We start from the raw sequence: 57671 nt of genomic DNA, 5'->3' as shown, positions 1-57671 counted from the left end.
CGATGATTGGTACCAGACTGGCAAATGGGCCTTGCACCTGCGAATAGCCAGACCACAACCATGGGAAGCCGGTGAATAATTTACCGCGCAGCACTTCGGCAACCAGCCACAAACCGGGGAATGCCAGCACCCGTGCCAGCCAACTGCCACCACAATAGCGATTGAGCAGATACAGGGTTAGCGCGGGGTAACAGGCCAGATACAGCGCCAGTAGGGCAATTAAGCCAACCGATGCGGCCAGCGGTAAACCGCCAAACTCGGCGATGGAGACATGCACCCAGCGCAGGCCGAAGATAAATTGGCCAAAGCCAAAACTTAAGCCGGCCAGCGCCGCGACTTTGGCGCTTTGTTGCTGGCTAAGGTGCAGCAGCGCCGCCAATGCCAGCGGCAGCAGTGGCCACAGATCATAGGGGGCAAACGCCAGATGAGACAGGGCGCCACTGATGGCGGCCAGTAGATACAAAACAGCGGGGCGAAGCCCCGCTGTTGAAGTTAACGCTTGTAGATTCACGCCGCGCTGGTTTCCTCGTCGGAGTTGGCGTTGTCTTCGTCGTCCATCACGATGGCCAGATTACGAACTTGCAGCTGCAGCAAACGACGGGTATCGGCGCTTACCACTTTAAATTCGAAACCGTTCATCTCGATACTTTCACCGCGCTCTGGCAGGTGGCCAAAACCGTGGCTGACTAGGCCACCAACGGTGTCATACTCTTCGTCGGAAAACTCGGTATTGAAGTGCTCATTAAAGTCTTCAACCGCGGTTAAGGCCGCGACGGCCCAAGTGTTCCGGCTTAGACGACGAATGTGGTTGTGATCATCCTCGTCGGTGTCGGTTTCATCTTCGATGTCGCCAACAATCGCTTCAAGGATATCTTCAATGGTGATCAGGCCAGATACGCCGCCGTACTCATCCACCACCATCGCCATGTGGTAGCGCTCCTGACGGAACTCTTTGAGCAAGGCATCCACTCGTTTGCTTTCTGGCACTACTACCGCAGGGCGCAAAATGCTTTCCAGGTTACGCTCGGCATCCGGGGCAAAGCCCCACGCCAGCATATCTTTGGCCAGCAGGATCCCTTCGATGTGATCTTTATCGCGATCGATCACCGGGAAACGGCTGTGGGCGGATTCAATCACCAGCGGCAGAAACTCTTCCACCGTTTGGTTCTTTTCAATGGCGATGATCTGCGAGCGCGGCACCATCAAGTCGCGAACTCGCAGTTCGGCAACTTCCAGTACCCCGTTAATCATCTCTTTGGTATCGGCATCAATCAGATCGCGGTCTTCGGCGTCCTGAATCACGTCTACCAGTTCTTGTTTGTTTTGTGGCTCTCCGGCAAAGAGCTGACTCAGCTTATCGAATAAACTCTTCGGCTTGTCACCGGAGGCGTTACTCGACGGGGGGTGGTCGTCGTGCATAAATTCTCGCAGGTTGGAAATCAGAGGTCAGATTAACGCTCTTGATAGGGATCGGCAATGGCAATTTTGGCGAGCAGATCACGCTCTAATTGCTCCATTTCCTCGGCTTCGGCGTCATCGATGTGATCGTAGCCCAGCAGGTGCAGACAGCCGTGGATCACCATATGGGCCCAGTGGTCGTGCAGTGCTTTGTGTTGCTCGGCGGCTTCACGAGCCACCACTTCAGCGCAGATCACCAGATCGCCCAGCAGCGGCAGTTCGATGCCCGGTGGGGCTTCAAATGGGAATGACAGCACGTTGGTTGGCTTGTCTTTGCCACGGTAGTCGCGGTTTAGTTGCTGGCTCTCTTCGCTGTCGGTGATGCGGATGGTCAGCTCGGCTTCGTCGCGGCTTGCCAACGCCAGTTCTACCCAGCTTTGCAGCTGGGCTTCGGTTGGCAGGGTTTGGTCTTCGATAACCAGTTGCAGATCTAGGGTGATCATTGCTTATCCTCGGTCGCCTTAACGGCTTGCACCGCGTTTTGCATTAGCAGCGCTTGGGCGGCTTCTTGTTCGGCGCGGCGCTGGTTGTCTTTTTCCAGCTTTTGCTTGTGCTCAATACGCTCGAACTGTTCGTAGGCTTCAACCACGCGAGCCACCACTGGGTGACGTACCACGTCTTGGGCAGCGAACATGCTAAAGGCGATGGAATCGACGTCGCGCAACACTTCGATGGCGTGGCGCAGGCCAGAGCGAGTACCGCGCGGCAAGTCCACCTGAGTGATGTCGCCGGTGATCACCGCGCGGCTGTTAAAGCCGATACGGGTCAGGAACATCTTCATCTGTTCGGTGGTGGTGTTTTGTGCTTCGTCGAGGATCACAAAGGCGTCGTTCAAGGTCCGACCGCGCATGTAGGCCAGTGGCGCGACTTCGATGACGCTGCGCTCGATCAGGCGTTCCACCTTTTCAAAGCCCATCATCTCGAACAACGCGTCGTACAGTGGGCGCAGGTACGGATCAACCTTTTGGCTCAGATCCCCCGGTAGGAAACCCAGTTTTTCACCGGCTTCCACCGCTGGACGGGTGAGCAGAATACGGCGGATATCACCGCGCTCCAGGGCATCCACTGCCGCCGCTACTGCCAGGTAGGTCTTACCGGTACCGGCAGGGCCGACGCCAAAACAGATGTCGTGGGCGATGATGTTGCGGATGTACTGCGCTTGGTTGGGGTTACGTGGCTTGAGGACACCACGCTTGGTTTTGAAAAACACTTCGTCGCCCATGGCGCTGGTGTCTTCCGCTTCCAAAGCGATCAGCTCCTGAATGGCGATGTGAACCTGATCCGGTTCGAGATCCGGTTGCTGGCCTTTCAATGGCTGAGTGTCGATGTAGAGGGTTTTCAGCAGTTCAATCACGCCGGCGGCTTGCACCGGTTGACCAACCACGGTGAAGTGGTTGTTGTGGTAGCTGATCTCTACGCCCAAGCGGCGTTCGATTTGACGGAGGTTATCGTCAAAAGGCCCGCACAGGGCCGCCAAACGGGCGTTCTGTGCAGGCTCTAGGTAGACCTCTAGGGTCAGAAGTTTGTTGCTCACGATTATCCTTAAGGCTGGAAGGTCGCGACGCCCAATTCATCCGGCTGGTTGTTTGGACGCTTGGCCAGAATGTCGGATGGGCGCAGTTCGCGGCGCAGATCCATCTGATCTTCAGTACGCACCAAAGTAGCACGCAGTGAGTTTGGATACACGTCGGTGATCTCAACATCGACAAAGCTGCCAATCAGTTCGACTGGACCTTCGAAGTTAACCACGCGGTTATTTTCGGTGCGGCCACGCAGTTCCATGGCGTTTTTCTTCGACAGACCTTCCACCAGAATGCGCTGGACGGTGCCCTGCATGCGGCGGCTGTACTGCATCGCCTGCTGGTTGATGCGCTCTTGCAGAATGTACAGACGCTGCTTTTTCTCTTCTTCGGTCACATCATCTGGCATGTCCGCGGCTGGGGTGCCTGGACGTGGTGAGTAGATGAACGAGAAGCTCATGTCGAAGTTGATCTGCTCGATCAGCTCCATGGTCTTCTGGAAGTCGTCGTCGGTTTCGCCTGGGAAGCCAACGATGAAGTCGGAAGAGATGTGAATGTTCGGCCGTACTTTGCGCAGGCGACGGATGATCGACTTGAACTCCAGCGCGGTGTGGTTGCGCTTCATCATGGTCAGGATGCGATCGGAACCGGCCTGTACTGGCAGGTGCAGGAAGTCCACCAGCTCTGGCACATCGGCGTAGGCGTCGATGATGTCTTGGGTGAATTCAACTGGGTGGCTGGTGGTAAAGCGCAGACGGTCGATGCCGTCGATGCTGGCCACGTAACGCAGCAGATCGGCAAAGCTGCAGATGTCGCCATCGATGCCTTCGCCGCGGTAAGCGTTCACGTTCTGACCCAGCAGGTTGATTTCGCGTACGCCTTGTTCCGCCAGTTGGGCGATTTCGTACAGGATATCTTCCAGTGGACGAGAGACTTCGGCACCACGGGTGTATGGCACTACACAGAAGGTGCAGTACTTGTTACAGCCTTCCATGATGGATACAAAGGCGGTTGCGCCTTCGGCACGTGGCTCTGGCAGGCGGTCAAACTTCTCAATCTCTGGGAAGGACACGTCTACTACCGCTTTTTCGCCGGCGGCCAGTTTGTCCAGCATCTCTGGAATGCGGTGCAGCGTTTGCGGACCAAACACCAGATCCACGAACGGTGCGCGTTCACGGATAGCATCACCTTCTTGGGAGGCCACGCAACCGCCAACGCCGATCACCACGTGTGGGTTGGCTTCTTTGATTGGACGCCAGCGACCCAGTTGGTGGAACACCTTCTCCTGCGCTTTTTCACGGATAGAACAGGTGTTCAGCAGCAGTACGTCGGCTTCTTCGGCGTTTTCGGTTAGGGTGTAACCGCCATTTTCATCCAGCAGATCCGCCATTTTGGCTGAATCGTACTCGTTCATCTGGCAGCCCCAGGTCTTAATGTGCAGCTTTTTGCTCATCAATCAGCGTCGCTCAAGTTGGTGTTCGGAAAAAATTTAGCCGCGTATTTTACCCGCCTGCGGCAACCTACGCCATAGGGCTGACCAACTGTTGGCCAATTGTCTCTGTAAGCCACTTTTAATGTTGGTTAAATGTTCGCCGTTGGCGTCATTATTTCGATTATTGAGGCAGCGCCAGCGACCATGAATGGGTAAAATGTCGGCTTTGATGTTGCAAGGGATCAACAACAATGACGGTTCAGACGGATGTAATGGTGGTCGGGGGCGGCATGGTCGGCGCCGCCGCGGCTTTGGGGCTGGCGCAGCAGGGCTGGCAGGTGATCCTGTTTGAGGCCCAGCAACCACAATCCTTTACCCCACAGCAGCCACTGGATCTGCGGGTTAGTGCCGTAAGCGCGGCATCGGAACGACTGTTGACCCAGTTAGGCGCATGGGGTGGGGTGATGGCGATGCGCGCCGCCCCCTACCGCACCCTAGCCACTTGGGAGTTGCCAGAGCGGATGGTTAGCTTTGATGCCGCCGATTTGGGCCATGCTCATCTTGGTCACATCATTGAAAATCGGGTGGTGCAGTTGGCGTTGTGGCAGCAACTTGAATCGCTGCCTAATGTCACCGTGGTGCTGGGACTTCCTCAATCAATTACGCAAGTTGCCGACTATGCCGAGGTGGTGGTCGATGGCGTGGGATATCGCGCGCCGCTGTTATTAGGCTGTGATGGTGCCCAGTCAAAGGTGCGCCAAGCCGCCAACATTGGCGTTAGCGGTTGGCACTATCGCCAGCATTGCCTGATCATCAATATCGACACTGAGGCGGAACAGCAGCAGATCACCTGGCAGCAATTTAGCCCCAGTGGTCCGCGCGCTTTGTTGCCGCTGCCGGGCAAGCACGCTTCGCTGGTGTGGTATGACAGTCCGGCGCGCATCAGCGAATTGAAGCGGCTGGATAACGCCGCCCTGAAACAGCAGATCATTCAGGCATTCCCGGCCGAACGCTTGGGCGAATTCGAGGTGGTACGCGCCGCCTCATTCCCGCTGACACGACAACACGCTAACCACTATTTTCAAGGGCGGATGGTGCTGCTGGGCGATGCCGCTCACACCATCAATCCGTTGGCGGGGCAGGGGGTTAACCTTGGCTTTAAAGACGTGGCGGCATTGCTGGCGTTATTGGCGACTGCCGATGTCAGCGAATTGCACGCGGATCCACAGCCACTGTTAACTCACTATCAGCGCCAGCGACGGCCAGATAACTTGCGAATGCAAGCGGCGATGGATCTGTTTTATCAAGTTTTCTCGAACGATTTTGGGCCGCTTAAGTTGGCTCGGAATTTAACTTTTTCGCTGGCGAATAACGCCGGTCCAATCAAGCATCAGGTGATGCGTTACGCCATGGGGCTTTAGATCTTGTTCCGAACGTTGTGGATTAACCCGTATTCTCATATGGCGCTGCGACTCTCCAGTGGGTTGGGGTTGTTGCTGCTGTTTGCTTACGGCATTGGCATGCTTGAACAAGCGCTGGTCGCCAGTTTGGTGATGCCGGCGTTCTTTGTCGGTGGCGTAGATGTTCCCTCACCGCGCTGGGGCCTGCGTTCGGCCTGGGTGATTGTTTGTTTTACTGCCATCACCGCCATTACCGCAGAATTAAGTGTGTCGGCCCCGCAGTGGTTGACCCTGTGGTTTGCGCTGATCGGCTTTGTGTTTACCAGTTTGGGTGCCTTGGGAGTGTTGTCGGCGCGCTTGGGGATGGGGACCTTGGCGGTGGCTGCGCTGGGGATGGCGGTCGCGGGCCTATACCCAAGTCTGCAACTGGGCTTAAGTTTTGGTTTAGTTAGCGGTTGGCTGATTGGCTACAGCGCCATTTGGTATCAATTAACCGATCAGATGCCGCTACGCCAGGCGTTGGCAGCCACCTATCGGCGTTTGGCGTACATTTTGGCAGAACGGCCGAAACACCTGTTGGATCGGCGGGTGCCGGTGCACTTTGATGAGCAGCTAGGACAGGATCTGAGTAACGCGCGGATGTTGCTCAACTCAATTAGTAACGATCGCAACAAGGGGCCGCTACAAAATGCCTTTATGGCGGCGTTGGATCTGCAAGAGCGATTGCAAGCGCTGCCCGAGCCTGATGTGGTTAGCAATATGTTGGCGACCGAGCAGAGTTTCCCGGTTTACAACGCCTGGGCGCGGGCGATGGCGGCACGATTGCATCGGATTGCGCGGGAGCTTGAGCGTGGCCATAGCCCCAGTCGCAGCGATGCCACCGAAAGTTACACCAGCGCGCTGGAGGCCGAACTGTTCAGCCAACAGATGCAAGGTGGCAAGGTGGCGATGGTGGCCAACTATCTGATTAGCAACGCCCGTCAAATCGATCGCTTGTTGCAACGGGTGGCGCCGCTGTATCAGCGGCCGATAACCGGCGCGCAGCGTTATCCGGCATGGCAGCAGTGGCGTGAAGCGATGCATTGGGATAATCCGGTGATGCGTGGCAGTGTGCGGATGGCGCTACTGTTGGCGGTGGCCTCAGAGATCGCCAGTCTGATGCCGTTTGATAACGGCTTTTGGATCATGCTGACAATCTCGGTGGTGTGGCAGTCCAGTTACATCGCTATTCGCAGCCGAGTTTGGCACCGAGCGATGGGAACGCTGGCAGGGGTCGTAATCGCCATGTTGCTGTTTGCGCTGGGGGTTGAAGGCAATGGTGCGTTGGCGATGGCATTTTTGTTTGCGCCGTTGACGCTGGCGGCGGTGACTAAGCATCACGGTTGGACCACCACCGGGGTCACGGTGATCTTGATGATGGCGCTGGCTTATCTCGAACTGGCTGGGCCGGAGGTGATGTTTGCGCGCTTGGTCGATACTTTGATTGGCTGTGGGCTGATCTTTATCGCCTATCGATTTTTGTGGCCACAGTGGCAGGGCGGCCGTCAGCGGCTGCTGCGACAGCAAGCGGTACGAGTATTAGCGGATTACTGGAAACCACTGCTGGCCAGTTTTGCCGGAGAAGCGGTCGAACCATTGCAGTTGGCGCAAGCGCGGCGCTTGGCGTATGAACAAGGGATTGCCATGAACAGCAGTCTGACCCAGATGCGGCAGGAGCCTGGCTATGGCGCCAATATGCTCAATTCATCGACCTTGCTGGCACATTTTAAAGGATCGATGCACCACTTAAATGCCATCGTGCCGCAGGCGCGCAAAGGGATGTTGTTGGCGCCAGAGGATAATCGCCAATTACAGCAGTTGTTTTCGCAACTGGAAACCGTGCTGTTGGCGGCCAGTCATGGCGACATTCAGCCATGGCCGCCAAAGTTGCTGGCTGCGGAGCAGTGGTTATTAGAGCGGCTAGCCAACAGCAGCGCCGATCGCAGCAGCTTTGTGTTGTATCAGTTTTCCTTACTGTTACAGCGCTGTCATGGCATCCATCAGATCTTGTGTCTGCCGGCGCCGAAAGGTAAAGCCCGATTGCGACCGTGACCTGAATCGACAAACAACGCCAGCGGATTCGCGCTGGCGTTTTTTACGGTTATCGCTGGCGGTACATCTGCTGGAAACCGGGGATATTGTGCTCCCAGCAGGGCGAGTCGGTGCCGATCCGCTGCTGCATGGCTTGCAAAAATAGCGCCGATTTCATCGGCAGTTCACGGTGTGGGTAGACAGCGTAGATGGTACCGAAATCCTCCAGTGGCAAATCGGTTAGCAATGGCAGCAATTGCCCTTGGGTAACCTCATCGGTGATGCTTTGGGCAGTAATTGCTGCCAACACGCCACCGCCTTTGGCGGCTACCAACAGCATATCTAGGTCGTTGACGCGGTAGCTGACATTCAGCTGCAAAGAGGCGGGTTGTCCCTGCGGGTCCAGATAGCCGATGCGGTCAACCTGCATCCCGGCTGAGGCATATACCGCTGCCGGCAGTCGTTCCAGCTCGGCCACCGAGGTCGGCTCACCGTGCCGTTGGATAAATTCCGGCGAGGCCACCAGCAGCAGTCGATTGCGCGCCAATTTGCGGGCGATCAGATTGGAGTCTTTCGGTTTGCCGGTGCGAAAGCCCAGATCGAAGTTCTCACTCACCATATCCACCAACCGATCATCCAAACGCAGCTCGATCTCGATGTCGGGATAGTGGCGCTGGAACTCGATGATCGCCGGCTGCACAAACCGACGACCAAAATCGATGGCGCTGGCGATCTTCAGTTTGCCCAGCGGTTGGCTGTGGTAGTTCTGCGCCAGCCGTTTGGTGTCGCTTAGGAGGGTACGCAATTGCTGGGCTTGGCTTAGCACCTCTTGGCCGGCGGCGGTCAGCGCTAAGGCACGGGTGGTGCGATTGAGCAGCCGCACCCCAAGTTCGGCTTCCAGTTTGCTGATCTGTTTCGACACCACTGAGCGGTCGATTTGCTGCAGTTGCGCTGCCGCCACAAAGGATCCCGACTCAACCACGTCCAGCAGCAGCAACATCCGTTCGGATAAACTCATTAGAATCAGCTCTTTGTTTATTGGTGCTTAAATGGCACCAGTTTAGTGCTTTTATGGCTGATTATCTTCATCAGTTTGCTGGCTATAGTTGTCGTCACTGCATCAGGCAATGCACTTGAATTCGCCGTTTTAGAGGATTAAGTAAGATGAGCAAACTGATCGTAACCCGCAACGCAGGCGTGGCCCATGTGACTATCGATAACGCGCCAATTAACTTGCTGACCATCGATTTAATCAACGAGTTGAACGCCTTTATTTTGGCGTTGGCGGATGACCGCGATACCAAGGTGGTGGTGTTTCACTCCAACAACAGCCAGTTCTTTTTGGCGCACCTGGACATCACCCTGATCAATGGCACTGTGGCGGGGCAGGCTGGCAGCATCGAATTTAGCCACCTGATCAGCAACCTGAAAGCGATGAAGCAACTGTCTATTGCGGTGGTTGATGGCGTTGCCCGCGGTGGTGGCAACGAATTTGTGATGGCGTGCGATCTGGCTTATGGCACCGAAAACGCCGCTTTCGCTCAGCCAGAGCTGTTTATCAATATCCCTACCGGTGGCCAAGGGGCGGTGCAATTTGCCCGGCGGATGGGCAAGAACAAAGCGTTGCAAGCGCTGTTGACCGGTGCCGATTATTCCGCCGAGCAAGCTGAGACGCTGAATATCATCACCCAGTATGTGGCGAAAGCCGAGATGCCGGCGTTTTTACAGTCATTGCTGGCGGTGGTTGGCAACTGGCAGGTGCGCGATATCGTGATGTATAAGGAGATTGTTGCAGCGGCGATTGTGGATGAGCAGGCGGGGGCGGAGTTGGAACTGCGTTACTTCTTAGAGCGCGCCAAAGAGCAGCAGACCCAAACTATTATCAACACCTTTTTAAAGCATGGTGGTCAAACCGAGCGCGAAGCCAACGATATGGTCGGGATCTTTGCCGATACCGCGAACGAGCTCTGCGGCCAATAAACCCGAAAAGTAACCGGCTCAAGCTAGCCCTTGAGCCGGTGTTTTTATTAGCCCTGCAGCGGCAGTAACTGCCAGACCTGATTCAGTGCCGGTAACTTGCCTTTTAGACCACCGGGCTCGGCAAATTTATGCAGCTCGGTAAGCTGATAATCAGCGCCATAATGACGCTGTAACTCAGCTTGATTAAGGCTAAACGGCGGCCCGGTCAGTTGGCTTTGGTCGTAGTTCAAGGTCAGCAGCAGCTGCGGTGGATTGCCGACTAACTGCTGCAGGGTGTGCCGATATTGCTGGCGCATCGGCTCAGGTAGAGCCACCAGCGCGGCACGATCGTAGATGGCATCAATGGTGCCGAGCTGTGCTGCGGTCAATTCAAACAGATCGCCAACCCAGACCGTCAGTTGACCCGCCTGATAACAACGATGATTGCCATGCTGGCTGATGGTTGGCATCAGTTGCAGCTGCTTGAACAGCTGACTTACCGCTACTTCACTTAGCTCGGCCGCGACGACCGCATGACCCTGAGCCAGCAGCCAGCCGATGTCCAAGGTTTTACCGCACAGCGGCACCAATACTCGGGCATCGCTGCTGAGTCCCAAACTTGGCCAAAATTGGCTCAGCTGGGGGTTGATCTCATCTAAGTGAAAACCAATCTGGTTGTTGTCCCACTTGTGCTGCCAAAATGCGGCTTCCATGGCATCCCCTAATTTGCATGTGATTTCAATGCGCTAAGGGTGCCCAGCGAGACTTAGGAAGGCCAATGGATTTAATCGATACCGCTGGCCGGTGAGGCGAGGATCGGTGCCAGTTTTGTTTTGGGTCAATGGCAGCAGTTGGCAACGGCGTAGACTCAATGGCAATGGAGCCGTGCAGAGGGAGCATGTCGATGTTGGCTTTTCGTGGTGGCCGATATGGCCTGGTATGGATATTGGGTATGGTGCTGTGGCTAAGCGGTTGCAGCAGTTCGGCGGTATTTGACGAGCGTCAGCAGTTAGCTGAGCAGGCGATCGTTGGGGTCGATTTTGGCCCAGCGCCAGTGAATTATCAGGCTACTGTGGAGCAGCAGTTGCCGGGTTATGTCACCATCACCAGACCTGAATTTTATGCGCTGCAAATGACTCGGCCGCTGCGCTGGTTTGAAGTGGACCGCCACGGCCAACTAACCCAAGCAAAATGGGCGGTTGAGGTGGCGCTGCCGTGGTACGCCATTCGTTCAACCTTGTTCAGCATTGATGTTACTCCAACCTCGCCGGATTACCGCCCCAACTGGCTTTGGGCTGGTTATGCGTTGTTTGAAGGAGAGCGTTTCGTGGCGTTTTATGAGGATCTGTTTATCGCCAAAGGGATGATGGGGGTTTATATCCTTGATGACAGTGATCAGGTGGTCCACCCAAGCAAAATTGGGTTGTTGCTGGCCGATACCAAGGTTGTTAACAACACCCACCCGATTACCGATAAGCCTGCGCCCGCTAAGGCCGCAGCTAATGACCCCATTACGCCGAGCGCCACTGTGCCACCGTCAACTCTGGCGACGCAATTGCGCGAGCTTAAAGCGTTGCAGCAAGATGGGGTGATTACCCAAGCTGAGTTTGAGGCGAAAAAGAAGCAACTGTTACAGCTTTGACTGGCTAAAGCGCAGTTCGGCGCGGCAGCCGCCTTGGGCTAGATTAACCAATTCAAATTGCCAGCCGTAGCGCTCGCAGATGTCGGTGACGATCATTAAGCCAAGACCATGGCCATCGGCGCTTTTTTCACCAAGGCCGGGGCCATCGTCATCCACCGTCAGACTGTGCTCGGTTAAGGTAACCTGAATGTTGCCGTCGCTACTGGCGCCGATAGCGTTGCGCAGCAGATTGCCAAATACCATCGCCCACAGTGGCCGACTGGCACGGATCTCTGGCTCGCCTTCGACCTGTAAGCTGATAGTAACCGGGTTGCCTAGTGGCGCAGGTTTATTGGCCTCAATCAGTTGTTCAAGCTCTAACTGCTGCAAACTGCGGTAAGGTTCTAAGGTGCGGTGACGCTCATTGCGTACCAGACTCAGCAACCCTTCGACGGTTTCCTCCATCTGATTGGCGGCCGTGGCAATGCGCCGCTGCTGTTTATCAATAAACTGCGCCGGACTGTCCGCTTTAAACAAACTGTTGGCGCCTTTAATCACCGTCAGCGGGGTACGCAATTCGTGGCTGGTGTAGCGGGCAAAGGCTTGCTCGCGTTTGAGCAACCGTGCGCTTTCGCTGCGGTAGTGGTTTAGCTGTTGCAGCAGTTGTTGAAACTCGGCGGCGGCGGATGGCGGCAGCGTAAACGGCGCATCGACCTCGCCATGATGACGAATAAGCTGCTGATTTAAGCTGGCCAAGGGTTTGAATAGATGCCGTGACAGTTTCAGTAGTACCAAGCCAAAAAAGGTCAGTAATAGTAGCGTCGCCAATAAGATAGCGACATTGATTAGGGTGCCTTGCTGTTCGGTGATCTCGATCCCCTCAGAGACTGAAATCAGATAGATTACGTGGCGCTGACCGTCATACTGGTAATGGCTGGTTAGGAAAAAGTACTCCTCTGACGGCAGGATGATTTCCGTTAGTAGCTCGTCGGATTGGCGATACTCCACCGTAACAAAATCCGGTAGATCGGCGGGATTGTTATAGGCAACGGTAACCGCATCCATCTGCAGTGGCCCGCTGGCACCGGTAACGTACTGGGCGATGGCGTAGTCTTTATTGGCTTCCAGATGACGCATCGCTACCGAGTCTTCGGCCCAGTGGATGATCATCAATACCAGTCCTGACAGCGACGCGGCCAAAACCAGCGACAACATGGCAAAAGCCAACCCCAGTTGCGCGACGATAGTGCGGGTCGAGGCTGGTGTGGCGGCAGTTGTCATTATTGCGCCGCCAACTTAAAGCCAATCTTGGGAATGGTGTGCAGCATCGGCGTGGCAAAAGGACGATCCAACTGATTGCGAAGCTGGTAGATGTGACTGCGCAGCGCCTCGTTATTGGGTTCGCTGTCGGGCCACAGGTGCTGGCACAGCGCATCGCGGCTAACCACTTCCGGGGCACTGCGGGCCAGCTTCAGCAAAATTTTAAAGGTGGTTGGGGTTAGGATCAGCGGGATCCCAGCACGGCTGGCGCTGTGGCTGGCGGGATCGATGCGCAGATCGCCCAGATTGACTACCGCCGAGGAGACATTGCCGCGATAGCGTTTGACTAACGCGCTTAAACGGGCGTCTAAGATCGGCAGATCGAAGGGCTTGTTAAGGTAGTCATCGGCACCGTGGGCAAAGCCACTTAAGGTGTCCTGTTGATCCGACAGTGCGGTAAGCATTAGCACTGGGGTGTTGCAACCCTGCTGGCGCAAATGTTTGCAAACCGTCAAACCGTCCATCCGCGGCATCATTAGATCCAGCACAATCACATCAAAATCGTGTTCTAGCGCCAGCGCTAAGCCCAATTCGCCATTGTCGGCGTAATCGATTTCGACCCCTTGGGCCTCAAAATAATCAAAGATAATACCGGCAACATCACGGTTATCTTCAACCAGTAGCATTCGTTGGATCATGGATTGGGTCATGGTCAGGACTCGGCCGTTCAAGATGCCATTACTGGCGTGAAAAAAAGCTCAAAACGCGCTTAGCAGTGATGCCAGTGTACTGCCTCTGAGCCGCAGTCCCAACCGTGAACAAGTTGTGAAGCACAGGGATTTCACAACCGGTTTCGATAATGGCGCCATTAAATCCGAATGAGAGTGCAGCGATGTTGGCGTTAAAAGCGGTGAGCCCGCCCCCCAAACCACCAGTGATCCTGTCGGTGATTGTGCCGATGTACAACGAACAAGCGGTGTTACCCCAATTGCAGCGGCGCTTGACGGCGGTATTGGATGCGCTGCCAGAGCGCTGCGAGATCGTCTTGGTGGACGATGGCTCCAGCGACAACACCTTGGCGTTGGCGCAAGCATTTGATGCCGGCAGTTCGGATCTGCTGGTGCTGGGACTGTCGCGCAACTTCGGTAAAGAGGCGGCCACCAGCGCTGGTTTAAAGCACGCTAATGGCGCGGCAGTGGTGCTGCTGGATGCGGATCTGCAGGACCCGCCAGAACTGATCCCCAGCATGTTGGCGCAGTGGCGCCAAGGCTATGACGTGGTCAATATGCGCCGCCGTCAGCGCCACGGTGAAAGCTGGCTCAAGCGGCAAAGTGCGGCGGCATTTTATCGAGTCTTAAACTGGTTGAGTGACCAACCGATTCCAGAGAATGTTGGTGATTTTCGCTTGCTTAGCCGCCAAGTGGTGGATCACATCAATGAGCTGCCGGAGCGCAATCGCTACATGAAGGGGCTATTTAACTGGCCGGGGTTCAACACCATTACCCTCGACTTTGATCGCGATCCGCGACTGGCTGGTGAGACCAAGTGGAACTACTTCAAGTTGTTCGGTTTGGCCATCGATGGCATCACCGCCTTCAGTATTAAACCGCTGCGCTTGGCGACGCTGGTTGGCAGCTTGTGCGCCGCTTGGGCTTTCAGCTATGGCCTATGGGTGATGTTAAAGACCGCCGTGTGGGGCGAGGTGCTGCAAGGGTATCCAACCATGATGGTGGTGATGCTGGGCCTCGGCGGTATGCAGTTGTTGGCGATCGGGATCCTTGGGGAATACCTTGGCCGGGTTTTTATTGAAGTCAAAGGGCGGCCAAGTTACTTGGTGCAACAAGTGAATCACATTCCGGCCAGTCTGGCGGCACGAGAGCGAGCATTACGATGAAAGGGTTTTGGCAACGTTTTGGCGTGATTGCGGCGCTGGCTTTGTTGGTGCGGTTAGTCAGTTTGCCGTTGTATCCGTTGATGGATACCACCGAAGCGCGCTACGGCAATATGGCGCGGATCATGGCAGAAACCGGTAACTGGTTAACGCCGATGTTTGATTACGGCGTGCCGTTTTGGGGCAAGCCGCCGCTGCACACTTGGGCCAGTGCTGCCGGCATTGAACTGTTTGGGGTTAATGAGCTGGCGGTACGTTTGCCGCACTTTCTGGCAGCGCTGCTGACGCTGGCGTTGATGGCGTGGTTTGCCCGTAAATTGGCGGTATCCGCCAGCGCAACGGTGATGGTGTTAAGCACTACGGTGGTGTTCTCGATCGCCGCTGGGGCGGTGATGACCGATATGCTGCTGACCTTAGGGTTAACCCTAGCGATGGTCGGTTTTTACTGCGGCTGGCATGGTAGCAAAGGGTGGAGTTACGCCGGCTTTGCCGGTTTGGCTATCGGCTTGCTGGCCAAAGGGCCACTGGTAATTGTGCTGATGGGCTTGGCATTGCTGCCGTGGCTAGTTTGGCAACATGGCCTGTTCCGTGGTGTACAGCAGTTGTGGCAACGGTTGCCGCTGCTCAGTGGCCTGGGGTTGATGTTGCTGCTGACGGCACCGTGGTATTGGCTGGCTGAGCAAGCGACCCCTGGCTTTTTGCAGTACTTCTTAGTGGGCGAGCACTTCCTGCGCTTTGTTGATTCCGGTTGGCAGGGGGATCTGTATGGCAGTGCCCACGACCAAACCCGCGGCACCATCTGGATCTACTTTATGTTGGCGGCGTTGCCTTGGTCGCCTTTGTTACTGTGGCTGGGGTGGCGTCATCGTCGTGGCACCATGAGTGATTGGCAAGCGCTGGCGCTGTGTTGGATGTTGGCGCCAATGCTGCTGTTTACCCTTGCTGGCAACATTCTGCCTGCCTATGTGCTGCCGGGGATCCCTGCCATGGCACTGCTGATAGCGGCGGCACTGACCCCAGCGCGACAGCGCTGGTTTGGCAAAGTGGCCCTGACAACACCGCTGCTGCTGGTGATTGCGATTGCGGTATTGTGGCTGCAAACCGCGGAAGAGCGCAGTGATAAAGCGTTGCTGAGTCATCGCAGCGCGGAATTGGTGGATGTTACGCCACTGTACTATTTCGATGAAGTGACCTTTTCCGGGCAGTTTTATTCGGCGGGTAAAGCTCAGTTGCTGCCAACAGAGCCACGGGCCTTAGCGGCGCTGCCAGCTAAGCCATTTTATCTGGTTGGCCGTAATCGTCAGTTGGATCGATTGCCGCGCAGCCTAACCGATAACTGCAGTACGGTTAAGATTGGCAGTCGCCGCTCATTGCTGTTGTGTGGCGAAGTGGCAACGCCATGAATGCGATCACGCCGCGCTGGCATGCCAAGCTGCAGTTTGCCGTAATTGGCTGCTGCGGCTTTGGTGTTGACTGGCTGTTGTTTAATGCCCTACTGCATCTAGGCTGGCCACCGTTAAGCTGTCGTGTGGTCGCTTTTGTCGCGGCAGCGCTCACCACCTTTATCGGTAACCGACTGCTGACCTTTGCTGCGGATGCCGAGCGCTGGCAGCAGCAGGCCGGACGTTATGCGATAACCGTACTGTGTTCTTGCCTACCCAATCTGACGGTATTTACCTTACTGGCGACACTGGGCGGCGATCATTGGTTGGCGCTGCAATTGGCGCTGATTTTGGGGGTGCTGGCGGGGATGGTCAGTAACTGGTGGCTTAGCAGCCGCTGGGTGTTTGTGAAGCGATAAATTCCAACTCGATCGCAGTTTTGCCATTGCATCTTGGTTGATGGGACACCAACCCCGATCTGTCTCTCGGTGGCGGTTGCTAAAACCGTTAGCGTCAGGGGGATTTCAACCAATAGGGAAAACAAACGATGTGGTTAACGACGCTCAGTGCGGCAGAGAGCTTGGCACTGCTGATGGCGCTGCTGGTGGGACTGTGGGCGCTGTTCAGTGGTCAGCGACGCTACGGGGCTGCGGCCACCTTGGGGCTGGGCTTAATTGCGATTGGCTTAACCTTGTCACCGTGGCTGTGGGGCACCCTGTTGTTGCTCTGTATCGCCCTGATTGCGGTGGATTATCTGCCTATTCCGGCGCTGCTGTCGAAGCTGCAAGGGCCGGCGCATAAAGCCCGCCATTGGCGGCAATACCGCCACTACAGTCAATTGGTACTGGCCTTGGCGTTTGGCCTTGCGGCACTGCAATACGTGCTGTTCGTCTGGCAACTGCAACAGGGCGAGGTCACTGTCGCCCGCCCTGATGTGGTTGATGGTTTTCTGCCTCTGGCAGCCCTATTGCAACTGAAAGGGTGGGCGGCCTTAGGCATTTGGGATAGCAATCATCCGGCGGCGCTGGTGATGTTGTTGCTGGCATTTGGCTTGAGCTTGGTGGTCAAGCGCAGCTTTTGCGGTTGGGCTTGTCCGCTGGGCTGGTTTGGCGAGCAGTGGTATCAACTGCGGCGCAAGTTGTGGCGTTTCGAATGGCAGCAGCGTTGGCAGCGACAACAGAGTCGCTGGCCAAAGTGGTTGCAGCAAGGGGCTCGTGTCGGCGTTATCGGCCTCGATTGGACGTTGCGATTAATCAAATACTATCTGCTGTTTCGGGCGGTCAATATGGCCCTTAATGGCTTGCCGGATAATATGCTAGCCCGTTACTTAGCGGGCTATTACCACAAGGCTGCCGATCTGAAGATGTTCGCGCTGTTTATTCAGCCCAGCGACAAAACCCTGATTGGTTTGGCGGTGGTATTGCTGCTGATGGCATTGCTGCGGGGCAGTTTGTGCCGCTACCTGTGTCCATTTGGGGCGCTGATGGCGGTTGCGGGCACCGCCAGTCCTTATAAAGTGCGACGGGATTGCAGCCATTGTTTGCGTGATAGTAAGCAGTTGGATTGCCAAAAGTGCAGCCAAGCCTGCCCATCGCGGATCCGCGTCCATCAGCAGCGCACCGTCTGGAGTGATGAGTGCAACAGCTGCCAGCGCTGCGTCGCCGCTTGTCCTGCCAAAGGGGGCTTGGCGGTGAGCTTGCCGCAACGCTATGCGCCATTAACTCCACGGGCGATGCTGCTGATCCTGATTGGCTTGCTGTTTGTGGTGCCGCTGGTATTGCACAGTTTGGGCTTATGGCAAAGTGAACTGAGTGATGAATTGCGGATCAAACTGTGGCGTCATTTACAGCAGCTGCCGATGTTTTAGGTCGACTGTTGGTTGCTGCGTAATTTGTGAGAGCCCCTCTGCTAGGGGCTTTTTTGTATATTCGGCTGATGAAAACAAGAGATGGCTCATGGTTCTGCAGCGTCAATGGAACCTGTTTACTTAAATTGGCTCTATCGGTTGTTTGTGTTTGAACGGAATTACCATGAGCTTGGCTCGTACTCGTCTGAACTTGGCGTTTCGCCAATTGCTCGCAGAGCAAGATTACCTTGATATCACCGTCGGCCAGATTTTAGCTCAAGCTCAGGTCAGCAAAGCGACCTTCTATCGCCATTATCAGCGCAAGCTGGATCTGTTTATCGAGATGCATCAAGGGCTGATTGCGGCGATGCTGGCGGATTTTCAACAGGCTGAAGATTGGCTATCACTGCAGCCGCCGTCATCGCTGATCCGGCTGAGCCTGCAAGCGGCCAAGAAGGGCGCGCGTCGTAGTACCACCGCCTATCAACTTGGCAGCGATTGGCCATTGGCAACGCGGATGCTTAATCAGGCATTTGCTAATGCCATCGCCGCTCGTTTGCAACAGGCGTTTAGCGAGCCGCAGTGGCGTGATCCGGTCAGTGATGTGGCCAGCTACTTAAGTGTGATGTACATGGATTACATGATGCAGGTGAACCAAATGCCGTCGCCGCAAGCGGCAACGCAAAAGGCGCAATTACTGCAGCGTTATACCCGAGCGATGTTGTTGGAGTCATTGCAGCAATAGCTAGAGGGTCAAAATCGTGACCTTTTTGTTGATTGCTATCGTTGAGACAAACCACAGAGATTGTCTCTTATCGGCCAAGATTAGATGCTCTAAGCTGCGCCCGAGTTTAATCAAAGGACAACATCATGAAATCGATTCTTGCCACCACGCTTACCCTATTTGCTGCCAGCAGCGTTGCCGACATCGCCAACGATAAATTGCCGGAGGTGGCCGGGCTGTATCAACACAACAGCCATCTGATCAGCGCCGGCGCGCCTAAGTCAGAGGACTATGCGCCGTTGGCGACCGCTGGAGTGGATGTGGTGATCAACGTTATCCCGCACGACAGTCAGTGGGACAAAGACAATGGTTTTATTGCCGATCCCATCGCTGCCCGCAAGGCGGGAATGATGCACATCACCGTGCCATTTGATAGCGAAAACCCGGTTGCCACCATGGAGCATTTTATCGGGGTGATGGATCGCCTTAATGCCACCGAAAAAGATGTGCTGGTGCACTGCGCTTTGAACTGGCGCGCTTCCGGCATGGTCTACTTCTACCATGCCATCAAGAACGGCCAAGTGGATAAGTCCGAGTTGGCGCCGTGGGGCGATTTTGAAAAATCGATCGCGTCATCTGCTGGCCTGCAGAAATTCTTTAAAGGGGTGGAGGCGCACTACCACTTACCGGCGTCTTTTTAAGTCGCCTTTCTAAGTAAAACCGTTCACGCCGTTAACTTACCCGAGTTAGCGGCGCTCTGACTTTACCGGCCTTAAGCTGCGCCAGCACCTGCTCGCGGGGGCCGTCACTGACGATGCGGCCGTTGTCCATCACGATAATCCGTTCAGCGACCTCCAACATGGCGATCTTATGGGTGATCAGCAGCAAGGTTTGCTCTGGCGCCAGTTGCTGTAATTGCTGCTTGATGGCGGCTTCGCTGCGGTTGTCCATGGCGCTGGTGGGCTCATCCATCAGCAACACCGGTGGATCGGTCAGCAGCGCCCGAGCGATGGCGATCGCTTGCCGTTGGCCGCCAGAGAGTTGCTGGCCAGCCTCGCCGACTTGGCGATCCAGCCCGGCCGGATCGAGGTTGGCAAACTCACTGACGCCGGCTCGCTGGGCGGCGCGCAGCACTGCTCGGTCGTCGCTGTGGGGGCGACCTAAAATGATGTTGTCGCGGATGCTGCCGTAAAACAGCCCTGGATCTTGCGGGACGCTGGCGATGCTGCGGCGCAGATCATTGGGGTGCAGTTGGCTGATGTCGGTGTCGTCGATGCGAATATGGCCTTGGCTTGGCTGGTACAGACCAAGCAGCAGCCGTTCTACCGTGGTTTTGCCAGAGCCGATGCGACCGATGATCGCCACTTTTTCACCGGGGTTGATGGTGAAGTTAAGGCCCTTGACCGCCGCTTTGTCGCTGCCTGGGTAACCAAAGGCAACCTCATCGAATTGCAACTTCCCCTGCAACAACGGCCGATGCAGATAGCGTTTTTGCTCCGGCTGTTCGTCCGGTAGGGTCATTAGCTGTGCCACGATCTGGTAGGCGCTGCGAGCTTGGTTGTAACGCATCGATAAGCTCGACAACTGCAGCAGTGGCCCAATCGCTTTACCACTGATCATCGAGGCGGCAATCAATCCGCCCATGGTGAGCTGGCCTTGGGCGATCAGATAGACCCCGGCGATGATCATCAGCACCGACGCCAGTTGCTGGCCACTGCCCGCGCTGTTCTGCACCCAGTCGGTTAGCCGTTTGCTTTTCAGTCCCCAAAAACTCATGTGCGCTACCGCTTGTTCCCAGCGATATTGCATCTGCCCTTGGGCACCAAAACGTTTCAAGGTTTCGATGCCGCTTAGCGCTTCGATTAAGGTCGCGTGCTTTTGACTGGCCAGTTTCGATCCCTGTTCGATGCTTTGTCGCAGTTTGCTTTGCAGCAGCGCGCTTTGGATCAGCAGCAAGGTGACGATTACGATTGGTACCAACACCAGCGGTCCGGCCATTAGGTAGATCACCAGTAAAAACAGCAGCGCAAACGGCACATCAATCAGCGTAACGATGGTGGCTGATGCCAGAAAATCGCGGATCGACTCGAACTCCTGCATATGCCGTGCAAAAGCGCCGACCGATGGCGGCCGCGCCTCCATCCGCATCCCCATCACTTTGGCGAAAATCTTGGCGGACAGCAGCAGATCGGATTTTTTGCCGGCCAAATCGACAAAATGGGTGCGCAGCATCTTCAATCCCATATCAAACAGCAGCACCACAATCACCGCGCTGGCCAACACCCACAGCGATTCAAACGCCAAATTGGGTACCACCTTGTCGTACACCAAGCGGGTAAATAGGGGCACCGCCAAGGCGAACAGGTTGATCAGCACCGATGCCAGCAGCACATCCCGATAGATGCTGCTGGAGCGTTTTAAGGTCGACCAAAACCAGTGTTGGCTGCGATCTTCTAAGTCGGCGCTGCGCTGATCGTGCTGAAACAGCGGCTTAAACAGATACAGTTGGCCGTGGTAGTGTTCCGCCAGTTCATCCAAATCGACCCAGCGCTGATTCAGATCGCGGTCCGGTTCGACGATCAACAGTTGTTGGCGCTGCTCATCAAAGCTTAACGCCACGCAACCGCTGCCATCGGTCAGAGGCAGCAGCGCCGGTAAGACGCTCTGTGGTAACTGCTTAAGTGAATAGTCACTGCGGCGACAACTGAGACCTGCGCGTTCTGCCGCCTTGGGCAGTAACGCCAGGGTCAGTACGCCATCGGCCAGCGGTAAGCCGGCTTTTAGGGCATCGGCAGAGTTGGCTAAGCCATGGTGGCGGGCGAGGTAGACCAGACATTGCATCAGTGGATCGGTCATAGCTTTTGCACCTCCAGCCAGGTGTTGGAGACCAAGCCTTGCACCGCATCGACGTGCAAGGTGCGGAACAGCTCCAGTTGTTGTGAATCTTTAACGTCGGTGGCGATGGTGGTCAGATTAAGGTTGTGGGCAGTGCGACAAAGCGAGATCAGCAGGGCGCGCTGATCGTCGTTGTGCAGATCATGGCTGTAAAGGGTATCCAGTTTGACGTAACGGGGCGGCGGCAACTCGGTCAGATAATCGATGGTGGTCAGGTAACGGCCGAAATGGTCAATGCCGAAACCAAAGCCGGTACCATCGAGCAGTTCGCAGGCCAAAATCGCTTGGTCACGGTGGCGATACAGCGCCGCTTCGGAGATCTCAAACAGCAACTTATCGGCCAGCTTCTGGTGGCGTTTTAAGGTTCGTTGCAACCAGCGTAAAAAGCCGCTGTCGCACAGGCTAGCGCTGCACAGGTTGAGCGCCAGTGGCTGATTGGGATTGTTGCTTAAATGCTTAAGGGTTTGCTCGATGACAAAGCGATCTAGGCCGCTGGTTTTGCCAAGGCTCTCTAAAGCGGGAACAAAAGCGCTGGCCGGGTAAAACTGGCCGTTGTCGTGAAGTTGGCAAAAAAGCTCAAAATGCAGCAGTTCGCCATCAAGGTTGATGCAAGCTTGTTGGTCAAATTCCAGTTGGTGGTTGACGATCGCCTGTTCGACCCGCTGTAACCACTGTTTGCGGCCAAGGGTGCTGCTGTGCGGTTGGTGGTTGACCACCAGTGCCCGCTGATTGGGGTTATCTAAGGCTTGCAGATGCAGTTTGTCGATTTGTGCCAGCATCTCGCTGCGATCCGAGGGGGCATCGCTGTAAAGCATCGCCAGCGTCGCCTCCGGGGTAGCTAACCCCAACGGATCGACGCTGATCCGATTAAGTTGGTCGAGGATGGCATTGCTGACAGCGGTCAACTCCTCTTCGGGAAAGTCGGTCAGCAGCAGGATCAGTTCGTTGTTTTTTAATCGAGCGAGAGTGCAGCTTATGTCCTCTGGCAACACGCTGCTGATCCCCTGTTGCAGTTCGTTGATGGTCTGTTTGTAACGATCAGGATCGCTACTTAGTTGCGTCAGTGCTGGCACGGTCATCAATCCCAGTACCCCGGAATTTTGATTGTTGCACCAGCGTTCAATGCTGGCGCAGATCAGTTCGCGGTTGCCGATGCCGGTGAGTGGATCGGTGTACAGATCTTGCTTGAGTCGATTGGCCTCGGCCGCCTGTTCTTTGAAGAGCTTGTTAAAATGCTTAGCAACAATCGCAAACGCCTGTTCAACTTGGGCAAATTCGCGAGTGCTGGCGCGACCTTCGGTGGCGGGTAGCGGGCGATGTTCAGTCAATGCCTGGCTTTGGCGACAGAGCCCTTGCAGCGGTCGCAGCAGCCGCTTTAACTGCCAAGCCAGCAACAGCCCAAACAGCAGCAAAGTGAGTGCTAACGCCAACAGCAGCGACTGCATCGATTGCCATAAGTATTGGTAGGCGACCCCTTGATCGCCGCTGAGCTCAACCGTTGCTAGCGGCCGCCATTCTAAGTCGATCTGCTGCTTGACGCTGATGCTATCAAACAGCCGTAACTGTTGTAGCCACGCTGGCGCGTTGCCGGGGGAGTTGACCGCTGGACTTTGCCATAGCACGCTGCCATCCATCCGTTTAACGATCAATTGTCGATATTGGCCGGCATTAAAAAATGCGGTCAACGCAACCTCTAGCTGCACTTGATCGTCTAGTTGAATCAGTGGCTTGCTGGCTTCGGCGATGTTGTTCAAGGCAGCGAACAGTTGCAGATGTTGCTGTTGAACAATGAAATCCCGTTGACCGCGCAGCTGCGCCAAAGCCACCAGCAGCGTTAGCAGCACCAGGGCGCCGAAAAAGAGGGTCATCAGCTGGCGGAATAGGCTCATCGGACAGTTCCTTGGGCAAATGGCAGTTGCAGTTTTGGCAGTCGTGGCTGGTCGCGGTGTTGCAGTTGCTGCCATTGACTGAAGTTGTTGATGTTGCCGACTGACTGGCTTTGAAAACGGTTGACGTTAAGCCACAGTTGGGCGGCATTGAAGCTAAACACTGGGGTCAGGTCAGGCCGTTTATCGGCGCTTAAGATGGCCGGGTTGAGGTTATCCAGCAGCAGCGGGATGGCGTCCGGTTTGGGGTAGTAGGCCAACACCATGTGGTACTCCTGCAGTTGTTCGGCTTTGACGTACACCAACCGCAGCTGCTGTGGGGCGATCCCCAGTTGCAGCAGCGCATCAAACTTGGCGATGCTAAAGTCTTCACAATCGCCGCCACCGGCACCGACAAACTCAGCCGTGGTAGCCCAGTAGTCGTTGCTGCCCCATAGCGCTTGATCCGTAAGACTTTGCATCTGATTAGCCAAATCATTAACCCGTTGCAGTTGCGTGCTGGTGGCTAACGACTGCCACTGTTGCAGTTGTTGCTGCCAGTGTTGCAAACGGGCGCTGGCGGCGGCGCCGTAACGTTGCGCCACCACCTCGTGCATCGACTGGGCCAACAGCGGTGCGGTGAACAGTAAGCAAAGCAGCCAACCCCAGTGCCTATTGCGGATCGACACTGTTGATGTGCCAACGCATCACTGGTGTCGATTGCTGGCTGAGGTAGCGGATCTCAACACGGCGGTTGTTGCGATGATCCTGTTCGCTGTCACCGCTGAATTTCAGCTCCATTTCGCCGCGATAGTCGCTGCTGATCCGCTGTGGGTTGATGCCCCCATCCAGTAGAGCCTGTTTAACGTTGTCGACCCGCCGCTTTGACAGCGCCAGATTGTATTCGGCGCTGGCGACGGCGCTGGTGTGACCCACCAAGGTGATGGTCATCTTCGGCTCGGCATTAAGCCGTGCTAGGGCATCGTCAATGGCGTGGCGTTGATCGGCGCGGATCTGGTCGCGGTCATTATCGAAAAAGACGATGCTGGGCACCGTGGTGTCGCGGGCTAAGGCATCGCCGCAGCCGCTGTTGTTGACTGAGGCGCCCGTCAGGGTTTGGCCGCAGTCGTCGCGCTGATTGATCACGCCATCGAGGTCGTTATCGAACAGATCGGCGGCTTGGGTGTAGTTTGGGGGCGGATCGGCCTGCATGCTGCACCCGCTAACGAGCAGGGCGACAGCGACGAGGGCGAGCCGATTGTGAACGTGCTTATGCATGGTAATTACCTCCGGCTCTCGGTCCAAGGTTCAGGGACGGTTAGGCGCAGCGCATCCAGCAATACGCCGGTGGCGTTAAGTACCCGATAGCGCGCTTCGATTTCGGCGTACTCGGCATCCAGATAAGCGCTTTGGGCTTCAAACAGTTCATTTTCGGTATTGAGCAGATCCAGCAGGGTGCGTTTGCCGATATCAAACTGCTTGTTGTAGGCATCAACGGTGCTGGCAGCGGCTTCCACATGGCCTTGCAGGTAACCCAGTTGGCGGTTGGTAAATTGCCACGCATTCCAAGCCAGTCGAGTGCCTTCGTCCAGTTGGCGGATGGCATCGTCACGAATGTCTTTAGCGATCCCAACCTGATAGGCCAAGCGCTTTACTTCGGCGTGATTGGCAAAGCCGTTGAATAGGTTGTAACGTAGCCGCAGCATCACACTGAAGTCATCTTGGCGGTCGCGGCGGCCGTTGGTCTCCTCCTCCCAGGTTTGTTTCACCTCGACAAACAATTCTGGGTAGAAGTTACTTTTGGCGACCTCGCGCTCAGCGTGGGCGGCATCAATGTCTTGGGTTGCCAGCTTAATAGTAGGGTTGCCGGCACGGGCAATGCCGATCGCTTCTTCGATGCTGCTGGGCAGAAATTCGGCATCTACCTCGGGGCGGATGAGCTCTGCCGGCAGTTCGCCGACGACGCGCAGGTACTCCTCCTCGGCGTCATGCCAGTTGTTTTCTGCAGCCAGTAAATTGGCATTGGCTTCGGCAAGGCGAGCGCTGATCTGCGACAGATCGGCACTGGTGCCGATCCCTTGATCGGTGCGCCGCTGAATGTCATCGAAGATCCGCTGATGGCTGTCGCGATTGGCAGTCGACAGTTGGTAGGTTTGTTGGGTTCGCAGCAACGCCAAATAAACTTCGGCAACCCGCAGGGCAAGATCTTCCGCGTCGGACAGCAGTTGATAGCGTTGGGCTTCGGCTTCGGCGCGACTGCGGCTGGTGTTCTCGCTGATCTCAAACCCTTGGAATAGGTATTGGCGCAGCGTCAGGCTGACGTCCCATGGATCAAAGTCTTGATCGTTGCCGGGTAGGTTGGTGCTGTCATTATCGAGATTTTGATAGCCGATGCCGGCATCCAAGTCGAGGCTGGGTAGATAACCGCTTTGGGCTTCGCGGATCGCCTCACTGCGGCTTTGCAGTTCATTAAATTCGCGCATGATCTGCGGATTGCTGCCAATGGTCAGTGCCACCTGCTGTTCCAGAGACCGAGGTTCGGCTAGGGCTGGTGCCATCAATGTAACGGAGATGGCTGCCGCAACTAAGGCAGTTCGAGTTGTCATTGGGGCTCCTTTCACAGTTCTCTTAGCGCGGTTTGCGAGGCAACCCGCATCGGTTTGGTGAGGTAATCCAGCACCGTGCGTTTGCCGCTGATGATGTCTACCGAAGCAGTCATCCCGGGGATAATGGCAAATTGCTGGTTGTGACCTAGGTGATTGGCGCTGGTGCGCACTCGCACCAGATAAAAGGGGTTGCCCTCTTCATCGATGATGGTATCGGCGCTGATGTGTTCCAGCGTGCCATTGAGGCCGCCGTAGCGCGTGAAGTCGTAGGCACTGAGTTTGACGATCGAGCTTAAGCCTGGCCGTAAAAAGGCGATGTCTTGAGGGGCGATCTTGGCTTCAATGAGCAGGTTGTCGTCGCTAGGCACGATCTCAATCAGATCGGCACCGGGCTGAATCACCCCGCCGATGGTATTGATGTGGATGGTTTGGACGATGCCGCTAACCGGCGAAGTCACTTGGGTACGCTTTACCTTATCGGCTAGATCGATGCGTCGTTCATTCATCGCCGCCAGTTCGCCCTCGACTTGGTTGAGTGAGGCTTGGCGCTCGCTGATAAAACTGGTGAGTGCTTCATCGCGGCGAAATACCGCTTCATTGGTGCCGGCTTTGAGGCTGGGCAACTGCAGTTTAACGGTATTGAGTTCGCGCAGGGTGTCGTTGGTTTGCCGCTGCAGCTTTAGGATCTCAACCTGCGAAACCACCCCTTCGTCGGCCAGTGGTTTGGTTAGGTCATATTCGCTTTTGGCTAGGCGGTAGGATTGGCGCAGGTTAGCCACTCGCGCATCGGCTTCCAGATAATCCTGTTGGCGCTGCTGGATCTGTTGTTCCAGCTGCCGTACTTGGTTTCGCAAGTTGCCCAGCGCACTTTGGTATTCCGCCTGTTGGCGGCGGATCAGCGCCTGCTTATGGGCGGGCCAATCGTCGGGAAAATTCAACTGCCCTAGGGTGATTGCGGCGCGCGGTTGGCTGGTTGACGATTGGTTGGCAGTGATCACCGCTGCTAGCTCGGCTTTTAGGCGGATGGCTTGGGCTTGCAGTTCCAATTGCTGTTGTTCGCGTTCGCGATAGTCAGCCTGAAAGCGAGTGTCGTCGATCACCATCAGCAGTTGCCCAGCAGCAACGCTTTGACCCTCTTTCACCAGCAGTTGATCCAGCAGTCCACCTTCAAGGTTTTGCACCACTTGCATCTGTGCTGATGGGATCACTTTGCCCTCGCCAGAGGTCACCGTATCTAACTGGCTGTGGTTGGCCCACAGCAACGCGGCTAGCAGAAACAGCAACAACAGCCACAACAAGTAGCGACCAGCTTTTGGGGACTCAATCAACAGCGCCATTTGCGCATCGTTAATGAAGTCGGCATCGTCCTTGTGCGGGCTAGGCTCGGTGTTGCTAGCGGTGTTGTTAGCGGTATTGGTTGGCTGCCTCATGATATCTCATCCGTGAGCGATCATGAGGTGAGTGTAGTCAAAGGCGTTGGCTGATAATTCAGCAACCTTGTTGATATTGCACGGCAGTTTGCAGGACTACGCCCAATTCAGCATTCGCTGACTGAGATAGCTCAGCATTAGCTGACCGATATAGCTCAGTGTTAGCTGACGGACGTAGTTCAGCGGTCGTTGCAGGTCACAGCAGTGGCATCTGCCCTAGGGCTTGCGCGCTGGCGGTTGGCGATCGTTGCTGCATCAATTCGGTCACGTTATCTAACTGGCTAAGCTGGCATTTTAGTTGGCTGAATTTGTCAGCGTCGGCGGCCGCGCCAGCAAAGCGGCGACCTTGCTGCAACGCCAGCGTGGCCACACTGCCATCCAACAGCAGCGGATCTATCACCAATTCGTCAGCGCTAGAGCATTGTTGCAGCAGTGGTTCTAACAGCCCGTGCGGAAACTGGGCGGTATCGCTGGCCAGTTCAAACAGCAGTTGTTGCTGTTGCCATGCCGCCGGTGGTCGGCCTTTGCGCAGATGCAAGAGCAGTCGTTGCTTGATGTTGCCACGACGGTTTTTCAGCTGCACCACCCGCAGTGGCCCCAGGCGAAAGTCTGCGGCTTGCGCCAATAACTGCATCGCCGCCAGCTGTGGCGGATTGAGCAAAATAAAACACTCTCGATCCGGTTTAAGCACCCGGTGCAGTTCCAGTAGCAATAGGCCAAAACCGGATTGCGGTGTCAGTTGCAGCCAGCTGTTATGAAATGAGCCGCGGTTGTGGTGACGCAGGCTGGCCAGCGGTTGCTGGTTATCGGCGAGAGCAAAAGCCGCCATGGCAACGGATTGACTGCCAAGACCGCTGAGCCAATCACAGGGGGGTTGGTGACGAAGCTGATAGGTAGACATCATTTTATATGTATAGGCATACAGTGTTTTGGTTATATCTCAACCACTGTGTAGATGTCCATGCTTTTGTCGTTATCAGCGGCGATTACTCATCAGCTAAATGCGACAACGCCGAGCGCTGCATTGCAGGCTCGGCGTTGTTGAGATCCGTTAACTAATTCGGATTACTTTACGGTGTTCTTGTACAGCTCATTAAAGCTACGCAGGTACAAGGCCGACCAGCCTTTGATAAAGACTTTCATAGGTTCGCTCCAGGTTAGCGCTATTGTTGCTTTGCGGTTGTTGAGCGGCAGCGCTCAAACAGTGCTGTTGCTCAGATGGCGCGCAGTTTAGGGGCGAGTGGCTTACCAATCAAACTAGAAAAGTCATTATTTGTTCCATAGATTTTCTAATCTGAAATCGCGACTAAACATCACACCGTAGCGGCTCATGTCTGCTTTTTCTGGGCAACGCTCATGCCGTGATCAAGGTAAAACAAATGCAGCTTAGGTTGCGGTATTGTTGCACTGCTGTGGCGCTGAATTTGGTTTTAGTCTGCAGTTATCAATATGGGTGCGTGATCTTTGTCACGCTGCTGTTTTTGTGTTCGCTGGCGTCAGCTTTCAAATGTGGCGATTGTCACATAATGTTTTGATTTTGATTTGTTTAAATGTGCGCCATGTCGCGGATTTAATTTAAATCTATCGGCAGGGAAAAAAGCTAGTGCTGGTAATGTTATAAATAACCATGAAATTTGTCTGGAAACGATTTTGATCTCAGTCAAATCTCGCTGGGTTTGGTCCTAGTGGCCCGATCCTATCTGTTATAACCGAGGTGTTTGCAGCAACCGCCGATGTTCGACCGCCACAAATTTGTTGGCACTTCCCCCCCTCGAAGTCGACTCGTGCAATTTGCTGCTTGCCCACTTGGCCCTGTTCGGTTGTTAGTCACTAAAATTAGCCATACACCTGCGTTACCCGTGTTGCCATGGCCAATGGCAAGGCGGTGTTAAGGAGAACGCCCAATGATCATCGATGAAGTCGTCGATCTGTCGCGGTTACAGTTCGCTCTTACGGCGATGTACCACTTCATTTTCGTCCCGCTCACTCTGGGGATGACCTTCCTGCTTGCCATCATGGAATCCTGTTATGTGATGACCGGCAAGCAAGTCTATAAAGACATGTGTAAGTACTGGGGCAAGTTGTTCGCCATCAACTTTGCGCTGGGGGTGACCACCGGTGTCACCATGGAGTTCCAGTTCGGCACCAACTGGGCTTATTACGCCCATTACGTCGGCGATATCTTCGGTGCGCCTTTGGCAATCGAAGGTCTGATGGCGTTCTTCCTTGAATCCACTCTGATCGGTTTGATGTTCTTTGGCTGGGACCGCCTATCCAAAGTGCAGCATTTGGCCGTGACCTGGTTAGTGGCACTTGGCTCTAACCTGTCGGCGCTGTGGATTTTGATTGCCAACGGCTGGATGCAAAACCCAGTGGGCAGCGAATTCAACTACGAAACCATGCGCATGGAGATGGCGTCGTTCGCCGATCTGATCTTCAACCCAGTGGCGCAGGTGAAATTCGTGCACACCGTGGCGTCTGGCTATGTGACTGGTGCCATCTTCGTATTGGCGATCAGCTCTTACTTCCTGCTGAAAGGTCGCGATCTGGCCTTTGCTCGTCGTTCCTTCTCGATTGCTGCAGCCTTTGGTATGGCGTCTATCGTATCGGTGATCATCCTTGGCGATGAATCCGGCTACGAGATGGGCGACGTGCAGAAAGTGAAACTGGCGGCGGTGGAAGCGGAATTCGAAACCCACCCAGCACCAGCGGCCTTTACCGCGTTTGGTATTCCCGATAGCGACAACGAAACCGTCGACTTCGCGGTGCGCATCCCTTACCTGATGGGGATCATCGCCACTCGTTCGCTGGACGAACAGGTGATGGGCATCAAAGACATTAAAGTTGAGAACGAAGGGCGTATTCGTAACGGTATGCAGGCGTACGCGCTGTTGATCAAACTGCGTAACGACACCATCACTGATGCTGAGCGTCAGCAGTACGAACTGCTGAAAAAAGACCTGGGTTACGGGTTGCTGTTGAAGCGCTACATCGACGATGTATCGCAAGCGGACGAAAGCATGATCGCCAAAGCGGTGGATGATTCTATCCCAGCGGTCGGGCCGATGTTCTGGACCTTCCGAGTGATGGTTGGCCTTGGTGTGGTGATGCTGGTACTGATCGGTTTGGCGTTCTGGCAAGCCTGCAAGCAGAAGGTGGATGAAAAGCCATGGCTGCTTAAAGGTCTGCTGTTTGCCCTGCCATTCCCGTGGATCGCCATCATGTGTGGTTGGTTTGTGGCGGAATATGGCCGTCAGCCTTGGACTATTGCCGAGGTGCTGCCAACCTACATGTCGGCGTCCAGCTTGTCTGAAGGCGATCTGATCTTCTCGATTGCGGTGATCTCGCTGTTCTACACCGCGGCGATGGTGGTGGAGATGTTCTTGATGATCCGCTTTGCTCGCTTGGGTCCAAGCAGCCTGAAAACCGGCCGCTACCACTTTGAAAGCGGCGTTGCCAAAGATGATAACTTCGATGCGGCCTTGACTGCTTCCGGTAAGGAGACTCCAAGCCATGTTTGATTATGAATCACTGCGCCTGATCTGGTGGGCACTGGTCGTCGTGCTGATGATCGGTTTCGCCGTGACCGATGGCTTCGATATGGGTGTTGGCGCACTGCTGCCATTCATCGGTAAAACCGATAATGAACGTCGGGTTATGATCAACTCCATCGCCCCGCACTGGGACGGTAACCAAGTGTGGTTGATCACCGCCGGTGGCGCGCTGTTTGCGGCGTGGCCAATGGTGTTTGGTGCAGCCTTCTCCGGCTTCTACATCGCCATGGTTATTACCCTGTTTGCCCTGTGGTTCCGCCCAATCGGTTTTGATTACCGTTCTAAGATTGAAGATCCACGCTGGCGTACCGCTTGGGACTGGGGTCTGTTCTTGGGTGGCTTCATTCCACCGGTGATCATCGGCGTGGCGTTTGGCAACCTGTTCCAAGGCGTGCCGTTCTACTACGACGAGTGGATGCGTAACTACTACGACGGCGGTTTCTTTGGTCTGCTGAACCCATACGGCCTGCTGGCAGGGGTAATGTGTTTTGCGATGCTGACCATGCACGGTGCGGCGTGGCTGCAGATGAAGACCGAAGGGGCACTGCTTAAGCGTGCACAAGCGGCGGCGATGTTGTTCGCGCTGCTGTCCTCGGCGCTGTTCATCATCGGCGGCATCTGGCTGGTCAGCTTTATTGATGGTTACGTGATCACCTCGGCCATCGATACCATGGCACCATCCAACCCGTTGACTAAGACCGTGGAACTGCAAGCCGGTGCGTGGCTGAACAACTTCAGCAACTACCCAGTGCTGTACATCGCGCCACTGCTGGCTGCTGGCGGTCCTCTGCTGGTGATTGCGATGAGCAAAATCGGTCGTCACGGTTGGGCGTTCCTGTGCTCTGCATTGGCGATTACTGGGATGATCGTTACCGCGTCGGTATCGCTGTTCCCATTTGTAATGCCATCGTCCAAGAACCCAAGCCAGTCGCTGACCATGTGGGATGCCACTAGCTCGGAGATGACGCTGAACGTGATGTTGATTGCTGCGGCGATCTTCGTGCCAATCGTATTGGGCTACACCGCGTGGAGTTACTACAAGATGTTCGGTCGGGTGACTGAGTCGCACATCGAACAGAACTCCAACTCGCTTTACTAAGTCACAGGGAACAGAACTATGTGGTATTTCGTTTGGTTTCTAGGAATATTGCTGGCTTGTGCCTTTGGCATCATCAATGCCTTGTGGTTAGAAGCGCAGGAAGCTCTAGATAAAGAAGACGACTGAGCTTAAGTTCAGTTAACAAATAACGCGCAGCCATTTCGGTTGCGCGTTTTTTTTCGCAAATTTTTTACGTTCCGGTCGCGATACTGGCGCCATTCAGTCGATGGTGGATAAACAAGATGAACAAATTAACGGTGCTGTTGTTGGCGCTGCTGACACTGCCGCTGCAAGCTTCAGAGTATCTGATTGGACAAATGCAGCCGTGGTCGCAAGTGGTGATAAAAGCGGAAGTGGACGGCGTTGTGGCCGCCATCGATGCCGAGCTGGGCGATCACGTTGAAGCCGGGCAACTGCTGTTGCAGTTTGAAGCGACCGACGCCCGCTTACAGCAGCAACTCGCCACTGCCAATGTGGCGCTAGCGGCGGCGGATCACCGCCACAAAGCCAAGCAGCTAGAACGGTTGCAGCAACTTAGCCAGCAGCACACCATTGCCATCGCCGAACGTGACGAGCAGTGGCGCCAAGTGGATGTTAGCCACAGTCAATTGCAAGTGGAGCAACAGTATTTGCAGATTGCCGAGCGGCAATTGGCTAAACATCAACTGCGGGCGCCTGCGGCGGCTGCGGTCGTCGCCCGATACGCTGAGGTTGGTCAGCGCTATAGCGTTGGTGATCCGCTGTTGTTGCTGGCGGATCTGCGCCAGCTGCGGGTACAAGCCTTCGCGGTTGAACAAGACATTACCAGTCTCAGTGTCGGCCAGATGTTGTGCGTCAGCGTTGACTCGTTGCCGCCACGCCAGTTGCCGATAGCGCGGATCGCGGCAGCGCCGGCGGTTGATGGCCGTGGCTATCTGTTGGAACTGGACTGGGATAACCATGACGGTGCGCTCCGCTCCGGCTATCGAGCGGAGTTGAGTCTGCCGCAGCAGGGACAATGCGTGATGGGGACAGAACGATGAATGCACTGGCAGCGATCCTGTCGCGGCGCTGGTTGGCCAATGTGCTCACCGTCGCATTGATGCTGGTTGGTGGGTTAGCGCTGTGGCAGCTGCCGATGGCGGAAAAGCCGGTGATTGATGCCGGTGAAGTCACCATTACCACTGACTATCCCGGCGCTTCCGCCGAGGAGGTGGAAGCCAACGTCACCGCCAAGCTTGAAGAGCAGCTGTTAAGCGTTGCCGGTATCGACCAATTTACCTCCAGCTCTGGCGCCGGCTCATCGCGGATCGAGGTGCGTATTGATCCTGCGGTTAGCGATCTTGATGAGGTCTATCAAGCCATTCGTGATGCGGTTAATCGGGTCACCGACTTGCCCGTAGAGGTCACCGAGCAGCCGTTGGTGTGGATTAAGAAATCCTCCAATTTGGATTTTATGGTGGTCGGCATTGGCTCTGATCTGCCTTATGCCGAGCTACGGACCCAAGCGCGGCAATTGGAGCTGCAACTGCGGCGACTGTCTGGCATTGGCGAGGTGCTGCCAATTGATCTGCGCCAGCGTGAGTTTTGGATCGAACTGGAACCGGCGCAATTGAGCCGCTATCAGCTGACTGCCACCGAAGTGGCTGACGCTATTGCCCAGTACAACTTGCTGAGTACCGCGGGCAGTATCGATGCCGCCAAGCAGCAGTTGGAAATCGTGCTGGAGGCCAAACTGGATTCGGTAGAGAAGCTGGCGGCACTGCCATTGCAACAACAACCGTTAGTACGGCTGGGGGATGTCGCCAGCATCCATGATGGCTTTGAACGGCAACAAAGTCTGTCGTTAATCAATGGCAAGCGCAGTATCGGGTTTGATCTGCGCGCCGCCGAAGGCGCCGATGTGGTTGCCACCTCCGAAGCAGTGCGGGCGCTGCTGGCCGCTCAGCAGCAGCGGCTGGGCAGTGACTATCAGTTGGCGGTCGGGTTTGATGTCGCCAATGAAATTCGCGCTCGGTTTGAGATGGTCAAAATCAACGGCCTCAGCGGCTTGGCGCTGGTGCTGCTGGTGTTGGCACTGGTACTGCACCGCCGCTTGGCGCCGTGGGTGGCGCTGTCGATCCCGTTTTGCTTGCTTGGCACCATTGCGGTACTGGCAGCGATGGGGCAGATCCTCGACAGCTACACCATGGCGGCGCTGATTCTAATTATCGGTATCGTGGTTGATGACTCAGTGGTGATCAGCGAGCGGATCAGCGCCAATTTGCAGCAGCAACCGCCATTGGCTGCGGTATTAAGCGCGATTAAACAGGTGGCACCGGCGATTGCGGTATCGATTGTCACCACCATCATCGCCTTCTTGCCGCTGCTGTGGTTGCCTGGCGATACCGGCAAGTTGCTGTATGTGATGCCGTTGACCATCAGTATCGCTTTGGCATTTTCGTTTTTAGACGCCACTGTAGTTGTACCGGCGCATCTGCTGCGGCAATGTTCTGGCACAGCGCCGGCCACCGCCACTCTGCCAGCGTGGATGCGCCGTTTGCAGCAAGGACTGACGCCGTTGATCGCCGCCGCGCTGGATCGTCCCAAGCGCACCATTGTGGCAGTGTTAGTGCTGGCGACAGTGGCGATTGCGGCGGTCGGACAGCGGTTGCCGCTGCTGTTCTTCCCCACCGATGGCGCCTATTTGGTGGCGATCTCTGCCAGCATGCCGGCGGATCTTAGTCTTGAGCAAAGCTGGCAATTGGCACAGCAAGTCGATCAGATGCTGCAAGACAGTAGCGATGTCGTCGGCTGGTATGGCGAAGTTAATGAAACCAGCGGCAACTGGGAGATCAGTTTAAGCCCGGCCGGCCAGCGAACCACCAGCGCTGAAGCGTGGGTGCAGCGTTGGCAGCAGCAAAGCCAAAGTTGGGGGCTGAATTTAGAGTTTGATGTTGATGGCGGTGGGCCGCCGGGACAGCGGCCAGTGGATCTGCGGATCGTTGGTGGCAGTGATAAAGAGCGCCAGCAGTTGGCCGAAGCGGTGGTAGCGAAACTGGCCAACATCAACGGCGTGATCGCGCCGCAGTTGTCGCAATACCCGCCGGTGGCACAACTCAATGCCGAAGCACCACCGCAGTGGTTGCAACAACAACGCATATCCCCGGATCAAGTCAGTTCGCTGCTGCGATTGGCGATCGAGGGGCAACATGTGTCGCGGCTGTTTATTGACGATGAAGAGGTGCGTTATCGGCTGGTACTGGAGGATAACGATCGCAGCCCGTCAGAGTTGGCACCGCTGCTGCTGCGTAACAGCGACGGTCAGTTGGTGCAGTTAGGGCAGTTGCTGCGCTGGCATCGCAGCGAACGGGCGGAAGCGTTTGAGCATCACAATGGCCTACGGTCGCTGCGAGTGTCGGCACAGATCGACAGCAGCCAAACCGATCCGCTGACGGTTGAACAGGCGCTGCTTAGCCAGTTTGCTGATTACAGTGGCAGTGCCCAACTGATTAGTGTTAGCCAAGCCCAAGAAACTCGTGATTCGATGCAAGCATTGGCGCTTAGTTTGCTGCTGGCGTTGTTGGCAATGCTGCTGGCGATGGTGTTGTTGTTCGATGAATGGCTAACGCCGCTATTAGCGCTGTTGGTGATGCCAGCGGCAGTGGCGGTGGCGCTGCTGCTGCTGTGGTTGCATGGTAAGCCACTGAGCTTTTTTGCCTGCATTGGTTTGTTAGGAATGACCGGGGTGGTGGTTAACAACGCCTTAGTACTGCTGTACCACTATCGGCAGCTGAATTGGCCGTCACAGTCGTCACAGTGGCCGGCGATGTTGCTGGAGGGCGCCATCAGTCGGGTGCGGCCGATGTTGATCACCACCTTAACCACAGTCGCAGGGCTGTTGCCGCTGGCCTACGGCATTGGTGGCTATGATAATTTGATGTCGCCAATTGCCTTGGTGATTGGCTGGGGCACCGGTTTGTCGGCACCGCTGGTATTGCTGCTAGTTCCGGCGGGGTATCTGCTCAAGCTGCGTTGGCAACATCGTGGTTAAATTGGCTAATAGCTATTGGCTTTGACCAAAATATAAACATGGCAATCTGGTTAAATCCGTTATTAATCATGCTGTTAATTGTTGGCCTGAAACTTGACTGACCGATGGCTGCTTGCTTTAACCATCACTACAAGGAGTTGCTTATGTCGGTTTGGAGTTCAGTTCGCGCAGCGGTCATCGCCACGCTGATGTTGCCATTGGCGGTATTGCCGGTGGCGGCGGTCGATTTTGATTTTAGTAATCAGCATTGTCAGATGGCACTGGGTCACGATGTGCAGGTATCGCCAACCAAATTGGTGATCAGCGATACCCAGCAGCAGCGTTACCGATTTGAGCAAGGGCAACTGTATGTTGATGGCCAAGCGGTGCAGTTAACCCCGCAGCAGCGTCAACAACTGCAGCAATTCCAACAACGGCTATTGGACGGTTCGCAAGAGTTGTTGGCGCTGGTGAACGACGCGTTGACCCTAGCGGCGGGGGTGATCAGCGGCATCATGCAAGAGTTTCAGTTAGAGCAAGATCAGCCGGATCAATGGTTGGCAAAACTGCAGCAGCATATTGAGGGTGGGCTCAGCGTTAACGATGGCGAATATCATTTAACGGCCGCTGGCATCGACAGCAGTGGCGAACAGCTTGGGGATGCCATCGGTGCTGAGATCGAACAAGCGATCACCAGCAACATTGGCCAACTTCTGATCACCGTAGGGCAATCGCTCAGTGACGGTGAAGGCAGCTTTGAACAGCGGCTTGAGGCATTTGCCCAGTCGATGGAGCAGATGGGCGAGCGCATTGAACAGCAGGTCGAGCAGCAAGGCCAGCAACTGGAGCAGCGCGGCCAACAACTGTGTGATCAATGGCAACAGATCCAGCAGCAAGAGTCGCAGTTGCATCAAGCGCTGCCGCAGCTTAAAGCGTATCCGATAATCGATGTCGCTGATAACGAGCTGACATGGCTGCGCTGATTACCGCAATGAGCGGGATTCAAACGGCCATTGTTGAGGTTGGCGGTGTATAATCTCGCCATAATTTGAAAAAAAAGCGGTGATATCAATATCACCGCTTTTTTTTGGCCGATAGCAACGCCACAATAGCGACAGTTTTAAAGGGGAGTGTTATGCGCGAGTTGTTGGAACCGATTGTTATCTTTACCCACGTGGTGCGGGCGCAGGGCTTTTCTGCCGCCGCCCGTAAGCTTGGGATCTCTAAATCGAAGGTCAGCAGTCAAATCAGCATGTTGGAGCAGCGCCTTGGGGTGCAGTTGGTACAACGGACGACTCGCTCCCTAAGTTTGACCGAGAGCGGCGAGCTGCTATATGGCCACAGCGAAGTGCTGTTGCGGGATCTCGATCAGGCGATTGCCAGCGTGCAGGATCTGCAAAAAGAGATCCGCGGGGTGCTGCGTGTTGGTATTACCCAAGCCTTCGGTGCCATGTACCTGATGCCACTGCTGCCAAAGTTTATGGCCCAGCACCCAGAGCTGGAGCTGGAAGTCAGCTTCTTGGATCACAAAGTCGATGTGGTAGCTGAAGGGTTGGATCTGCTGTTGACCATGTCAGAGCAGTTGCCGCTGGGGATGGTGGCGCGGCCGATTCTGGACTGTGAGTTTGTGTTGGTGGCTTCGCCGGACTATCTGGCCGAGCATGGGGTGCCGTACCACCCAGAGCAATTAAACCAGCACAACTGTTTGGTGTACAAAAGCGAATGGTATGAGCACGGCAACTGGGAGTTTTCTCAGGGCGACGATAAGTATGAGATCCGAGTAAAGGGTAATTACCGTGTCGATGATGCGCCAGCGCTGAAAGATGCCGCCATCCGAGGTATGGGGGTGGTCTACCTGGCGACTTACCTGTTAGAAGATGAACTGAGCAATGGTCAGTTGGTGCAACTGCTGCCGGAATGGCAACTGGATCATCAACTGAGCCTGCAAGCGGTCTACCCACGTCGTCAGCATCTGCCGCCGAAAGTGCGCGCCTTTGTCGACTTCGTTCGCGGCCATTTTGGCAAGGATCTGCCAGCCTAAGCGAACTGAGTGTTCGTCAAACCAAACAAAAGCCAACCGTTCGAGGTTGGCTTTTTGTTTATCTGCATGAAAATAAACAGATTTAACTGTTTTAGTGTGTGATTGTTGGCAACTGGCGGTGTAACCATTTTGTGATAGTTGCCGCCGGGTACACTTGAGGCCATCGCTGCGCTAGATACAATGGCGACATCAACCGAGGGGGACCCAGAGGCGGAAGTAACGCATCGGTCACTGCAATGCTCGGTACACAGGGCAGCAATCAGCGCAAAGACGCTGAGCACTGTGAAGAAATTACAACTCCGTACCCTACAATTCGGCGAAGTAATTAAAGCGACAGGCCGCGCAAAAAATAACAACAAGCCTGCACTAATAAAAATAAGAAATTGAAAGGAGCCCTCGCGGCTCCTTTTTCTTCGCCGCGACTTACCTATATGTCATTAGAAGCGCCGCCGTGCTACCACGCTCCACTGCCAATCGTCGACATTCGGATCATTGCTGATCGGTCGGGCGAAATCTAAGTGCAGCACGTTGCGGCCACCGTAACTGATGTAAAAACGCAGGCCGATGCCGACGCTTTGTAAGGTGCCAGTGGGGTTATCGATGTAGGGCGAATCGCCGCCAGCGCGGCCGATATCATAAAAGGTGGCAGCGGCGATCTCGGCTAACTGCCAGACGGTAATATTGGGGTAGTAGCGCAGTTCGCTGCTAAGCAAATTACGATATTGGCCGTGCTGGTATTGCAGTGGAAAACCGCGCAGACCGACATCTTCATCCAATACTAACGGCTTATCGATTGGCAGGTTGTCACTCCATTTAGCCTGCCAGCGCCAAAACGCACGCCAATCCTCAGCAAAGCTCCAATACAGCCGATTATCGACGGTCAGGGTTTTACTGGCTTGTTCAGCTTCGGGCAGTTCCAGCCATTCAAGCGCCGTTAACCACAACCAGTCCTGATTGAGTCGGGTGCCCTTGTTGAGCTGCAGTTGCAGATACTGATTTTGGTTGTTGTTGGCGACCTCCCAGCCCAGCCGGATATCGCTGCTCCAGCCTAAATTGATGTCTTCGGTGGCGTTGATTAAGAAGATATTTTGCATCCGTTCAAAGCGTTCTTGCTGCCAAGCAAAACCGCCCCACAGCACGGTCATTTGCCGGTCTTGCGGGGTGACAACGGTGTCTGTGACGGCGCGAAAACGGTGCTCTTCGCCAAACAAACCGATACGCCAACGCTGGCTTTGATGACGCCACAGCGTCGGCGCCCAGCCATACCAGCCACCATAATGACGGCTGTGTTGCTCGAACCGGTTGGCCTGATCGTTGCCTTGGTTGATGCTGTCAATGCGCAGATTGTCATCGAAGATAAAATGGTTGGCATGGGCAGTTTGGCTGCTGACAAAAGGACGGCCGACTTCCGCCAGATAACGCTCGCCGTCTTCGCTGTCGGCCAAGATCAGTTGGCCATAGTGCTTGTCCCAGCCATAAATAGCGGAGCGCAAACGTAACTGATAGCCACTACGCTGATAATCGTCGAAATAGATAATTTCGCTGTCGATGCCGTAGCCCAGTAAATTGCTGTCGCGCAGTCCCAATTCCATCTCGTTTTCGCCGGCACTGCGGCTGAATTCGAAAATTGGCAACAGTGACCAGGTGTCCCAGGTTTGCACGACCACTTGCTCATCGCTGTGGCGGCTGACTTTGGCATCGCGAAAGTAGCGCAGATCGCGCAGATGGCGTTCGATTTCGTAAAGGGCCTCGTCGCTGTTATCGCATTGCGGGAAGTTGGCTAACTCGGTGGCAACGGTGCGCTCTTTGGTGACGATATGCAGTTGATTGCCGAGCTGGTGAAACCACGCATAGTCGGCGTCGTTGGGATCGAAGACGTTATGGCGTTGTTGCCTAAATTCCAATGGCTTACACCGTTCATCTGCGGCGTTGACAGTGGCTAGGCTTAGGGTAAGTATTAGCGCCTCAAACAATGGCATCATCCATGATGGGTTATTACTCAATGATGGCTGCAATTGCGGTGAATTGCACCTCGCCGCGGTTTCTTGCGCTAGCGCAAGAGATTGTCACGTTTGCTAGATTGCGCGGCAAAAGCGATTGAATCTGGCAGCTAAGTAAATAATCTTTAAGACAAATTTTAATGAGGCGGTCATCTCGGCCGCCACTAACGGAGAATGACGATGGATCAACAACAGATGGAACAATTGATGGCGCAGGCGCCAGAACTTGCGATCACCTACGGCACCAAACTGCTGCTGGCGGTAGTGATCTTCATTATTGGTCGTTGGGCTGCGGGTTTACTGGCCAACCTGTCTCGCAAATTGATGAACAAGCGCAAGCTCGATAGTACTGTTGTCGGCTTTATTGGCAACATCGTGTACGCGTTGGTGCTGGTGGTGACCCTGATTGCGGTGCTGGGCCAGCTTGGGGTGCAAACAGCGTCTTTGGTGGCGGTTGTCGGTGCTGCTGGTTTGGCGGTTGGTCTGGCGCTGCAAGGCTCGCTGTCAAACTTCGCCTCTGGTGTATTGTTGGTGGCGTTCCGTCCTGCCCGTGCCGGTGATTACATTGAAGCCGCTGGTGTTGCCGGTACCGTTGAAGAGATCAATATTTTCTCGACCACCTTGGTTACCCCAGATAACAAGCGCATCACCTGCCCGAACTCAGCCATCATGAATGGCGTCATTGTTAACTACAGCGCCAAAGATACCCGTCGTGTCGATTTGACCATCGGCGTCTCTTACGATTCTGATTTGGCGACGGTGAAGGAAGTGCTGGCTAAAGTGGTCGCTGCGAACGAGCTGGTACTGAAAGATCCAGAAGTAACCATCGAAGTGGGCGCGCTGGGTGCGTCTTCGGTCGACTTCGTGGTGCGTCCATGGTGTCGTTCTGGTGATTACTGGACCGTATTTTTTGGCCTGCAAGCGGCGATTAAGCTGGAGCTGGATAAAGCTGGTATCGTGATCCCATACCCACAGATGGATCTGCACGTTCAACAGCTGCCAAAGCAAGACTAACAGCAAGACCAAGCCCCAGCTAAGTCTGGGGCTTTTTCTTGGGTGAACGATCGTAACAACAACAAGGCCCCGCCGAGTTACCTCGGCGGGGCCTTGTTGATGGTATCTGGATTCGACGGTCCGATACCGAGTATGACTGCAGTGATGATGAAATCTACCGAGTAAGGCGCTAACTCGAACCGGTAGGGAGATGTCTGCAATCACACCTCTGCTTGACTGCGGCCATTATGCCGCTGAGACCGACAATTGAGTAGCGATCAAATATCACATTCACATTAATCTAATTAATTTGAAGGCGGAGGGTAGGGTTTTTTGCCGCAGTTTTAAGCAGGATATCCCTTTGGGGATGGCACTATCATCGATATCAATCATGTGATTGTTTTCACTGATTTTGAATGGTGGCGTGTTGATGTTTGCTGTTCAGAATTTGGTCGAGGATAGCAGCAGTCAATCGAGGATTGCGATTGAAGACATAGTGGCTCTACGTCGAAATCGTATGACGAAGAGTGACGGTTGCCAGTTCGACCCTGCAAGGCGCCCTTCGGTGACCAATAAAAGTTCAATTGCCTAACCAAGTTCAATTTACTGTTAAACAGCTTCAACAACAGGCGCGAAAATATATAGCAAAGGTCAACACGCCCTTCGCTCTAGATCGCTATTTGTGGCCACGGCTTATGCTAATCTGCCGCAATATTTTGATGATGATGGCGACTACGATGTTTGATTTTCGTTCCGATACCGTGACTCAACCGACGGCGGCAATGCGTGCGGCGATGGCCAATGCCGAGGTTGGCGACGACGTTTATGGTGATGATCCTACGGTTAATGATCTGCAAGCGTACGCAGCGGATTTAGCTGGCTTTGAGGCGGCACTGTTTACCGCATCCGGCACCCAAGCCAACCTGTTGGCGTTGATGAGTCACTGCGGTCGCGGTGATGAATATATCTGTGGCCAAGAAGCGCACAACTATAAATATGAGGCCGGAGGGGCGGCGGTGTTGGGCTCGATTCAGCCGCAACCGCTAACCAACCAAGCCGACGGCACGATTTTACTGAGCGACATTGAAGCGGCGATCAAACCGAAAGACATTCATTTTGCTCAAAGCCGACTTATCAGCTTAGAAAACACCATTGGTGGCAAAGTGCTGCCTATGGAATATCTGGCGCAAGCGCAGCAATTGGCGTTTGATAAAAAGCTAAAACTGCATCTGGATGGGGCGCGGATCTTTAACGCCTGTAGCGAACTGAACGTGCCACTGCACAGCATTGCTCAGCACTTTGATTCCTTCACCATCTGTTTATCCAAAGGCTTGGGAGCGCCGGTGGGATCGCTGCTGCTGGGGGATGAAGCGTTTATCGAACGCGCCCGTCGTTTGCGCAAGTTAGTCGGTGGGGCGATGCGACAGGCCGGCGTGTTGGCCGCCGCTGGCAAGTTAGCGCTGACCGAACAAACTGCACGACTGGCTGATGATCACGCCAATGCCGCTTATTTGGCACAAGGGTTAGCCCAGTTAAATCAGGTCGAACTGGGTTACCAAGCTACCAATATGGTGTTTGCCCGTTTTAATCACGCTGATCTGGCTGGCCTCAACCAGCAGTTGCTGGAAGCCGGAGTCAAAGTATCGATGGCAGCCAATATGCGTTTAGTGCTGCACAAAGACATCGATCGCAGCGGCGTTGATGCCTTGCTTGAAGTACTGCGGCGTCACGATTAACGCTCTAATAACCAAAAATGCTGCCAATCGGCAGCATTTTTTGTATTTGGTTGGCCAATCCTGCAGCCGAGTTAGCAGCAGCTGGCTATCCGCTCTGGGCGGTCATTGCCCATTTGCTGCAGACGCTCGGTCGCCTGTGCCAGCGCTTCTGGGCAGCTGTGGCTAGCTTGTTCGATCACCTGTTTCGCCCACTGTGGTAGCTGTGGATGCAGTTGGTAAAACACCCACAAACCTTGGCGGCGGTCTTGCAGCAAACCGATTTGCCGAAGTTGCGCTAAGTGTCGAGAGATCTTTGGCTGACTTTGCGCCAACGCCGAGGTTAACTCACAAACGCACAGTTCCTGTTCCTGATGGATCATCAAAATGCTGTGCAGCCGAGTTTCATCGGCCATCGCTTTAAAGAACTGTACCGCTTCCATTATTACGCCTAACTAACCTGTGGGCGGCTACTATAACAAAAGTTGGTTGAATTGAGGCTGTTTGTCAGTGAAGTTGTTCCGCTGATCGGGCAGTGGCAATGAAGGAGGGAAACATGACCGAGCAAAAGGCACCATGGCATCTGTATCTGGTGGCGGTGGTGGGCGTGATTTGGAACAGTGGTGGCGCCTTTGATTACCTGATGACACAAACTCAAAATCCGGACTACATGGCGCAGTTTACCCCGGCACAGTTGGCGTTCTTTTATGGCTTACCGACGTTTGTTGTCGCTTGCTGGGCGATAGCGGTATGGGGCGGCGTGCTCGGCTGTTTGTTGTTACTGCTGCGGCAACGACTAGCGGCGCCGGTATTGGCGTTGTCGTGGCTATGCATGACTTTTACTGCGGTTCGCAACTACGGATTTAGTGATGGGATGAAGGTGATTGGCGATCCGGTATCGCTCGCCTTTAGCGCCGCCATTTTTGTGATAGCGCTGGCGTTGGCCATCTATGCCTACCGTCTCAGTGCGCGCGGGGTTTTACGCTAACCTCGCCAGCGCGTACAATCGCCGCCTTTATTCGACAATCGGCGGTGCCAATGCTTTCAACCATGCCGCTGCTTCGATGCAGCGAACACCCTGCCCACATTGTTGGTGGCAGTGAGCAAGTGCGCCATGCGGTGCGGGCAATCATCACCCACCAAGATAAGATTTTGCTGCTCTACACCCGCCGTTATGATGACTACAGTCTGCCGGGCGGCGGCGTTGATGCTGGCGAATCGTTACAGCAAGCGCTGCTGCGGGAGGTGGTCGAGGAGACCGGCGCCCGTAATGTGGCGATTGTCGAGGCATTAGGGCGCTACGAAGAGCTGCGCCCGTGGTACAAAGACGATGCCGATAATCAGCGCATCCACTCGTACTGCTATTGGTGCCATGCCGATTCTGAGCTTGGCCAAAATCAGCTGGAAGATTACGAACAAGCTAATGGCATGGTGCCCGTGTGGCTGCCGCTGGCGGAGGCGATTGCCCACAATCAGCGGATCATCGCAGCCAGCGATAAAGCGGGCTTGAGTGTCGAACGCGAACTGTGGTTGCTGCAGCTGATCCAACAGCGTCTGGCGACAGTTGCGGCAGTTTAATATTGATTTGATAGAGAAGTTGTTATGGCAAATGGCTTTCACTTGGCAATTTTAGCTTTGGCACAAACTGCGATGGCCGAGCTTGCCCAGGGCAAACAGGCCGGCAAGGTGCCAGCGAACCCGACCTCAGAGGCGCATTTTTTTAGTGCTTGGGTGACGCGGGCGATTAAAACCCAACGTTTTCCAACCAGCTGCGCTAAGCAGCTATTAGCTTGGCAAAAATCCGCTCGCACCAGCGGTGCCAGCGCCGGTTTAAAGTGGCAGTTTGAACAGATCATTGCCACCTATCAGCCACTGTTAGAGCAACCAGTGCTGATCAGCAAGGCATTGCTGGAACAGCTGTTTAGCGAGTTACAGCAGCAGGATTGGTACGTTGAGCGTGACTATCCGGTGACTCGTAAGGTCAGTCATCATACCGATGGCCAACACTCATTGGTGATCTGCTGTGAACAGTGGGGCAAAGCGATCGATGCCGACGGACTGTTGCAAAAGCCGTTGTCGTTGTATGTCCGTGGTGATGTGCGCCAGTTAGTGCAATTAGCGTGGCAACATGGGCTGTTATTGCACAAAGTGACCGATTACAAATCGCTGGTGAAATACCACGGTGAATACCTGATCTATCCGGCCAATGCCGGTACCACGGTGGCAGAGTTTAACTGAAGCTCAGATAGCACAAAGGCGCCGTTAGGCGCCTTTGTGCTGCAATGGTTAACGACTTAGTCGTTACGCACGCTGTAACCGCCAGCGAAGATCAGCGGCGAGAAAGAGCGATCCAAAGTCTTGCTGTGGTAAGACGGCATGCGCATCTGCTCGCTGAAGCGTACGGTGTCGCCCACTTTTACTGCAGATTGTGGTGCAGCGGCCCAGATCTCGGCACCCGCTTCTTCAATCTTTACGTAGGTGTAGCCACCGCCGTTGATGGTTTCCAGCACCTTACCTTGGTGTGGCAGATCCATAGCGGCAACGGAAGTGGAGGCAGCGAACGCGGCCACGCCGATCATTTTCAGAACAGTCTTGATCATGGGAATACCTGTGCAGTGATGCTTTGTTAATGGCGGAATTTAACCAGTGTCGGGCGGGGTCTGTCTCGCACAGTTCTTAAGAACTGTTAGCCAAATCACGGCTTGTTCGCTACCGTCGTTAAAAACGTTAACTTAGCCCGTCTATCGTGGTTTGTTAGGGAACTTATTGGAGGGAACTCAAATGAACATTAAATTGGTATTGCCGGCGTTGCTCGGACTTACTCTGCTCGGCGGTTGCAGTGATAACAAAGGCGAAGTCAGCCTGGGCTGGTTCACCACCAAAGACGTGGTGATCCGCGATTTTGCCGATCCGAAAGTGCCAGGGGTGACCTGTCATGTGGCCTCGGTTGAAGCGGATCTGTCGCTGGCCGATCCCTCGAACTCGTCCATCTCTTGCCGCCAAACCGGTGAGATTTTCTTAGACAATATCGATGCCATCGATAAGTCAGACAACGGCGAATTGGTGTTTAAGCAGAGCAAAAGTGTGCTGTTTAAATCGCTGAAAGTGCGCCGGATCTTCGATGCTGAAAATCAAACTTTGCTGTACCTGTCGTACTCCACCAAAGAGAGCTCTGGCAGTTACAAACATTCGCTTTCCACCGTGTCGTTGTGGGGCAGCAAAGCCTACCAAGCGCAGCGACAGGTTAATTAATCAGAGGTATCCATGTCCGATCTATTGGGCCTAAGCCACCAACAACAGCAGCAAGCGGCAGAGCGCATCAATCAACTACGGGCTGAACGCGGTTTGTCGATGGCTGAAGCGGTGAAAATCGTGGTGGCCGAGCTAAAAGCCCAGCACCAAGAGCAACAGTAGCTTGCTGTAATCACAAAACCGGCCGATTGGCCGGTTTTGTGGTTTGTTGACGGGGGAATTATTGCGCCTGCGTTTGGCGGATATCCATGATCGGCATGGCGCCGTCGCCCATCATCATCGTTGGCAGTTTGCCATCCCAGCTTTGGGCTTCGGTTAGCTTGACGATCAGCGGGTTGTTTTTCAGGGCTTTGGCTTTGGCCTCAATCGCCGCGGCTTCCGCTTTACCTTTCAGTTCAATCGCCGTCGCTTCCGCTTCGGCGACCTTTAAGATCCCTTTGGCTTGGGCATCGGCGGTGTTGACCGCCCGCAGCGCCTCAAGTCGTTGCCGTTCCAGCTTGTGTTCCTCGGCGGCGGCGAGGTTTTTCTCGGTCTGTTTTACTTCAATCGAGTTGATGTATTTTTGCGGCAGAACGATGTTCTCAATCTGAATGTTGTCCACCACCACTGGAAAGGCCGCCATCTCTTCGGTAAGGCGCCGTTCAATCCCTTGAATCGCCGAGGCGCGGTCTTGGATCAGCTGCTCCGCTTCAAATTGCGGGATGGTGTCTTTGGTGGCGGAGCGGAAACGTGGGTCGAGGATCCGCTGCTCGAATTGGCTGAGGCCGCCATAGCGCTTAAACAGATCCAGCGCCGCCTCTTTGTTGACCGTCCAGTTAACCGAAACCTCGATGGTTACCGGCATCTGCTCCTTGGTGCTCGAAGCCATTCTCTCGGCATTTTTGCGGGTGCGAACCTCAATCATCTCCACCGTTTCAATAAATGGGATCTTAAAGTGCAGACCGGGATTCTCTTGATGCTTGGCTTCGCCAAAGCGTTTGACCACGCCAACGTGGCCCTCAATAACGATGTAATAGGATTTAAAGATCAGCAGGGCAATAATCAGCAGCGGCGCAAATTTAAGTAACCCGCTTGGTAATGGTGTTTTTCGCATCGACAACTCCTTTTGTAAAAGGCGCTAACCTGCCAGTGCGCTGCCATGATTCCAAGGGTGAGCGGTAGATTGCTGGCAACAACGATGGAATTGTCGGTTTCCCCTTAGGTTATCCAGTGGATCTGTTTTCAAATAAAAATGCCGCAGAGGTTAAGGCCATATCTCTGCGGCATTTTTGATTCAGGTTTTCGCGGGTAGCTGTCAGTTATGGCGACCGTAGGGCCACCACAGTTGGCGATCGCTGCCCATTGAACGATAAGCGGCAATTTGCGCTTGAGTATCTGGGCGAATCAAAAACGCTTCAAACTGTTTGGCCAGCGCTTCGTTAACGCCATTTACCTTGTCGGCACGGACTACTGAAGTCGCCATTACCCGGTGCAGCAGGGCGCCATCAGCAACCAAAATATCCAGCTTGGAATCGGTCTGATCGGCGTAGCGTAAAAATGGGATAGCCCCCCAGATAAAGTAGGCTTGCTGCTGCTCCGCTACTTTGGCGGCACGCTTCTTGGCGGCTTTGTTGTCGCTGCGCTTCGACAATGGCTCGGCGACGCCGGTTTCAGCATGCAGATAGGCGTCGATAAATTTAGGCCCAGGCAGCTGATTGGCCACAAACTTGGCGTCGCTGGCAGCCAGCTTTTTATAGGCTTCTGGCGCGGATAGGCCGCGAATGCCAACTGGATCATTTTTCGGGCCGATGATCGCCGCTTGGTTGGCAAATACCATCGTTGGCCAATGGCCTAAGCCGTCCATGACAAACTTTTCCATGCCGCTTTTGCCGTAGTGCGACAGCACCAGATCGGCTTGGCCTTGAACGCCGCGTTGATGCGGTGAACCAGAGGAGTGCAGTTCGACTTCAATCCCGGTTTGTTGGGTAAACTGCTGACTAAGATGAGCCATCAACCCGCTGTATTCAGGGGTTTTTACCATGGCAATGCGAACGGTGTCGGCAGCGCTAACGCTGTAGCTGCACAGCAGCAGCGCGCCGCTAACTAATAGGCTTAATTTGGATTTCATTATTGGCTCTTAATAAACAATCCGAGCGCTGGGCTCGGATTGCTTGAGTTATCTAAACCAGATTACTGGGCAGAGAAGGTTGGCCACACTGGGTAGAACAGTGGGGTACCGTCGTTCACTTTGCCGTCGAAGGTCAGCAGGAACTGCTGGATTTCGTCGCTACGCAGGAAATCAGACAGCGCCTTGGCACCTTCGTTGTTCACGCCAGGGTGACGGGCAGGGTTGGCTTCCATCACGATGTAAGGGCGACGCATCAGTGGATCCTTATCAACCAGGATCTCCATCTCTGGGTGTGGCTTCCACTTACCAACAAACACTGGCATCCGGCCGGTGATGATGTAAGCGTTTTGCTTGGCTACTTCATCCAGAACGTTGCTGCCACCTTTGAGGTTGTCTTTCAGAACCCAGTCACCCATCGGTTTGATGCCGGCTTTCTTCCACAGACCGTGGCCAACTTCACGTGGGCCAATGCCACGGAAATCGATCCAGTTGCTTTCGGTTGCGGCAATGCGGCGCATCGCTTCAACGCCATCGTTCAGACCACGGATGTTGGCCGGATCGCTTTTCGGGCCCCAGATAACGATGTCGTTACGGGTCCATGGGTACATGTTGATACCGTGGCCATCGGCCACCAGATCGGTGGTGATGTCGCCGGAGTGCATGGTCAGCAGATCCGCTTGGCCATCGCGGAACAGCGGCGCCAGTTTGGTGCGGACGCTGGACTTGATGGTTTTTACTTCGTAATCGGTTTGCGCTTCAAAGCGCTTGGTGATCTCTGGCCACAGACCGGAGTAGCTCATGCCGCCGATCAGTGCCACGCGGATCACTTTAGGATCGTTGGCTTCTGGGTATTGCTGGCTGGATTCAGTGCTGGTGCTGGCGCAGCCCATCATGGTGCTGGCGGCCAATACCACCAGCGCAAGTTGTTTCAGTTTCATCGTCATTCCCTAATTAAAACGCGTATTTAACAGACAGCATCCACTCACGGCCTGGGCGTGGCAGATACAGAGATTGTTCGTAGTTTTCGTCCAGCAGGTTGTCGACTCGCAACTGCCACGACAGACCTTCAATCGGCAACTTTTGAGTCAGAGCCAAATTAACCAAGGTGTAGTTATCCAGATCGAACTGCTTTTCAGTACCGTTTACTTTTTTGTATTGCACCGCATTGCGGTTGTGCTCGGCCTCGGCAAACAGGGTGAACTGCCATGGCAAGTGCCATTTCAGGTTGGTGCTGAAGCTGTGCTCTGGGCGACCTTGCAATTGGGATTTTTCGCTGTCGGCGCCACGGTTTTGGGCATCCAAATAGCCGTAGCCGAACGCCAGTTGAACGTCGTCGGTCAAATCGTAATTAACCGCAGTGTTGACCCCGAAGAAGCGGTACTCTTCGAAGTTTTCATAGCGATCATCGTTGTTTTCGTTTTTCTCGATGTAATCGTCGATATCACTTAGGTACACCGACATATCCAGTTCAAGCGCAGAACCGAGCTGTTGGTTTAAGCCCAGTTCGTAGTGCATTGAGGTTTCAACGTCGAGATCAGGATTGCCTTTACCGGCTTCAAACATTTGACGCAGATCGGGGTAACGGACCCGACGTGCGGTCGAGGCAAACAGGCGGCTGTCGTCGTTCAACTGCCAGTAGCCGGACAGGGACGCGGCGTATTGCAGCTTGTTGTCGATGTCGCTGTGGTACAGCGCGCCACCGGCTACCATCCCAAGGCCGTTATCGCCTTGGAACTGGTATTCACCGACCAAATCCACTTGGTTGATGCTTTCGTCAGTATGATTTGGGGTGTTGCTACCTGAGCCAGAACCACCACCGGAACCAGAACCACCGCCGGAGCCAGAACCGCCGCCTGAGCCAGAACCACCGCCGGAGCCAGAACCGCCACCGGAGCCAGAAGCGCCACCAGCACGTAATTTGTCAGATGAGGCTTGCCACAGTTCGGATTCCCAACTGCTGTGGCGGGCTGCCACGGCGGTGGTGAAGGTGTGCTGGTCGTTGCTGTACACCAACTGTAAGTTACCGCCGATGGTCTGGGTGGTGCTGGCTTCGTGGGAGGTCAGCTCATCAAAGCTCAGATCTTTGTAGCGATTGGTGTCGCGCTGATCTTCAGCAAAGTAGGCAAAGCCGCGGATGGTGTGGGTGTCATTCAACTGGTGGTTGAGGGTGCCCTGGACGCTGTAGGCGCGCAGATCTTCAACTCGCTCGTTTTTAGCTTTGCTATTGCCGCTGCCGCCACCAGTGCCGCCGCCACCGCCGCCGCCCGCACCGCCGCCAATACCGCCAGTGGTGCTCTTGGTAACTTCGTCAGGTGCACCAAATTCGCCGGTTTGGTAGCTCAGGTTTAGGCCCAGACGGGTGGCATCGCTGGTGTGCCATGCCATTGCCGCGGTACCCGCTTGGCTTTCAGTATCGCTGTTGTTTCGACGATGGTCGCTTTCACCTACGGTCGGTTCAAAGTCATCAGACAGGCGGTAGTCATCGGCTTTTTCGCCGCTGTAGCTGCCGAAGATTTCGAAATCATCGGTGCTGGTCGCGCCAGAGATCGAGGCTTTGTAGCGGTCGTCGTTACCGGCGCCAAACTCCACTTCGAAGGCGTCAGCCATGCTGCCCTGTTTGGTGATGACGTTGATGGCACCACCCGCGGCACCGCTGCCGTACAACAGTGAGGCGCTGCCGCCTGCGGTCAGTTGCACTTCGGCGATTTGTGATACTGGGATCAGCTGCGGATCAAATTGGCTGGAGAACGGGCTGTTCATTGGGATGCCGTTCAGCAGGAACATCACATGGCGGGACTTGTAGCCACGAATGTCGATCTGCGGCACGCCTTGACCACCGACTTTCAATGAGATCCCCGGCAGCGATTGCAGTGCTTGCGCTAGGTTAGAGATCCCTTGCAACTGCATCTCTTCAAAAGTCAGCGATACGGTTGGGGTTGAAAGTTGTTGGGCGCTGGGTTTTTCGCCGTAGACCACAATGGTCTCTGGCGAGGTGGCGATCTGCGCCTGGGCGCAACCACTGGCTGCAATCGCCATGGCGAGCAGAGATTTACGAAACATCAAAGCATCCTTTTCGCTGCATCGTTAGTTGCTGCGCTAGGACGAATTGGCCACGGCACAAACGATGCAAGTGTTGTGATTTCGAGCAGCGATGTTACTGATGAATCGAATTTATTTTGGCGTTCGAGTTGCAACCTTGCGATCTTGATCGACTGTTGATTACCGAAAATTACAGTCTCATTCGATTGTGTCTGGTTTGGTGGTATTTAATGTCGCAACTGGTGTTTTGTGACCAATGCCTTAAAGACGAATTGTCGCGAGGCTAACGGTGTTCAGAGGAAAAAAAACCAGCGTTAAACGCTGGTTTTTAAGGGCATTCGCCGTGGTGGCTTTACCAAGGCAGTTGTTCGCCGTTGAACACCACAAAGGTGCCGCTGTTGGTTTCATCCAGTTCGTCGATGCGCTCAATCATGCCGCGCACGCTCTCCTCGGTAGTGAAGGTCGCGTTGCTGCCGCCCATGTCGGTTTGCACCCAGCCAGGGTGCAGTGCCAGAGTCTTTACGCCGTACTCGGCCAGATCGCGGCTGGCGCAGCGCAGCAGTTGGTTTAAGCCCACCTTAGAGGTGCGGTAAGCCAGCATATTGCCGCTGCCGTTGTCGTCGATGCTGGCGATGCGGCTGCTGATGCCAACGATCGCTTTGCGCTCGGAGGCGATAACGTGGGCTTTAAACGCCTTGATCATCAGCGCTGGCGCCACGGTGTTGATGTTCAGTACATCCAAGAAACGTTGTTGATCCAGCTTGTCCCAGGTGTCGCAATCGTCGCCCAGCACCCCAGCGTTATTCAGCAGCAGATCAATCGGCTGCCCGGCCAACTTAGCCGCCAAAGCGTTGATGCTGTGTTCATCGGTTACCGCCAACGCTTCAATCTGAATGTTGCTGTGCGCTTGCGCTAAGGCGCTGAGCTCCGCCGCCTGCTGCGGATCGCGACAGGTGGCGATCACCTGCCAGTTCGCTGCCGCATATTGACGAACAAACTCGAAACCCAGACCGCGATTAGCGCCGGTAATTAGCACGGTAGCCATAGCTATACCTCATGTGATTGATTCAAAACAAAGTTGCTGCCGGGCATTGTGTTACTAAGGCCGATAACGACAACAAAAATTGCTCCGCCTCCGAATTAAACTGCAGTCAACTTCACAAGTTACTTGGGTTTTTGTGATCTGTAACGATGCGATTGGCTGCTGGCGCAAGCTTGAGTTCAGCGCCGTTGGTTAAGGTGGGTGGTCACTTGCTAACCAGTGTAGGGGGAAACATGAGTTTGGTTTCAATGCCGTTTGCTGGCGGCAGTGCCGATACGGTGCTGCATGTGGCGGCGACAGTGATGATGGTGGCGGTGGTTGGTGCCGCGTTGTACGGCTTCTGGAAGCTGCACGAGATGCCATTGCACCACGCCAAAAAGAATGAACATCGGCAATTAGCGCTGATCACCGTGTTGACGTGGATTGGCTTTATTTGGCACTGGGTATGGGTGCTGGCGGTGATCATCGCCTTTATCGATGGTGCCGCGATACTGCGCAGCGTTCGTGATATCTGGCGTGAACCAACGCCACCAGCACAGCCGGAGGGTGACCATGATTGAAGGCTTGGCGGTATGGGCAGCGTTTATCTATCTGCTGCGACTACTTGGGGTGCCATGGAACAAACCGTTTCAGCTGTTCGCTTTTGGCGGTGGTTTTAGCTGGCTGGTGTTCGTATGGATTGGCCTGCTTAATTACACGCCGATGGATCTTTCCGGCGGCTCGTTCGTGCAGTCGCCACGAATTCAGCTTCGTCCCGGTGATACTCAGGTGCGTGGCCAGATCAGCGAAATTTACATCAGCCCCAATCAAAAACTGCAGGCGGGGCAGTTGGTTTATCAAATCGATCCGCAGCCTTATCAAATTGCGTTAGAGCGGGCGCAAGCGCAGTTGGCGATCGCCAAGGCCCAGTGGCAAAGCGCCGAAGCGCAAATCGACATCAGTGAGGTTGATGCCCAAGCGGCCCAGCATCAGGTCGATGCGTTGGCTGGCGAGCTACAAGCCGCCAAGATGGAACTGGCACTGCAGCAGAGCACCAGCGAGCGTTACCAACAGCAAAATCGCGGCGCTGCCAATACCATCTCAGCGATTGAGATGGAGCAACAGCAAAGTCGTCAGCAGCAAGCCGCAGCAACCGTGGTGGCGCTGCAAGCGTCGTTGCAGCAAGGACGCGCTAACGCCGACAACGCCATCAATCAAATTGCCTTGGCCAAGGCCAATGCGATCACCGCCGAGGCGGACAGCAACCGTGCTACCCAAGACGTTGAACAAGCCCGTTGGCGCTTGCAGCAAACCACGGTGCGGGCACCGATGGATGGTTACGTCACCAACTTTATTGCCCGCCCGGGGCAGATGGTGGCGCTGATCCCGCGATTGCAGATGTACACCAATGAAAAGTACGTGCTGATGCGGGTTAATCACCAAGCGATCCGTAACATTAAGGTTGGCAGTGCGGCCGAGTTCGCCACCCCGGTGTATCCGGGCAAAGTGTTCGCCGCTGAAGTGGAGGGGATCATCGAGGCCACCGGCGAATCGCAAGCTAACTTGCTGGGATTGGAAGAGGGGGTCCGCAGTAACACCGCGCAGAACGCCCGCAACAAGCACCATTTCGTGCGTTTGAAACTGGTCGAGCCGGAAGGTTACGACATTCCGGTGGGGGCTGTAGGGTTGGCGTGGGTCTCTGGCGAGAAGCCGATCGCCTTTATGGGCTTCTTGGATGTTATTCGCGGCATCATCTTGCGGATGAAAGCCCAGCTTTACTTCGTTTATTCGATATGATCGTCTCGGGTTAATCCTCACAACGGAGCCATTCGGCTCCGTTTTTATTGCGCTGCCCGATGTAGTTGCCGCACAAAATTGGCGGCTGCTGCTATGCCTATTTCGAGATAACTCCGCCAGCGCTTGCGGTGCCTCACACAATCACATTTCTGCCGCCAATAACGGGAACCGACACCTAGGGGGCCGAGGTCATAATCGGCGTTATTGTTGTTGTCTATTTCGTTGTTATGACTCTGATTGAATCGATTTCGCTGCTGCTGGGACTGACCTACGCTGGCAGTCTGCTCTATTTTGGTGGGCAAAAATGGGGCGCCGCGGCGATGGCGTTGATGCTGTTGGCGGCACTGCTGGCCGCTATGGTGTGGCCATTGCTGCTGGGGGCTCTGATCGCCGCCGGTTTGTATGGCCTGCTGTTAACGTTCAAGCCGCAACTGGCCAAAGGCGAGGGCCGTGAAAATGCCATTCGCGAACCGATAGCGCACTTCTTTGGGCTATCGATGTTACTGGTGGGGCTGCAGTATCTGGCTTACCACTTAGCCCTGATGAATGGCTTCGGCGGCTACCTGACCCGTCCTGATGTGGTTGATGCGTTTTTGCCATTGGCCGGCGGCATCGAAATCAAAGCGATCGTTACCCTTGGGCTTTGGGATCAGGCACACCCCGCAGCGGCAGTGATGCTGTTTACCGTGATGCTGAGCGCCGTGGTCTGTAAGCGGGCGTTTTGTGGCTGGGCTTGTCCGTTGGGGTTGGCGGGCACTTACTTGTATAAGCTGCGTAAGCGCTTTATCAAAGGCGATGCACTGCCGCCGGCGTGGATTGACTGGCCGCTGCGAATGGTCAAATACCTGCTGTTTGTGGCGCTCTGTTATCTGGTGATCTTCGGTTTGCCGACCATGGCATTACCGGGTTATCTCTCTGGCCACTATCACCTGATGGCCGATGCCAAGATGGGGGCGTTTTTCTTAAAGCCGACGCTGATCTCCGGCACCGTCATTGCGCTGATTTTATTGCTGGCGGCGTGGCAGCAGCAGGGCTTTTGCCGTTACCTGTGCCCGTACGGTGCCGGCCTCGGTTTGCTGAGCATGCTTAGTCCATTTAAGGTGCGCCGTAATGTCGATGCCTGTTTGATCAACAGCAAAGGAATGAAGTGCGATAAGTGCAGCCGCGCTTGTCCGGCACGCATTGCGGTACATCAGCGCATTACCGTGCGCAGTGATGAGTGCCAAGCGTGCTTGCGCTGCGTCTCGGCTTGCCCAAAGAAAGAGGCGTTGGCCTTGTCGAGTCGCTGGGGTTGGCAGTTGTCGGCGCGCGGCGTGGCCGTGGTGATGATGCTGTTGTTGTTTGCGCTGCCGCTGGCGGCTTTTATCGGCGGTTTCTGGCACAGCGCGGTGACCGATGAGATCCGCGCTTACTTATTGCCCTATCTGCATCAACTGGGTATGTGACTGAAAAGTAGAGTCATTTGACTCGGGATTTTAGGAATTGCCGCCAAAGCTTACGCTTGGCGGCATTTTTGTTGATTCAACAATAAAAAACTTCGTTTTTTCTATCACTAAAGTGTTAGCCGGTTCGCCAGTCGAAGCCAGTTCAAGAGTCATTACACAGATTTCAACAAAGACAAAATGTCGCAATTGCAGTCGCTACGGGCTCGCGGTTTGGAATCACTTCCACCCCTAATCTAAACCCATCTCTTAAATAGGGTTTTGATGAAATGACTGAAGTAAATCAACAAGCTCGCCGCCGTTTCCTAAAAGGTTTGGGCGTTGCAGGTGCCGCAGCTGCTACTGCTGCTCCAATGGCGGCTTTCGCCAACACTTCCGCTGAAGGCGTGAAGTGGGACAAGACCGTAGACGTTGCCATCATTGGTTCCGGTTTTGCCGGTCTGGCTGCCGGTATTGAAGCCAAGCGTAAAGGCGCCAAGAGCGTTACCATCTTTGAAAAGATGGGCGTATTTGGTGGTAACTCCGCCATCAACGGTGGCCTGTTTGCAGCGCCAAACACCCCAATGCAAAAGCAAGAGGGCGTTAAGGACTCCGTTGAGCAGATGGTTGCTGACCAGCTGGCTGCAGGCCGTGGTATCGCTGATGAGACTCTGCTGCGCCATGTAGCCGAGCACGCCGCCGAAGCGCTGCAACTGACCATCGAAGCCGGTGCTGAATATCACCCATACCTGCAACAACTGGGCGGTCACGCGGTAGCGCGTACTTACCAGACCACCGTATCTTGCGGTGCTGGTATCACTCAGCCGCTGCTGAAATTGGCTCGTAAAGAGGGCGTTGAAGCAGTAGCACGTATCAAGTTTGAAGGTTTCGTAACCGGTAAAGACGGTAAAATCGAAGGCTTCAAGGCGCGTGAAAACTACTACTTTGGCGACGAAAAGAGCGGCAAAGTGATCTTCGTTCGTGCCCTGCGCGGCGTGATCATGGCCACCGGTGGTTTTGCCCAAAACATCAACCTGCGTATGGCGCAAGATCCAACTTTGACTGGCGAAGTGGGTTGTACCAACCACAAAGGTGCGACCGGTGAAGCGATGCTAGAGATGTTCCGCATGGGCGCTATTCCAGTGCACCTAGCGCACATCCAGTCTGGTCCTTGGGCTTCCCCAGACGAAGGTGGTTTCGGTTACGTGTCTAACTACTCCATCTACAACTTCCCGCACTCTATCGCGGTTGATACCCAAACCGGTAAGCGTTTCATGAACGAAATCGCCGACCGTAAGACCCGTGCTGATGCAGAGCTGAACTGTCGTGATGCCGAAGGCAACCCAATGCCACCGATCATGATCACCTCTTGGAAGCACGCTGACGAGCATCCGAACGCTAAGAAAGTACTGAAGTACAACGTTGGCTGGAAGTTCGATTCTCTAGAAGCGCTGGCTAAGCACTTTAACGTGCCGCTAAAGGCACTGCAGCAGCAGGTTGACGAGTACAACGGCTACGTTAAATCCGGTGTTGATGCGCAGTTCGGTAAGAACATGGCTGAAGCCAAAGGTAAGTTCCTGGAAGCGCCATTCTCCGTGGTTCGTCTGTGGCCAAAAGTACACTACTGCCAAGGCGGTGTGCAGATCACCAAAGACGCCCGTGTACTGGACTCTATCACTGGTCAACCAATCCCGAACCTGTTCGCAGCCGGTGAAGTAGCTGGCGGCATCCACGGCGTAAGCCGTCTGGGTAGCTGCTCCATCCCTGAGTGTATGGTGATGGGTATGACTGCAGCACGCTCGGTAATGGGCGCGTAAGCCAAACCGCTTAGAGGAATATACAGATGAAAAAACTACTGACTGTTGCCGCTGTACTGGCAATCACCTTTGGTGCGCAAGCGGCGGAACTGCAAGCGGACGCGTCTTTGGTAAAAATGGGCGCTAAGATGGGCCGTGACTTCCACGCCATGAACTACGATGACGGCTGTAAGTCTTGCCACGACCAAGGTATCCGTATCCAGCCATCTGACAAGGCGTGTGAGCAGTGCCACGACGTAAACGATCTGGCTGAAGCGACCCAACGCAGCGGCGACGAAGTGCACCAGAACCCACACAATAACCTGCACTACGGTAAAGAAACTCCGTGTACCGAGTGTCACGGTGAGCACGAAGCCAAAGCACCGCTGTGCGCTGACTGCCACACCTTTAAGTTCGACGCACACAAGAACTAAGTAAGTGTCACAGTTACTGTTCATCATCCGGTAACTGAAATGGATAGAAAGAGTA

General features: G+C 54.9%; 53 protein-coding genes (1 of these 53 only partly in view). 29 read left to right on the top strand and 24 right to left on the bottom strand.

Annotated features, from left to right (window positions below; genetic code table 11):
* The 5 genes in view from lnt to miaB are tightly spaced (at most 32 nt apart) and all read right to left on the bottom strand, a layout consistent with a single transcriptional unit that may run on beyond the window.
* On the bottom strand, positions 1–511 hold the start of the coding sequence (gene lnt, locus G506_RS0107705) for an apolipoprotein N-acyltransferase (RefSeq protein WP_028116360.1). It extends 1016 nt beyond the left edge of the window; only the first 511 of its 1527 coding nucleotides appear in the window; it begins with the start codon at positions 509–511; the stop codon falls past the left edge of the window.
* Complete coding sequence (gene corC, locus G506_RS0107700) at positions 508–1419, bottom strand: CNNM family magnesium/cobalt transport protein CorC (protein WP_028116359.1); 912 nt, start codon at positions 1417–1419, stop codon at positions 508–510. The genes lnt and corC overlap by 4 nt, the downstream gene beginning before the upstream one ends.
* Positions 1420–1451: 32 nt before the next feature.
* Positions 1452–1901: an rRNA maturation RNase YbeY gene (gene ybeY, locus G506_RS0107695; RefSeq protein WP_028116358.1), complete on the bottom strand. Its 450-nt coding sequence runs from the start codon at positions 1899–1901 to the stop codon at positions 1452–1454.
* Positions 1898–2992, bottom strand: coding sequence for a PhoH family protein (locus tag G506_RS0107690; protein ID WP_028116357.1), 1095 nt, complete (start codon positions 2990–2992; stop codon positions 1898–1900). Before G506_RS0107690 ends, ybeY begins: the two co-directional genes overlap by 4 nt.
* Positions 2993–3000: 8 nt before the next feature.
* Positions 3001–4431, bottom strand: coding sequence for a tRNA (N6-isopentenyl adenosine(37)-C2)-methylthiotransferase MiaB (miaB, locus tag G506_RS0107685; RefSeq protein ID WP_028116356.1), 1431 nt, complete (start codon positions 4429–4431; stop codon positions 3001–3003).
* Positions 4432–4661: 230 nt separating this feature from the next.
* On the opposite strand from miaB, the gene G506_RS0107680 reads away from it, so the two are divergent.
* Together G506_RS0107680 and G506_RS0107675 are read left to right on the top strand one after the other, a co-directional pair.
* On the top strand, positions 4662–5831 hold the full coding sequence (locus G506_RS0107680; RefSeq protein WP_028116355.1) for an FAD-dependent oxidoreductase: 1170 nt from the start codon (positions 4662–4664) through the stop codon (positions 5829–5831).
* Positions 5832–5870: 39 nt separating this feature from the next.
* Positions 5871–7901, top strand: coding sequence for an FUSC family protein (locus G506_RS0107675; RefSeq protein WP_028116354.1), 2031 nt, complete (start codon positions 5871–5873; stop codon positions 7899–7901).
* Positions 7902–7950: 49 nt separating this feature from the next.
* Here G506_RS0107675 and G506_RS0107670 read toward each other — a convergent pair whose 3' ends face one another.
* The gene (locus G506_RS0107670) at positions 7951–8898 is read right to left on the bottom strand and encodes a LysR family transcriptional regulator (protein WP_028116353.1); all 948 of its coding nucleotides are present in this window, start codon (positions 8896–8898) and stop codon (positions 7951–7953) included.
* 146 nt (positions 8899–9044) lie between these two features.
* On the opposite strand from G506_RS0107670, the gene G506_RS0107665 reads away from it, so the two are divergent.
* Entirely contained in the window at positions 9045–9860 is an 816-nt protein-coding gene (locus tag G506_RS0107665) for an enoyl-CoA hydratase/isomerase family protein (RefSeq protein ID WP_028116352.1), read from the top strand.
* Between the two features lie 47 nt (positions 9861–9907).
* On the opposite strand, the gene tmpT is transcribed toward G506_RS0107665, so the two are convergent.
* Positions 9908–10552 carry a thiopurine S-methyltransferase gene (gene tmpT / locus G506_RS0107660; RefSeq protein ID WP_028116351.1) on the bottom strand — a complete coding sequence of 215 codons (645 nt, stop codon included), beginning with the start codon at positions 10550–10552 and terminating at the stop codon, positions 9908–9910.
* 191 nt (positions 10553–10743) lie between these two features.
* On the opposite strand from tmpT, the gene G506_RS21090 reads away from it, so the two are divergent.
* On the top strand, positions 10744–11481 hold the full coding sequence (locus G506_RS21090) for an SHOCT domain-containing protein (RefSeq protein WP_205619486.1): 738 nt from the start codon (positions 10744–10746) through the stop codon (positions 11479–11481).
* Here G506_RS21090 and G506_RS0107650 read toward each other — a convergent pair.
* Both G506_RS0107650 and G506_RS0107645 read right to left on the bottom strand, forming a co-directional pair.
* The gene (locus G506_RS0107650) at positions 11470–12741 is read right to left on the bottom strand and encodes a sensor histidine kinase (RefSeq protein ID WP_028116349.1); all 1272 of its coding nucleotides are present in this window, start codon (positions 12739–12741) and stop codon (positions 11470–11472) included. The genes G506_RS21090 and G506_RS0107650 overlap by 12 nt on opposite strands.
* A complete protein-coding gene (locus G506_RS0107645; protein WP_240473398.1) occupies positions 12741–13430 on the bottom strand; it encodes a response regulator transcription factor in 690 nt (229 codons plus the stop codon). Before G506_RS0107645 ends, G506_RS0107650 begins: the two co-directional genes overlap by 1 nt.
* Positions 13431–13579: 149 nt before the next feature.
* Here G506_RS0107645 and G506_RS0107640 point away from each other — a divergent pair, with 149 nt between their 5' ends.
* The 6 genes from G506_RS0107640 to G506_RS0107615 all read left to right on the top strand — a co-directional run bounded on the left by G506_RS0107640 (position 13580) and on the right by G506_RS0107615 (position 19264).
* A complete protein-coding gene (locus G506_RS0107640; protein ID WP_240473397.1) occupies positions 13580–14614 on the top strand; it encodes a glycosyltransferase family 2 protein in 1035 nt (344 codons plus the stop codon).
* The gene (locus G506_RS0107635) at positions 14611–16014 is read left to right on the top strand and encodes an ArnT family glycosyltransferase (RefSeq protein ID WP_051201984.1); all 1404 of its coding nucleotides are present in this window, start codon (positions 14611–14613) and stop codon (positions 16012–16014) included. Before G506_RS0107640 ends, G506_RS0107635 begins: the two co-directional genes overlap by 4 nt.
* Positions 16011–16412, top strand: a complete 402-nt coding sequence (locus G506_RS0107630; RefSeq protein WP_028116345.1) for a GtrA family protein — start codon at positions 16011–16013, stop codon at positions 16410–16412. Before G506_RS0107635 ends, G506_RS0107630 begins: the two co-directional genes overlap by 4 nt.
* A 128-nt stretch (positions 16413–16540) precedes the next feature.
* Complete coding sequence (locus tag G506_RS0107625; protein WP_028116344.1) at positions 16541–17860, top strand: 4Fe-4S binding protein; 1320 nt, start codon at positions 16541–16543, stop codon at positions 17858–17860.
* A gap of 163 nt (positions 17861–18023) precedes the next feature.
* Positions 18024–18584, top strand: a complete 561-nt coding sequence (locus G506_RS0107620; RefSeq protein ID WP_028116343.1) for a TetR/AcrR family transcriptional regulator — start codon at positions 18024–18026, stop codon at positions 18582–18584.
* A 125-nt stretch (positions 18585–18709) separates the two neighbouring features.
* Positions 18710–19264, top strand: a complete 555-nt coding sequence (locus G506_RS0107615; protein WP_028116342.1) for a protein-tyrosine phosphatase family protein — start codon at positions 18710–18712, stop codon at positions 19262–19264.
* Positions 19265–19295: 31 nt separating this feature from the next.
* Here G506_RS0107615 and G506_RS0107610 read toward each other — a convergent pair whose 3' ends face one another.
* From G506_RS0107610 to G506_RS0107580, 7 genes are all read right to left on the bottom strand, one after another.
* Entirely contained in the window at positions 19296–21419 is a 2124-nt protein-coding gene (locus G506_RS0107610; protein ID WP_028116341.1) for a type I secretion system permease/ATPase, read from the bottom strand.
* Complete coding sequence (locus G506_RS0107605; RefSeq protein ID WP_028116340.1) at positions 21416–23347, bottom strand: bifunctional diguanylate cyclase/phosphodiesterase; 1932 nt, start codon at positions 23345–23347, stop codon at positions 21416–21418. Before G506_RS0107605 ends, G506_RS0107610 begins: the two co-directional genes overlap by 4 nt.
* Positions 23344–24012, bottom strand: coding sequence for a transglutaminase-like cysteine peptidase (locus tag G506_RS0107600; protein ID WP_028116339.1), 669 nt, complete (start codon positions 24010–24012; stop codon positions 23344–23346). Before G506_RS0107600 ends, G506_RS0107605 begins: the two co-directional genes overlap by 4 nt.
* Entirely contained in the window at positions 23996–24535 is a 540-nt protein-coding gene (locus G506_RS19180) for an OmpA family protein (protein ID WP_051201983.1), read from the bottom strand. The genes G506_RS0107600 and G506_RS19180 overlap by 17 nt, the downstream gene beginning before the upstream one ends.
* Positions 24536–24606: 71 nt before the next feature.
* On the bottom strand, positions 24607–25929 hold the full coding sequence (locus G506_RS0107590; RefSeq protein WP_028116338.1) for a TolC family outer membrane protein: 1323 nt from the start codon (positions 25927–25929) through the stop codon (positions 24607–24609).
* An 11-nt stretch (positions 25930–25940) separates the two neighbouring features.
* Positions 25941–27359, bottom strand: coding sequence for an HlyD family type I secretion periplasmic adaptor subunit (locus tag G506_RS19175; RefSeq protein WP_051201982.1), 1419 nt, complete (start codon positions 27357–27359; stop codon positions 25941–25943).
* Positions 27360–27555: 196 nt separating this feature from the next.
* Complete coding sequence (locus G506_RS0107580) at positions 27556–28263, bottom strand: hypothetical protein (RefSeq protein WP_156904839.1); 708 nt, start codon at positions 28261–28263, stop codon at positions 27556–27558.
* 1000 nt (positions 28264–29263) lie between these two features.
* On the opposite strand from G506_RS0107580, the gene G506_RS0107575 reads away from it, so the two are divergent.
* The 7 genes from G506_RS0107575 (at position 29264) to G506_RS19170 (ending at position 38044) form a co-directional block, all read left to right on the top strand.
* Entirely contained in the window at positions 29264–30880 is a 1617-nt protein-coding gene (locus G506_RS0107575; RefSeq protein WP_028116336.1) for a cytochrome ubiquinol oxidase subunit I, read from the top strand.
* Positions 30873–32012: a cytochrome d ubiquinol oxidase subunit II gene (cydB, locus tag G506_RS0107570; protein WP_028116335.1), complete on the top strand. Its 1140-nt coding sequence runs from the start codon at positions 30873–30875 to the stop codon at positions 32010–32012. Before G506_RS0107575 ends, cydB begins: the two co-directional genes overlap by 8 nt.
* A gap of 18 nt (positions 32013–32030) precedes the next feature.
* Positions 32031–32138, top strand: coding sequence for a cytochrome bd-I oxidase subunit CydX (gene cydX, locus G506_RS20675; RefSeq protein ID WP_028116334.1), 108 nt, complete (start codon positions 32031–32033; stop codon positions 32136–32138).
* A gap of 116 nt (positions 32139–32254) precedes the next feature.
* A complete protein-coding gene (locus tag G506_RS0107560) occupies positions 32255–33034 on the top strand; it encodes an efflux RND transporter periplasmic adaptor subunit (RefSeq protein WP_028116333.1) in 780 nt (259 codons plus the stop codon).
* Entirely contained in the window at positions 33031–36024 is a 2994-nt protein-coding gene (locus G506_RS0107555; RefSeq protein ID WP_028116332.1) for an efflux RND transporter permease subunit, read from the top strand. The genes G506_RS0107560 and G506_RS0107555 overlap by 4 nt, the downstream gene beginning before the upstream one ends.
* 143 nt (positions 36025–36167) lie before the next feature.
* Positions 36168–36986: a DUF2884 family protein gene (locus G506_RS0107550; protein WP_169628083.1), complete on the top strand. Its 819-nt coding sequence runs from the start codon at positions 36168–36170 to the stop codon at positions 36984–36986.
* A gap of 152 nt (positions 36987–37138) precedes the next feature.
* Complete coding sequence (locus tag G506_RS19170) at positions 37139–38044, top strand: LysR family transcriptional regulator (RefSeq protein ID WP_035387141.1); 906 nt, start codon at positions 37139–37141, stop codon at positions 38042–38044.
* Between the two features lie 437 nt (positions 38045–38481).
* Here the strand turns inward: G506_RS19170 and G506_RS0107535 are convergent, their stop codons facing one another.
* A complete protein-coding gene (locus tag G506_RS0107535) occupies positions 38482–40047 on the bottom strand; it encodes a ShlB/FhaC/HecB family protein (RefSeq protein WP_156904838.1) in 1566 nt (521 codons plus the stop codon).
* A gap of 177 nt (positions 40048–40224) precedes the next feature.
* Between G506_RS0107535 and G506_RS0107530 the strand changes: the two genes are divergently transcribed.
* Together G506_RS0107530 and ltaE are read left to right on the top strand one after the other, a co-directional pair.
* Complete coding sequence (locus G506_RS0107530; RefSeq protein WP_035387153.1) at positions 40225–41058, top strand: mechanosensitive ion channel family protein; 834 nt, start codon at positions 40225–40227, stop codon at positions 41056–41058.
* 716 nt (positions 41059–41774) lie between these two features.
* Positions 41775–42773 (top strand): low-specificity L-threonine aldolase, encoded by a 999-nt coding sequence (gene ltaE / locus G506_RS0107525; protein ID WP_028116328.1) that lies wholly within the window; start codon positions 41775–41777, stop codon positions 42771–42773.
* A 71-nt stretch (positions 42774–42844) separates the two neighbouring features.
* On the opposite strand, the gene G506_RS0107520 is transcribed toward ltaE, so the two are convergent.
* A complete protein-coding gene (locus tag G506_RS0107520) occupies positions 42845–43192 on the bottom strand; it encodes a metalloregulator ArsR/SmtB family transcription factor (protein WP_028116327.1) in 348 nt (115 codons plus the stop codon).
* A 113-nt stretch (positions 43193–43305) separates the two neighbouring features.
* Between G506_RS0107520 and G506_RS0107515 the strand changes: the two genes are divergently transcribed.
* The 3 genes from G506_RS0107515 (at position 43306) to G506_RS0107505 (ending at position 44987) form a co-directional block, all read left to right on the top strand.
* Positions 43306–43737, top strand: a complete 432-nt coding sequence (locus tag G506_RS0107515) for a hypothetical protein (RefSeq protein ID WP_028116326.1) — start codon at positions 43306–43308, stop codon at positions 43735–43737.
* Positions 43738–43799: 62 nt separating this feature from the next.
* Entirely contained in the window at positions 43800–44327 is a 528-nt protein-coding gene (locus tag G506_RS0107510; protein WP_028116325.1) for an NUDIX hydrolase, read from the top strand.
* A 24-nt stretch (positions 44328–44351) separates the two neighbouring features.
* Positions 44352–44987 (top strand): DUF2913 family protein, encoded by a 636-nt coding sequence (locus G506_RS0107505; protein ID WP_035387139.1) that lies wholly within the window; start codon positions 44352–44354, stop codon positions 44985–44987.
* A gap of 56 nt (positions 44988–45043) precedes the next feature.
* Here G506_RS0107505 and G506_RS0107500 read toward each other — a convergent pair whose 3' ends face one another.
* The gene (locus tag G506_RS0107500) at positions 45044–45349 is read right to left on the bottom strand and encodes a hypothetical protein (RefSeq protein WP_028116323.1); all 306 of its coding nucleotides are present in this window, start codon (positions 45347–45349) and stop codon (positions 45044–45046) included.
* A gap of 181 nt (positions 45350–45530) precedes the next feature.
* On the opposite strand from G506_RS0107500, the gene G506_RS0107495 reads away from it, so the two are divergent.
* Positions 45531–46001 (top strand): CreA family protein, encoded by a 471-nt coding sequence (locus G506_RS0107495; RefSeq protein WP_205619485.1) that lies wholly within the window; start codon positions 45531–45533, stop codon positions 45999–46001.
* 12 nt (positions 46002–46013) lie between these two features.
* Positions 46014–46163, top strand: a complete 150-nt coding sequence (locus tag G506_RS20670; protein WP_084631240.1) for a YoaH family protein — start codon at positions 46014–46016, stop codon at positions 46161–46163.
* A 58-nt stretch (positions 46164–46221) separates the two neighbouring features.
* On the opposite strand, the gene G506_RS0107485 is transcribed toward G506_RS20670, so the two are convergent.
* The 5 genes from G506_RS0107485 to G506_RS0107460 form a co-directional block, all read right to left on the bottom strand.
* Positions 46222–47094 (bottom strand): prohibitin family protein, encoded by an 873-nt coding sequence (locus tag G506_RS0107485; protein ID WP_028116321.1) that lies wholly within the window; start codon positions 47092–47094, stop codon positions 46222–46224.
* A 201-nt stretch (positions 47095–47295) separates the two neighbouring features.
* Positions 47296–48108 carry a substrate-binding domain-containing protein gene (locus tag G506_RS0107480; protein ID WP_028116320.1) on the bottom strand — a complete coding sequence of 271 codons (813 nt, stop codon included), beginning with the start codon at positions 48106–48108 and terminating at the stop codon, positions 47296–47298.
* 62 nt (positions 48109–48170) lie between these two features.
* Positions 48171–49046: an ABC transporter substrate-binding protein gene (locus G506_RS0107475; RefSeq protein WP_051201981.1), complete on the bottom strand. Its 876-nt coding sequence runs from the start codon at positions 49044–49046 to the stop codon at positions 48171–48173.
* Between the two features lie 13 nt (positions 49047–49059).
* Positions 49060–51168, bottom strand: a complete 2109-nt coding sequence (locus G506_RS0107470) for a TonB-dependent receptor (protein WP_028116318.1) — start codon at positions 51166–51168, stop codon at positions 49060–49062.
* 331 nt (positions 51169–51499) lie between these two features.
* Positions 51500–52192, bottom strand: a complete 693-nt coding sequence (locus tag G506_RS0107460; protein ID WP_028116317.1) for an SDR family oxidoreductase — start codon at positions 52190–52192, stop codon at positions 51500–51502.
* A gap of 230 nt (positions 52193–52422) precedes the next feature.
* Between G506_RS0107460 and G506_RS0107455 the strand changes: the two genes are divergently transcribed.
* The 5 genes from G506_RS0107455 to G506_RS0107435 all read left to right on the top strand — a co-directional run bounded on the left by G506_RS0107455 (position 52423) and on the right by G506_RS0107435 (position 57616).
* Complete coding sequence (locus G506_RS0107455; RefSeq protein ID WP_028116316.1) at positions 52423–52749, top strand: MFS transporter; 327 nt, start codon at positions 52423–52425, stop codon at positions 52747–52749.
* Positions 52742–53965, top strand: a complete 1224-nt coding sequence (locus tag G506_RS0107450; protein WP_028116315.1) for an HlyD family secretion protein — start codon at positions 52742–52744, stop codon at positions 53963–53965. Before G506_RS0107455 ends, G506_RS0107450 begins: the two co-directional genes overlap by 8 nt.
* A gap of 227 nt (positions 53966–54192) precedes the next feature.
* A complete protein-coding gene (locus G506_RS0107445; protein ID WP_028116314.1) occupies positions 54193–55410 on the top strand; it encodes a 4Fe-4S binding protein in 1218 nt (405 codons plus the stop codon).
* Between the two features lie 266 nt (positions 55411–55676).
* On the top strand, positions 55677–57203 hold the full coding sequence (gene ardA / locus G506_RS0107440; RefSeq protein WP_028116313.1) for an acrylate reductase flavoprotein subunit ArdA: 1527 nt from the start codon (positions 55677–55679) through the stop codon (positions 57201–57203).
* 116 nt (positions 57204–57319) lie between these two features.
* Positions 57320–57616: a cytochrome c3 family protein gene (locus G506_RS0107435; RefSeq protein ID WP_240473402.1), complete on the top strand. Its 297-nt coding sequence runs from the start codon at positions 57320–57322 to the stop codon at positions 57614–57616.
* The last annotated feature ends 55 nt before the right edge of the window (positions 57617–57671 follow it).

This window comes from Ferrimonas senticii DSM 18821, assembly GCF_000422665.1.
GTDB classification, from domain to species: Bacteria; Pseudomonadota; Gammaproteobacteria; order Enterobacterales; family Shewanellaceae; genus Ferrimonas; species Ferrimonas senticii.
The sequence above is the reverse complement of the archived record's forward strand: the minus strand, read 5'-3'. Positions and strand labels throughout refer to the sequence as shown.

Coding starts and splice junctions, on each gene's coding strand:
- G506_RS0107515 (WP_028116326.1), top strand. CDS start 43,306: ATGACCGAGCAAAAGGCACCATGGCATCTGTATCTGGTGGCGGTGGTG.
- G506_RS0107485 (WP_028116321.1), bottom strand. CDS start 47,094: ATGCGAAAAACACCATTACCAAGCGGGTTACTTAAATTTGCGCCGCTG.
- miaB (WP_028116356.1), bottom strand. CDS start 4,431: ATGAGCAAAAAGCTGCACATTAAGACCTGGGGCTGCCAGATGAACGAG.
- cydB (WP_028116335.1), top strand. CDS start 30,873: ATGTTTGATTATGAATCACTGCGCCTGATCTGGTGGGCACTGGTCGTC.
- G506_RS0107470 (WP_028116318.1), bottom strand. CDS start 51,168: ATGTTTCGTAAATCTCTGCTCGCCATGGCGATTGCAGCCAGTGGTTGC.
- ltaE (WP_028116328.1), top strand. CDS start 41,775: ATGTTTGATTTTCGTTCCGATACCGTGACTCAACCGACGGCGGCAATG.
- corC (WP_028116359.1), bottom strand. CDS start 1,419: ATGCACGACGACCACCCCCCGTCGAGTAACGCCTCCGGTGACAAGCCG.
- G506_RS0107530 (WP_035387153.1), top strand. CDS start 40,225: ATGGATCAACAACAGATGGAACAATTGATGGCGCAGGCGCCAGAACTT.
- G506_RS0107495 (WP_205619485.1), top strand. CDS start 45,531: ATGAACATTAAATTGGTATTGCCGGCGTTGCTCGGACTTACTCTGCTC.
- G506_RS0107575 (WP_028116336.1), top strand. CDS start 29,264: ATGATCATCGATGAAGTCGTCGATCTGTCGCGGTTACAGTTCGCTCTT.
- G506_RS21090 (WP_205619486.1), top strand. CDS start 10,744: ATGTTGGCTTTTCGTGGTGGCCGATATGGCCTGGTATGGATATTGGGT.
- G506_RS0107635 (WP_051201984.1), top strand. CDS start 14,611: ATGAAAGGGTTTTGGCAACGTTTTGGCGTGATTGCGGCGCTGGCTTTG.
- G506_RS0107480 (WP_028116320.1), bottom strand. CDS start 48,108: ATGAAATCCAAATTAAGCCTATTAGTTAGCGGCGCGCTGCTGCTGTGC.
- ardA (WP_028116313.1), top strand. CDS start 55,677: ATGACTGAAGTAAATCAACAAGCTCGCCGCCGTTTCCTAAAAGGTTTG.
- G506_RS0107475 (WP_051201981.1), bottom strand. CDS start 49,046: ATGAAACTGAAACAACTTGCGCTGGTGGTATTGGCCGCCAGCACCATG.
- G506_RS0107650 (WP_028116349.1), bottom strand. CDS start 12,741: ATGACAACTGCCGCCACACCAGCCTCGACCCGCACTATCGTCGCGCAA.
- G506_RS0107605 (WP_028116340.1), bottom strand. CDS start 23,347: ATGAGCCTATTCCGCCAGCTGATGACCCTCTTTTTCGGCGCCCTGGTG.
- G506_RS0107665 (WP_028116352.1), top strand. CDS start 9,045: ATGAGCAAACTGATCGTAACCCGCAACGCAGGCGTGGCCCATGTGACT.
- G506_RS0107505 (WP_035387139.1), top strand. CDS start 44,352: ATGGCAAATGGCTTTCACTTGGCAATTTTAGCTTTGGCACAAACTGCG.
- cydX (WP_028116334.1), top strand. CDS start 32,031: ATGTGGTATTTCGTTTGGTTTCTAGGAATATTGCTGGCTTGTGCCTTT.
- G506_RS0107450 (WP_028116315.1), top strand. CDS start 52,742: ATGATTGAAGGCTTGGCGGTATGGGCAGCGTTTATCTATCTGCTGCGA.
- G506_RS0107645 (WP_240473398.1), bottom strand. CDS start 13,430: ATGACCCAATCCATGATCCAACGAATGCTACTGGTTGAAGATAACCGT.
- G506_RS0107560 (WP_028116333.1), top strand. CDS start 32,255: ATGAACAAATTAACGGTGCTGTTGTTGGCGCTGCTGACACTGCCGCTG.
- G506_RS0107610 (WP_028116341.1), bottom strand. CDS start 21,419: ATGACCGATCCACTGATGCAATGTCTGGTCTACCTCGCCCGCCACCAT.
- tmpT (WP_028116351.1), bottom strand. CDS start 10,552: ATGGAAGCCGCATTTTGGCAGCACAAGTGGGACAACAACCAGATTGGT.
- G506_RS0107500 (WP_028116323.1), bottom strand. CDS start 45,349: ATGATCAAGACTGTTCTGAAAATGATCGGCGTGGCCGCGTTCGCTGCC.
- G506_RS0107625 (WP_028116344.1), top strand. CDS start 16,541: ATGTGGTTAACGACGCTCAGTGCGGCAGAGAGCTTGGCACTGCTGATG.
- G506_RS19170 (WP_035387141.1), top strand. CDS start 37,139: ATGCGCGAGTTGTTGGAACCGATTGTTATCTTTACCCACGTGGTGCGG.
- G506_RS0107455 (WP_028116316.1), top strand. CDS start 52,423: ATGAGTTTGGTTTCAATGCCGTTTGCTGGCGGCAGTGCCGATACGGTG.
- G506_RS0107435 (WP_240473402.1), top strand. CDS start 57,320: ATGGGCGCTAAGATGGGCCGTGACTTCCACGCCATGAACTACGATGAC.
- G506_RS0107670 (WP_028116353.1), bottom strand. CDS start 8,898: ATGAGTTTATCCGAACGGATGTTGCTGCTGCTGGACGTGGTTGAGTCG.
- G506_RS0107615 (WP_028116342.1), top strand. CDS start 18,710: ATGAAATCGATTCTTGCCACCACGCTTACCCTATTTGCTGCCAGCAGC.
- G506_RS0107550 (WP_169628083.1), top strand. CDS start 36,168: ATGTCGGTTTGGAGTTCAGTTCGCGCAGCGGTCATCGCCACGCTGATG.
- G506_RS0107580 (WP_156904839.1), bottom strand. CDS start 28,263: ATGATGTCTACCTATCAGCTTCGTCACCAACCCCCCTGTGATTGGCTC.
- G506_RS0107620 (WP_028116343.1), top strand. CDS start 18,024: ATGAGCTTGGCTCGTACTCGTCTGAACTTGGCGTTTCGCCAATTGCTC.
- ybeY (WP_028116358.1), bottom strand. CDS start 1,901: ATGATCACCCTAGATCTGCAACTGGTTATCGAAGACCAAACCCTGCCA.
- G506_RS0107510 (WP_028116325.1), top strand. CDS start 43,800: ATGCCGCTGCTTCGATGCAGCGAACACCCTGCCCACATTGTTGGTGGC.
- G506_RS0107675 (WP_028116354.1), top strand. CDS start 5,871: ATGGCGCTGCGACTCTCCAGTGGGTTGGGGTTGTTGCTGCTGTTTGCT.
- G506_RS0107520 (WP_028116327.1), bottom strand. CDS start 43,192: ATGGAAGCGGTACAGTTCTTTAAAGCGATGGCCGATGAAACTCGGCTG.
- G506_RS0107445 (WP_028116314.1), top strand. CDS start 54,193: ATGACTCTGATTGAATCGATTTCGCTGCTGCTGGGACTGACCTACGCT.
- G506_RS0107555 (WP_028116332.1), top strand. CDS start 33,031: ATGAATGCACTGGCAGCGATCCTGTCGCGGCGCTGGTTGGCCAATGTG.
- G506_RS0107590 (WP_028116338.1), bottom strand. CDS start 25,929: ATGACAACTCGAACTGCCTTAGTTGCGGCAGCCATCTCCGTTACATTG.
- G506_RS20670 (WP_084631240.1), top strand. CDS start 46,014: ATGTCCGATCTATTGGGCCTAAGCCACCAACAACAGCAGCAAGCGGCA.
- G506_RS0107640 (WP_240473397.1), top strand. CDS start 13,580: ATGGCGCCATTAAATCCGAATGAGAGTGCAGCGATGTTGGCGTTAAAA.
- G506_RS0107460 (WP_028116317.1), bottom strand. CDS start 52,192: ATGGCTACCGTGCTAATTACCGGCGCTAATCGCGGTCTGGGTTTCGAG.
- G506_RS0107680 (WP_028116355.1), top strand. CDS start 4,662: ATGACGGTTCAGACGGATGTAATGGTGGTCGGGGGCGGCATGGTCGGC.
- G506_RS19175 (WP_051201982.1), bottom strand. CDS start 27,359: ATGAGGCAGCCAACCAATACCGCTAACAACACCGCTAGCAACACCGAG.
- G506_RS0107630 (WP_028116345.1), top strand. CDS start 16,011: ATGAATGCGATCACGCCGCGCTGGCATGCCAAGCTGCAGTTTGCCGTA.
- G506_RS19180 (WP_051201983.1), bottom strand. CDS start 24,535: ATGCAGGCCGATCCGCCCCCAAACTACACCCAAGCCGCCGATCTGTTC.